This window comes from Hymenobacter terricola, from assembly GCF_017921975.2.
Taxonomy (GTDB): domain Bacteria; phylum Bacteroidota; class Bacteroidia; order Cytophagales; family Hymenobacteraceae; genus Hymenobacter; species Hymenobacter terricola.
The window spans coordinates 1-56585 of sequence record NZ_JAGEMO020000021.1; the positions used below are offsets into that span (position 1 = coordinate 1).

Annotated in this window: 52 protein-coding genes and 1 tRNA gene (1 of these 53 running past the window's edge); 38 read left to right on the top strand and 15 right to left on the bottom strand. The window is 62.7% G+C overall.

Features of this window, described 5'->3' with window-relative positions; genetic code table 11:
- The 9 genes from J4G38_RS15335 to J4G38_RS15375 form a co-directional block, all read left to right on the top strand.
- Window positions 1-423: endonuclease domain-containing protein (locus J4G38_RS15335; RefSeq protein WP_226163448.1), on the top strand; the 423-nt coding region annotated here is incomplete at its 5' end.
- Between the two features lie 80 nt (window positions 424-503).
- Entirely contained in the window at window positions 504-1580 is a 1077-nt protein-coding gene (gene carA / locus J4G38_RS15340; protein ID WP_210517821.1) for a glutamine-hydrolyzing carbamoyl-phosphate synthase small subunit, read from the top strand.
- Between the two features lie 100 nt (window positions 1581-1680).
- The gene (locus tag J4G38_RS15345; RefSeq protein WP_210517823.1) at window positions 1681-1971 is read left to right on the top strand and encodes a GIY-YIG nuclease family protein; all 291 of its coding nucleotides are present in this window, start codon (window positions 1681-1683) and stop codon (window positions 1969-1971) included.
- A gap of 24 nt (window positions 1972-1995) precedes the next feature.
- On the top strand, window positions 1996-2295 hold the full coding sequence (locus J4G38_RS15350) for a barstar family protein (protein ID WP_210517825.1): 300 nt from the start codon (window positions 1996-1998) through the stop codon (window positions 2293-2295).
- 105 nt (window positions 2296-2400) lie between these two features.
- On the top strand, window positions 2401-5631 hold the full coding sequence (gene carB, locus J4G38_RS15355) for a carbamoyl-phosphate synthase (glutamine-hydrolyzing) large subunit (RefSeq protein WP_210517827.1): 3231 nt from the start codon (window positions 2401-2403) through the stop codon (window positions 5629-5631).
- Window positions 5632-5743: 112 nt separating this feature from the next.
- On the top strand, window positions 5744-6358 hold the full coding sequence (locus J4G38_RS15360) for a hypothetical protein (RefSeq protein WP_210517829.1): 615 nt from the start codon (window positions 5744-5746) through the stop codon (window positions 6356-6358).
- Between the two features lie 221 nt (window positions 6359-6579).
- A complete protein-coding gene (locus J4G38_RS15365; protein ID WP_210517830.1) occupies window positions 6580-6798 on the top strand; it encodes a hypothetical protein in 219 nt (72 codons plus the stop codon).
- The gene (locus J4G38_RS15370; protein WP_210517832.1) at window positions 6746-7189 is read left to right on the top strand and encodes a hypothetical protein; all 444 of its coding nucleotides are present in this window, start codon (window positions 6746-6748) and stop codon (window positions 7187-7189) included. Before J4G38_RS15365 ends, J4G38_RS15370 begins: the two co-directional genes overlap by 53 nt.
- Before the next feature lie 311 nt (window positions 7190-7500).
- Complete coding sequence (locus tag J4G38_RS15375; protein WP_210517834.1) at window positions 7501-8445, top strand: Rossmann-fold NAD(P)-binding domain-containing protein; 945 nt, start codon at window positions 7501-7503, stop codon at window positions 8443-8445.
- 165 nt (window positions 8446-8610) lie between these two features.
- On the opposite strand, the gene J4G38_RS15380 is transcribed toward J4G38_RS15375, so the two are convergent.
- Window positions 8611-8683, bottom strand: a tRNA-Lys gene (locus J4G38_RS15380).
- A gap of 162 nt (window positions 8684-8845) precedes the next feature.
- On the opposite strand from J4G38_RS15380, the gene J4G38_RS15385 reads away from it, so the two are divergent.
- From J4G38_RS15385 to J4G38_RS15395, 3 genes are all read left to right on the top strand, one after another.
- Window positions 8846-9544, top strand: coding sequence for a hypothetical protein (locus J4G38_RS15385; protein ID WP_210517836.1), 699 nt, complete (start codon window positions 8846-8848; stop codon window positions 9542-9544).
- Window positions 9545-9614: 70 nt separating this feature from the next.
- A complete protein-coding gene (locus J4G38_RS15390) occupies window positions 9615-10439 on the top strand; it encodes an MOSC domain-containing protein (protein WP_210517838.1) in 825 nt (274 codons plus the stop codon).
- Between the two features lie 115 nt (window positions 10440-10554).
- On the top strand, window positions 10555-11232 hold the full coding sequence (locus tag J4G38_RS15395) for a DUF2461 domain-containing protein (protein ID WP_210517840.1): 678 nt from the start codon (window positions 10555-10557) through the stop codon (window positions 11230-11232).
- Window positions 11233-11382: 150 nt separating this feature from the next.
- Here J4G38_RS15395 and J4G38_RS15400 read toward each other — a convergent pair whose 3' ends face one another.
- Window positions 11383-12006: a deoxynucleoside kinase gene (locus J4G38_RS15400; RefSeq protein WP_210517842.1), complete on the bottom strand. Its 624-nt coding sequence runs from the start codon at window positions 12004-12006 to the stop codon at window positions 11383-11385.
- Window positions 12007-12163: 157 nt separating this feature from the next.
- Here J4G38_RS15400 and J4G38_RS15405 point away from each other — a divergent pair, with 157 nt between their 5' ends.
- The gene (locus tag J4G38_RS15405; protein ID WP_226163449.1) at window positions 12164-12556 is read left to right on the top strand and encodes a hypothetical protein; all 393 of its coding nucleotides are present in this window, start codon (window positions 12164-12166) and stop codon (window positions 12554-12556) included.
- A 25-nt stretch (window positions 12557-12581) separates the two neighbouring features.
- On the opposite strand, the gene J4G38_RS15410 is transcribed toward J4G38_RS15405, so the two are convergent.
- Window positions 12582-13049 (bottom strand): hypothetical protein, encoded by a 468-nt coding sequence (locus tag J4G38_RS15410; protein WP_210517845.1) that lies wholly within the window; start codon window positions 13047-13049, stop codon window positions 12582-12584.
- Between the two features lie 108 nt (window positions 13050-13157).
- Here J4G38_RS15410 and J4G38_RS15415 point away from each other — a divergent pair, with 108 nt between their 5' ends.
- Together J4G38_RS15415 and J4G38_RS15420 are read left to right on the top strand one after the other, a co-directional pair.
- Entirely contained in the window at window positions 13158-13685 is a 528-nt protein-coding gene (locus J4G38_RS15415; protein WP_210517847.1) for a GNAT family N-acetyltransferase, read from the top strand.
- A gap of 38 nt (window positions 13686-13723) precedes the next feature.
- Window positions 13724-13954, top strand: a complete 231-nt coding sequence (locus J4G38_RS15420) for a CDGSH iron-sulfur domain-containing protein (protein ID WP_196281018.1) — start codon at window positions 13724-13726, stop codon at window positions 13952-13954.
- A gap of 158 nt (window positions 13955-14112) precedes the next feature.
- Here the strand turns inward: J4G38_RS15420 and J4G38_RS15425 are convergent, their stop codons facing one another.
- Window positions 14113-16932: a hypothetical protein gene (locus J4G38_RS15425; RefSeq protein ID WP_226163450.1), complete on the bottom strand. Its 2820-nt coding sequence runs from the start codon at window positions 16930-16932 to the stop codon at window positions 14113-14115.
- Window positions 16933-17146: 214 nt separating this feature from the next.
- Here J4G38_RS15425 and J4G38_RS15430 point away from each other — a divergent pair, with 214 nt between their 5' ends.
- The gene (locus J4G38_RS15430) at window positions 17147-17725 is read left to right on the top strand and encodes a hypothetical protein (protein WP_210517851.1); all 579 of its coding nucleotides are present in this window, start codon (window positions 17147-17149) and stop codon (window positions 17723-17725) included.
- Between the two features lie 49 nt (window positions 17726-17774).
- Window positions 17775-18194, top strand: a complete 420-nt coding sequence (locus tag J4G38_RS15435) for a hypothetical protein (RefSeq protein ID WP_210517853.1) — start codon at window positions 17775-17777, stop codon at window positions 18192-18194.
- 266 nt (window positions 18195-18460) lie between these two features.
- Here the strand turns inward: J4G38_RS15435 and J4G38_RS15440 are convergent, their stop codons facing one another.
- Window positions 18461-19543, bottom strand: coding sequence for a hypothetical protein (locus J4G38_RS15440; protein WP_210517855.1), 1083 nt, complete (start codon window positions 19541-19543; stop codon window positions 18461-18463).
- Between the two features lie 46 nt (window positions 19544-19589).
- Window positions 19590-19844 carry an acyl-CoA-binding protein gene (locus J4G38_RS15445; protein ID WP_210517857.1) on the bottom strand — a complete coding sequence of 85 codons (255 nt, stop codon included), beginning with the start codon at window positions 19842-19844 and terminating at the stop codon, window positions 19590-19592.
- Window positions 19845-19916: 72 nt separating this feature from the next.
- Here J4G38_RS15445 and J4G38_RS15450 point away from each other — a divergent pair, with 72 nt between their 5' ends.
- Window positions 19917-21215: a metal-dependent hydrolase family protein gene (locus J4G38_RS15450; RefSeq protein WP_210517859.1), complete on the top strand. Its 1299-nt coding sequence runs from the start codon at window positions 19917-19919 to the stop codon at window positions 21213-21215.
- A 31-nt stretch (window positions 21216-21246) separates the two neighbouring features.
- Here J4G38_RS15450 and J4G38_RS15455 read toward each other — a convergent pair whose 3' ends face one another.
- The gene (locus J4G38_RS15455; protein WP_210517861.1) at window positions 21247-21864 is read right to left on the bottom strand and encodes a hypothetical protein; all 618 of its coding nucleotides are present in this window, start codon (window positions 21862-21864) and stop codon (window positions 21247-21249) included.
- Window positions 21865-21999: 135 nt separating this feature from the next.
- Between J4G38_RS15455 and J4G38_RS15460 the strand changes: the two genes are divergently transcribed.
- Together J4G38_RS15460 and J4G38_RS15465 are read left to right on the top strand one after the other, a co-directional pair.
- Window positions 22000-23211, top strand: a complete 1212-nt coding sequence (locus tag J4G38_RS15460) for a zinc dependent phospholipase C family protein (RefSeq protein WP_210517863.1) — start codon at window positions 22000-22002, stop codon at window positions 23209-23211.
- A gap of 138 nt (window positions 23212-23349) precedes the next feature.
- Entirely contained in the window at window positions 23350-24090 is a 741-nt protein-coding gene (locus J4G38_RS15465; RefSeq protein ID WP_210517865.1) for a peptidylprolyl isomerase, read from the top strand.
- Between the two features lie 215 nt (window positions 24091-24305).
- Here J4G38_RS15465 and J4G38_RS15470 read toward each other — a convergent pair whose 3' ends face one another.
- From J4G38_RS15470 to J4G38_RS15480, 3 genes are all read right to left on the bottom strand, one after another.
- On the bottom strand, window positions 24306-25739 hold the full coding sequence (locus J4G38_RS15470; protein WP_210517867.1) for a hypothetical protein: 1434 nt from the start codon (window positions 25737-25739) through the stop codon (window positions 24306-24308).
- A gap of 157 nt (window positions 25740-25896) precedes the next feature.
- Window positions 25897-27999, bottom strand: coding sequence for a M13 family metallopeptidase (locus J4G38_RS15475; RefSeq protein WP_210517869.1), 2103 nt, complete (start codon window positions 27997-27999; stop codon window positions 25897-25899).
- Between the two features lie 159 nt (window positions 28000-28158).
- A complete protein-coding gene (locus J4G38_RS15480) occupies window positions 28159-30231 on the bottom strand; it encodes a M13 family metallopeptidase (RefSeq protein WP_226163452.1) in 2073 nt (690 codons plus the stop codon).
- 140 nt (window positions 30232-30371) lie between these two features.
- Here J4G38_RS15480 and xseA point away from each other — a divergent pair, with 140 nt between their 5' ends.
- From xseA to J4G38_RS15510, 6 genes are all read left to right on the top strand, one after another.
- Window positions 30372-31778 carry an exodeoxyribonuclease VII large subunit gene (gene xseA / locus J4G38_RS15485; RefSeq protein ID WP_210517871.1) on the top strand — a complete coding sequence of 469 codons (1407 nt, stop codon included), beginning with the start codon at window positions 30372-30374 and terminating at the stop codon, window positions 31776-31778.
- A 1-nt stretch (window position 31779) separates the two neighbouring features.
- Window positions 31780-32109, top strand: coding sequence for an exodeoxyribonuclease VII small subunit (xseB, locus tag J4G38_RS15490; protein ID WP_210517873.1), 330 nt, complete (start codon window positions 31780-31782; stop codon window positions 32107-32109).
- 102 nt (window positions 32110-32211) lie between these two features.
- Window positions 32212-32532, top strand: a complete 321-nt coding sequence (locus J4G38_RS15495) for a hypothetical protein (RefSeq protein ID WP_210517875.1) — start codon at window positions 32212-32214, stop codon at window positions 32530-32532.
- Between the two features lie 27 nt (window positions 32533-32559).
- Window positions 32560-33279, top strand: coding sequence for a hypothetical protein (locus tag J4G38_RS15500; RefSeq protein ID WP_210517877.1), 720 nt, complete (start codon window positions 32560-32562; stop codon window positions 33277-33279).
- Between the two features lie 260 nt (window positions 33280-33539).
- Window positions 33540-34322, top strand: coding sequence for a sensor histidine kinase (locus J4G38_RS15505; RefSeq protein WP_210517879.1), 783 nt, complete (start codon window positions 33540-33542; stop codon window positions 34320-34322).
- A complete protein-coding gene (locus J4G38_RS15510) occupies window positions 34319-34726 on the top strand; it encodes a response regulator (RefSeq protein WP_210517881.1) in 408 nt (135 codons plus the stop codon). Before J4G38_RS15505 ends, J4G38_RS15510 begins: the two co-directional genes overlap by 4 nt.
- A gap of 118 nt (window positions 34727-34844) precedes the next feature.
- On the opposite strand, the gene J4G38_RS15515 is transcribed toward J4G38_RS15510, so the two are convergent.
- A complete protein-coding gene (locus J4G38_RS15515) occupies window positions 34845-37451 on the bottom strand; it encodes a TonB-dependent receptor (RefSeq protein WP_210517883.1) in 2607 nt (868 codons plus the stop codon).
- A gap of 189 nt (window positions 37452-37640) precedes the next feature.
- On the opposite strand from J4G38_RS15515, the gene J4G38_RS15520 reads away from it, so the two are divergent.
- Window positions 37641-39080 (top strand): hypothetical protein, encoded by a 1440-nt coding sequence (locus J4G38_RS15520; RefSeq protein WP_210517885.1) that lies wholly within the window; start codon window positions 37641-37643, stop codon window positions 39078-39080.
- Between the two features lie 34 nt (window positions 39081-39114).
- Window positions 39115-40521: a hypothetical protein gene (locus J4G38_RS15525; RefSeq protein ID WP_210517887.1), complete on the top strand. Its 1407-nt coding sequence runs from the start codon at window positions 39115-39117 to the stop codon at window positions 40519-40521.
- A gap of 115 nt (window positions 40522-40636) precedes the next feature.
- On the opposite strand, the gene J4G38_RS15530 is transcribed toward J4G38_RS15525, so the two are convergent.
- Entirely contained in the window at window positions 40637-40990 is a 354-nt protein-coding gene (locus J4G38_RS15530; RefSeq protein ID WP_210517889.1) for an MGMT family protein, read from the bottom strand.
- Between the two features lie 188 nt (window positions 40991-41178).
- On the opposite strand from J4G38_RS15530, the gene J4G38_RS15535 reads away from it, so the two are divergent.
- From J4G38_RS15535 to J4G38_RS15550, 4 genes are all read left to right on the top strand, one after another.
- Window positions 41179-42381, top strand: coding sequence for an efflux RND transporter periplasmic adaptor subunit (locus tag J4G38_RS15535; RefSeq protein ID WP_226163454.1), 1203 nt, complete (start codon window positions 41179-41181; stop codon window positions 42379-42381).
- A 36-nt stretch (window positions 42382-42417) separates the two neighbouring features.
- A complete protein-coding gene (locus J4G38_RS15540) occupies window positions 42418-42873 on the top strand; it encodes a GNAT family N-acetyltransferase (protein ID WP_210517891.1) in 456 nt (151 codons plus the stop codon).
- A gap of 14 nt (window positions 42874-42887) precedes the next feature.
- The gene (locus J4G38_RS15545; protein WP_210517892.1) at window positions 42888-45980 is read left to right on the top strand and encodes an efflux RND transporter permease subunit; all 3093 of its coding nucleotides are present in this window, start codon (window positions 42888-42890) and stop codon (window positions 45978-45980) included.
- Window positions 45981-46102: 122 nt separating this feature from the next.
- A complete protein-coding gene (locus J4G38_RS15550) occupies window positions 46103-47491 on the top strand; it encodes a TolC family protein (protein ID WP_210517893.1) in 1389 nt (462 codons plus the stop codon).
- A 77-nt stretch (window positions 47492-47568) separates the two neighbouring features.
- Here J4G38_RS15550 and J4G38_RS15555 read toward each other — a convergent pair whose 3' ends face one another.
- A complete protein-coding gene (locus J4G38_RS15555; protein WP_210517894.1) occupies window positions 47569-48477 on the bottom strand; it encodes a T9SS type A sorting domain-containing protein in 909 nt (302 codons plus the stop codon).
- Window positions 48478-48687: 210 nt separating this feature from the next.
- On the opposite strand from J4G38_RS15555, the gene eat reads away from it, so the two are divergent.
- From eat to J4G38_RS15575, 4 genes are all read left to right on the top strand, one after another.
- Complete coding sequence (gene eat / locus J4G38_RS15560) at window positions 48688-50007, top strand: ethanolamine permease (RefSeq protein ID WP_210517895.1); 1320 nt, start codon at window positions 48688-48690, stop codon at window positions 50005-50007.
- 174 nt (window positions 50008-50181) lie between these two features.
- Window positions 50182-51567: an ethanolamine ammonia-lyase subunit EutB gene (locus tag J4G38_RS15565; RefSeq protein ID WP_210517896.1), complete on the top strand. Its 1386-nt coding sequence runs from the start codon at window positions 50182-50184 to the stop codon at window positions 51565-51567.
- A 12-nt stretch (window positions 51568-51579) separates the two neighbouring features.
- Window positions 51580-52356: an ethanolamine ammonia-lyase subunit EutC gene (eutC, locus tag J4G38_RS15570; protein WP_210517897.1), complete on the top strand. Its 777-nt coding sequence runs from the start codon at window positions 51580-51582 to the stop codon at window positions 52354-52356.
- Between the two features lie 84 nt (window positions 52357-52440).
- Window positions 52441-52854 carry a hypothetical protein gene (locus J4G38_RS15575; protein ID WP_210517899.1) on the top strand — a complete coding sequence of 138 codons (414 nt, stop codon included), beginning with the start codon at window positions 52441-52443 and terminating at the stop codon, window positions 52852-52854.
- Window positions 52855-52870: 16 nt separating this feature from the next.
- Here the strand turns inward: J4G38_RS15575 and J4G38_RS15580 are convergent, their stop codons facing one another.
- Window positions 52871-54133: a zinc dependent phospholipase C family protein gene (locus J4G38_RS15580; RefSeq protein WP_210517900.1), complete on the bottom strand. Its 1263-nt coding sequence runs from the start codon at window positions 54131-54133 to the stop codon at window positions 52871-52873.
- A gap of 147 nt (window positions 54134-54280) precedes the next feature.
- On the bottom strand, window positions 54281-54634 hold the full coding sequence (locus J4G38_RS15585) for a thioredoxin (RefSeq protein WP_210517902.1): 354 nt from the start codon (window positions 54632-54634) through the stop codon (window positions 54281-54283).
- Between the two features lie 161 nt (window positions 54635-54795).
- On the opposite strand from J4G38_RS15585, the gene J4G38_RS15590 reads away from it, so the two are divergent.
- Window positions 54796-56403 carry a sensor histidine kinase gene (locus J4G38_RS15590; RefSeq protein WP_210517903.1) on the top strand — a complete coding sequence of 536 codons (1608 nt, stop codon included), beginning with the start codon at window positions 54796-54798 and terminating at the stop codon, window positions 56401-56403.
- Window positions 56381-56585, top strand: partial view of a response regulator gene (locus J4G38_RS15595; RefSeq protein ID WP_210517905.1) — the 5' end (the start) only. Its footprint extends 854 nt past the window's final position; the window shows 205 of its 1059 coding nt (coding positions 1-205); its start codon is at window positions 56381-56383; its stop codon lies beyond the right edge, outside the window. Before J4G38_RS15590 ends, J4G38_RS15595 begins: the two co-directional genes overlap by 23 nt.

The following is a 56585-nucleotide window of genomic DNA, read 5'->3' on the forward strand; positions in this document are numbered from 1 at the left end:
CAACGCCACAACGACCCACCCATGCCCCCCCCCGCTGACCCCTACCTGCCCCAAGACAAAATCTTCACAGCCGATAAAAAGCAGTACGCCAAACTAGACCTAAAAGAACGCGCCCGAGACATGCGCCACGAGCCCACCCCGGCCGAAGCAAAAATGTGGCAACTCCTGCGTGGCAATCAACTCGGCATAAAATTCCGCCGCCAGCACAGCATTGACCGCTACATCGCAGACTTCGTCTGCCTCTCGCACAAACTAATTATAGAACTAGACGGAGCCGGCCACCTCGAACCCGACCAAGCCGATTACGACAACGGCCGCACCGCCTACCTACAAGAACTAGGCTACCGCATTCTCCGCTTCTCCAATGAGCAAGCCCTCAACCTCCCCCGCCGCGTCCTAGCCACCATCAAAGCCATCCTCTAAAACGCACACCCACCCCGAAAGAACACTCCCCCTCTCCTTTTCGGAGAGGGGGCCGGGGGGTGAGGCGCAACGTCCGCACAATGCCCCAAGTAACCCTAACTCTCGAAGACGGCACCTCCATCACCGGCGAATCCTTCGGCGCGTTCACCTCCGCCGCCGGCGAAGTCGTGTTCAGCACGGCCATGACGGGCTACCCCGAAAACCTCACCGACCCGTCCTTCGCCGGCCAGATTCTGGTGCTCACCACCCCCATGGTGGGCAACTACGGCGTACCCGGCGAGGAATTGTACGAGTCGATTTCGAAAATTTTCGAGTCCGACAAGATTCACATTGCCGGGCTGGTCGTCAACTACTACTCTGAGGAGCACAGCCACTGGAACGCCGCCAAAAGCCTCGGCGACTGGCTGAAGGAGTATAACATCCCCGGCATCTGCGGCGTCGATACCCGCATGCTCACCAAGAAGCTGCGCGAGAAAGGCGCGATGCTGGGCAAAATCGTGGCCGACGACGACGTGCCCTTCCACGACCCCAACCTCGACAACCTGGTGGCGCAGGTGAGCCCGGCCGGCATCCAACACTACGGCAGCGGCCAGCACAAAATCGTACTGGTAGACTGCGGCACCAAAACCAACATCATCCGCTGCTTCCTGGAGCGCGACGTGGAGCTGATTCGCGTGCCCTGGGACTACGATTTCACGACCCTGGCCTACGATGGCCTGTTCCTAAGCAACGGCCCCGGCGACCCCAAAATGTGCGAAGCCACCATCCGGCACCTGCAAAAGGCCCTGGCGCAGGACAAGCCCATTTTCGGCATCTGCCTGGGCAGCCAGCTCATGGGCCTCGCGGCGGGCGGCGACACCTTCAAGCTGAAATACGGCCACCGCAGCCACAACCAGCCCGTGAAACTCACCGGCACCCAGCGCTGCTACATCACCAGCCAGAACCACGGCTTCGCAGTGGATACTGAAACGCTACCCGCCGAGTGGCAGATGCTGTTCGAGAACCTGAACGACGGCACCTGCGAAGGCATCAAGCACACGTCCAAGCCGTTCTTCTCCACCCAGTTTCACCCCGAAGCCGCCGGCGGGCCGGAGGATACGGAGTTTCTGTTTGATGACTTTTTGAAAGCGGTGGTGGAGTATAAAAACGGTAAGTAGAACGAGCAGTACGGAGCAATCAGAACGTCATGCTGAGCGGAGCGCAGCGAAGTCGAAGCATCTCTACCGCTTCGTTGCAACGAACTAATTATTCCCTTACATGTACGTCTACATTCTGACCAATCAAACCCAAACTGTTCTGTATATCGGTGTCACCAACGACCTTACGCGGCGACTTTACGAACATAGCAGCGGCCGGGGCGACGCAGGGAAATTCACCGGGCGGTATCAGGCTGATTTGCTGGTGTATTTTGAAATTTGCCCTGATGCTGTACAAGCCATAGAGCGAGAAAAACAACTAAAACGCTGGACACGCCGCAAGAAAGACGCATTAATTGCCGCGTTTAATCCGACTTGGAAATCAATTGATTTAGAGACTTGGGAAGGCTGAACTTAACGAAGCAAAAGATACAAAATGATGCAAATCACAATTGACGGCTTGTTAATCAACAACCTCAGCGACTTCTACGACCAGATTGAAAAACATCTGATAGTGGGCGAATGTCCTTGGGGCCGGAATCTGGATTCGCTTGACGAAATCGTGATGTACAGGTTCAATTACACAGATGATACAAGTTCGAATGTGACCGAAATTTTATGGTCTAATTCTATTGAGTCTGCACAAAAGCTGAATCAAGGGGAAAGACAAAATCTATTCGAAATTTTAGTTGAAACTCTGAGTGGCAACAGCGAAATGAAATTGACTCTTGCTTAGACTAATACTGACCCCAACGAAGCGGTAGAGATGCTTCGACTCCGCTGCGCTCCGCTCAACATGACGTTCTGATTGCTCCTAGCAGTCTGTTACCCAACTCTTAGCATGAACAAACCCAACAAAGTACTCATCCTCGGTTCCGGCGCGCTGAAAATTGGCGAGGCCGGCGAGTTCGATTATTCCGGCTCGCAGGCCCTCAAGGCGCTGAAGGAGGAAGGCATCCGCACCATCCTCATCAACCCCAACATTGCCACCGTGCAGACCTCCGACGGCATGGCCGACGACGTGTACTTCCTGCCCGTGACGCCCTACTTCGTGGAGGAGGTTATCAAAAAAGAGCGGCCCGATGGCATTCTGGTGGCCTTTGGCGGCCAAACGGCCCTGAACTGCGCCGTGGCTCTGTACCGCGCCGGCGTGTTCGAGCAGTACCACGTGCAGGTGCTGGGCACGCCCGTGCAGGCTATCATCGACACCGAGGACCGGGAGATTTTCAAGGTCAAGCTCGACCAAATTGGCGTGCTCTCGGCCCGCAGCGTGGCCTGCACCAGCATGGCCGAGGCCCTGGCCGCCGGCGAAACCATCGGCTTTCCCATCATCGTGCGGGCCGCGTTTGCGCTGGGCGGGCTGGGCAGCGGCTTCGCTAATAATATGGACGAATTGCAGGCCCTGGCCCGGCAGGCCTTCACGACGTCGGACCAGATTCTGGTGGAAGAATCGCTGAAGGGCTGGAAGGAAGTGGAGTATGAAGTGGTGCGCGACCAGTTTGATAACTGCATCACGGTCTGCAACATGGAGAACTTCGACCCCATCGGCATCCACACCGGCGAGAGCATCGTGGTGGCCCCGTCGCAGACCTTGAGCAACCGCGAGTACCACAAGCTGCGCAGCATCGGCATCAAAACTATCCGGCACCTGGGCATCGTGGGCGAGTGCAACATTCAGTACGCCCTCGACCCCGTTTCCGAAGATTACCGCGTGATTGAGGTGAATGCCCGCCTCTCGCGCTCGTCGGCGCTGGCCTCGAAGGCGACGGGCTACCCGCTGGCCTTCGTGGCCGCCAAGCTGAGCCTGGGCTACTCGCTGGCCGAGCTGAAAAACAGCGTTACGCAGACGACATCGGCATTTTTTGAACCCGCCCTCGACTACGTGGTGGTGAAGCTGCCGCGCTGGGACCTGGGCAAATTCTCGGGCGTGAACCGCCAGATTGGCTCGGCCATGAAGAGCGTGGGCGAGGTAATGGCCATCGGAAAATCGTTCGAGGAAGCCATTCAGAAGGGCCTGCGGATGCTCGATACCGGCAAGCGCGGCTTCGTGGCCAACCGGCCCGAAAGCATCGAGAAAGACACGATTGACAAGCTGCTGAGCGAGCCGAACGAGGAGCGCATCTTCGCCATCAACAGCGCTTTCGAGGCCGGCTACACGCTGGAGCAGGTGCACCAGCTGACCAAGATTGACCACTGGTTTTTGCAGCGCCTGTTCACCATTTTCGAGCTGGGCCAGCAGTTGGCCGCCGGCCGCATCATTGGCCTGGATTCTTTGGAAACCAAGCTGTTGCGCGAGGTGAAGAAAGCTGGTTTCTCGGACCAGCAGATTGCCGTGCAGCTGCTGGGCGAAGGCGACGTGAAGGCCGACGAGCTGCGCGTGCGCGCCCGCCGCAAGGCCCTGGGCGTGCTGCCCGTGGTGAAGCAGATTGACACGCTGGCCGCCGAATTCCCGGCCAAAACCAACTACCTCTACACCACCTACCACGGTACCGAAAACGACCTGGACCGCGAAACCGCGAAGTCCATCGTGGTGCTGGGCTCGGGCGTGTACCGCATCGGCTCGTCGGTGGAGTTCGACTGGTGCGGCGTGCAGGCCGTGCAAACGGCCGCCGAGGAGGGCTACAAAACCATCCTCATCAACTACAACCCCGAAACCGTTTCGACCGACTACGACGTGAGCGACCGGCTCTACTTCGAAGAGCTGAGCTTCGAGCGGGTGATGGACATTCTGGATTTCGAGCAGCCCGGCGGGGTGATTCTGAGCACCGGCGGCCAGATTCCCAACAACTTAGCCATGCGCCTCGAAGAAGCCCACGCGCCCATTCTGGGCACCACGGCCGCGCACATTGATGAGGCCGAGAACCGCCACAAGTTCAGCCGAATCATGGACGAGCTGGGCATTGCCCAGCCGCGCTGGAAGGAGCTGACCTCGCTGGAAGCCATGAACGGGTTTGTGCGGGAGGTGGGCTACCCGGTGCTCATCCGGCCGAGCTACGTGTTATCGGGCGCAGCCATGAACGTGGTTTCCAATGCCTTCGAGCTGGAAGAATTCCTGAAAGCAGCCAAGGAAGTAAGCGCCGAATACCCGGTGGTGGTGTCCGAATTCATGCAGGAAGCCAAGGAAATTGAGCTGGACGCGGTGGCCGATAAGGGCGAAATCGTGAGCTACGCCATTTCCGAGCACGTCGAGTTTGCCGGCGTACACTCCGGCGACGCCACCATGTACTACCCGCCCCAAAAGGTGTACGTGGGCACCATCCGCAAGCTCAAAATCATTGCCGAAAAGGTGGCCAAGCGCTACGAAATCAGCGGCCCGTTCAACATCCAGTTCCTGGAAAAAGACGGGGCCATCAGCGTGATTGAGTGCAACCTGCGGGCCTCGCGCAGCTACCCCTTCGTGTCGAAAATCTCGGGCAACAACCTTATCAAGAAGGCCACGCAAGTGCTGCTGGGCAAGCAAGTACCCCGCGACGAAAGCGAGCGGGTCTACGACCTGCCCTTCGTGGGCGTGAAGGCCCCGCAGTTCTCCTTCACCCGTCTGCCCGGTGCCGACCCGGTGATGCGCGTCGACATGGTGAGCACCGGCGAAGTGGGCTGCCTGGGCGACACCGCCGAGGAAGCCCTGCTGAAATCGATGCTGAGCGTGGGCTACAAAATCCCCGAGAAAACAGTGCTCATTTCCGGCGGCCCCATCCAGTCGAAAGTGGCGCTGCTCTCCGCCACCGAACTGCTGGTGAAGCGCGGCTACCAGATTTACGCCACCCAGGGCACCCACCGCTTCTTCGCCGAAAACAACGTGCCATCGAGCCTCCTCTTCTGGCCCGACGACATGCAGGAGCCCAACGTGCTGACCTACCTGAAGGAGAAGAAAATCGACCTTGTAATTAATATCCCGAAAAACCTCTCGAAAGGCGAGCTGGATAACGACTACAAAATCCGCCGCACCGCCGTGGATTCCGGCGTACCGCTGCTGACGAATGCGCGGCTGGCAAAGGCGTTTATTCAGGCGTTTTGTACGCTGGAGATGAAGGATTTGAAGATTAAGAGCTGGAACGAGTATAAGGCGATGTAGTCGTTGAACGTCATGTTGAGCGAAGTCGAAGCATCTCCACCGCTTGCTTGACAGACAAATTCTTTACCAATTGGGCTTTTAAAGCATGCGAACCATATTTGGTTTTTTCCTAATGCTGATTATTGCCAGTTGCTCTCACGCAAGAAAGCAGCAAGAAGCTATTGTAAGCGCACGGAATATTGAGTTACGAGACTCAATATTCCGTGCTCAGCATTTTGACACTGGCTATATTTATTCGAAGCCAGTATGCCCATTATATAATAAGAAACCTTTATTGAAAATAGGTCAGAGAGTTTCTGAACTTCCCAAAGAGCTCGGCTATCGGTTCGACCCTAATCTTGACTTTCAAGAATATTACGGAGTCATTACTGACTATTTATCTCTTTCCGAGTATTTTACGATTACACAATCAAAAGGGTCGGTTAATGGGATTGTACTATTTGCAGCCGATGAACGTGACAACAGAATTTTCCACCTAAAAGGAAATTGGTTGTTTGATACAGATACTTCAAGAGCTGAAACAATTGCCGCTTTAGATTCTCTGAGAAAAAAGGTGTTTCCGTGTTTACCGCCAGCCAAAGCACTACTTAAAAGGCGTTCAATGAAAATCAACAACGGGGATTTCACGGAAATATTCGAGCTGACTACACCTAAGGAAGCAGAAAAAGACAGTTCCGCTTTTCAGAAATACGATTTGCATTACAGCGTTTCTTTGAATCCCAAGTAGACGCAGCTACTGAACAGAATTACCCTCGCCGCACCGCACGGTTTTTCCACCTCACCACCCAACTGCCCCCGAAACTGAAGAAGTCCCCGGTACAGGAACACCGAGGGCTTCGAAGAAGAAGGGGGAAACGCACTAAATTTCTCGGTCCAATGAGCACCAACAGTAACATTCGCTCCCGCAGTAGCGTTGCGTAGCCAGCAGTTCCTGAAACCTTTGATTTGATGCAGCCCGTTTTCAAAACCCGCGACAAAGCCGCAGCCGAGGCCGAGCAGCGCCGTTACTACTGGGCCATGACACCCGAGCAGCGGCTGGCGCTGGCCGTGCGCCTGAACGAGCACGCCCGCTACCTTTACGCGGCCAACCCGGCCAATGCCTTGGTGCCGCCCGATGGAAGACGAGTACTTAAATCTGCTGCGCCTATTCCACGCCGAAAGCGCTGAGTATGTCATTGTGGGCGGCTACGCGGTAATTGCGCACGGCTTCCCACGCACCACTGCCGACCTCGATATTCTGGTGCGTCCCACGCCGGCAAATGCGCAACGTGTCTTGCGGGCCTTGGAGCGGTTTGGCTACGTGGACGGTGAGTTTGAAACCGCCGATTTCACTACCACGCCGAATTTCTTATCCTTCAGTTCCAACGGTGTCTGGATTGATTTGATGACGCAGCTGCTGGGGGTGAGTTTCGAGGAATGCCTCACCGACTCTTTACAGCTACAGTTCGGGGATGTGCCAGTTCGCTACATCGGCTTAGCCGCGCTACGGACAGCCAAGCGGGCCAGTGGCCGGCCGCAGGATTTGCGCGACTTAGAGAACCTCCCGGAAGCTCCTTAACTGTCAAGCGTCGCCATCCCGTTGCTTTTAGCTGCCGCAAATCCAGTTCAAAACTGGTCAGGGCAATGCGGTTGGGCTTGAATCGCTCTGTTGTTACATGGCAACGGAAATTTACCAACCATGTAACAACGGATGTTACATGGTTGGGGAAATTTCTCCGCGATGTAACATTTTCCCGCTTATACAGCCACATAGCGGCTTTTTATCGCCAGGCAAACGGGCTTGCCCTGGCTGCCTCTCCCAGCCCGGGCTATTTGGTTGAGCGGCTTCTTTTTTCTACGATGCCGTTCTTGCGGAATAATTCGAAAATCATGAAAAACTTCACCTCCTTCGCCGATGCGGGCGACTACAAAGCCCTGTTGCAGCAAGCCCTGGAAATCAAGGCCAACCCCTACGGCTACCAGCACATCGGGCGCAATAAAACCGTCGGCCTCATCTTTTTCAACCCCAGCCTGCGCACCCGGCTCAGCTCGGTGAAGGCGGCCTACAACCTGGGCGCGCAAGCCTGGGTGCTCAACGCCGGAGCCGACTCCTGGACCCTGGAAATGGCCGACGGCGCGGTGATGAACGGCGGCACCCAGGAGCACATCAAGGACGCCATCGCGGTGATGAGCCAGTATTGCGACGTGCTGGGTGTGCGCACCTTTCCCACCCTCAAGGACAAAGCCGAGGACTACGGCGAAGTCGTCTTCAACAAGATTTTGCAGTACGCCACCGTGCCCGTCATCAGCCTGGAAAGCGCTACCCTGCACCCCTTGCAGTCGTTCGCCGACCTCATCACCGTAGCCGAAACCAAGCAGAAGGAGCGCGTGAAAGTGGTGCTCACCTGGGCCCCGCACGTGCGTGCCCTGCCCCAGTGCGTGCCCAACTCGTTCTGCGACTGGTTCTCAGAAATCGACTGGGTCGACTTCGTCATCACCCACCCCGAGGGCTACGAGTTGGACCCCAGATTTACCAAAGGCGCCCGCATCGAGTACGACCAGAAAAAAGCCCTCGAAGGCGCCGACTACGTGCAGGCCAAAAACTGGAGCAGCTACCTTGACTACGGCCAGGTGCTCGGCAACGACCCTGCCTGGATGCTCACCCCCGCCCACATGGCCCTGACGGACGACGCCAAATTTCTGCACTGCCTGCCCGTACGCCGCAACGTGGAAGTATCCGACGCTGTGCTCGACGCGCCCGGCTCGCTCATCATCCAGGAAGCTGGCAACCGTACGTTTTCCATGCAAACTATCCTGCATGAGCTATTGAAATAGCCCCTCGACATTATTTCCACTTACAGGCCTCGCAGCATAGGCTTCTGCGGGGCCTTTTTTGTCTGGTCAGGTTTGAAATCTTGTACGCCACTAAGTGGCGGCAGCTGGACCCAATAGAGCCCATGAAAAAGCCCCATCCTGTTGCCAGAATGGGGCTTTTTGCTGTGATCCCGCTGGGATTCGAACCCAGGACCCGTACATTAAAAGTGTACTGCTCTACCAGCTGAGCTACAGAATCGGTACCTTGTCACTTCAAAAGGCGATACCTTTTTTGTGGGCACAAAAGTACGACAACCTCCCGAACTACACAACCTTGATTCAAAAAAAAGTCTCTTTCCTTTCTGTGCGGACCCTTTTACCCGGCTTATTCCTTGCCCTAACCCTTCTGCCTCTCTGCAGCTTGGGTGCAAATCAGCCTCCTGAAAAAAAATCAGCAATTGCTGCTGCAAATGCCCCGGCAGGCCTGCGGCAGGCCGATTCGCTCTTTGCGGCGGGGGAATACGCTGGCTCCGCGCCCACCTACCATCGGCAGGTTTGGGAACGGCGCCGGGCCTCGCCGGAACTGCTGCTGCGGATGGCCTATGCCCAGCAGCAGCTTGGCCACTACCCGGCGGCGCTGCTTTACCTGAGCTTTGCGCAGGCACGACAGCCGCGGGTGCGCACGTGGCGGCAGATGGTAGCCCTGGCGGCGCAGCACCGGCTGGTGGGCTATCCGGCCACCTGGCAGCAGGAACTGCGCGTGCAGGCGCAACGCTACTACTACCCCGGCTTGCAGGTGCTGCTGGGTGGTGCGGTGGTGGGGGCCATTTGGCTGCTGCTGTGGCGCCGCCGGAGCCTGCGCGGGGCCTGGGTAGGCTATGCGGCTTATGTGGGGCTGCTGGGCGGCTACCTGCACTTCCTGCGCCCCGCTCCGACGGGGCTGGTGGCCCGCTCCGGCGCTGCCCTCATGGCCGGGCCGGGCGCGGGGGCTGCCTGGCTCAGCACGGCCGCTATGGGCGACCGGCTGCCTGTGCTGGGGCAGCAGGACATTTGGTACCGGGTGCAGTGGCAGCAGCGGGTGGCATTTGTGCGGGCCGCGGATTTGCTGGTGGTGGAATAAGCTGCTGAAACCGGGCCAAACCGCGCACAGATGCAGCGTGGTTTGGCCCGGCGCTGGTATTTTTGCCCGTATGTCTGCTCCCCTCCTGCTTACCGGCCTGTACCTCTACCCCGTCAAATCCCTCGGCGGCTATGCCGTGGCCGAAGCCGACGTGACGGCCCGCGGCCTGCGGCACGACCGCCGCTGGCTGCTGGTGGACGAGCGCAACCGCTTCATGACGCAGCGGCAACAGCTCGATATGGCGCTGCTGGCCGTGGCCCCGGCCTACAACGGCTTTCTGATAAGCCACCGCCAGCGACCCGAGCTGCTGCCCTTGTTCGTGCCGTTTGAGGCCACGCCCGACCGCACGCTGTTCGTGACCGTGTGGGACGATATTATGTGGGCCTGGCGGGGCACGCCGGAGGCCGACGAATGGCTGACCGCTACCCTGGGCCGCCCGGTGCGGCTGGTGTACATGTCGGACATGGTGCGCCGCGACGTGGAGCCGGAGCTTAACCCCGAAGGCCAGCTGGTGAGCTTTGCCGACGGCTACCCGTTTCTACTCATTGGCGATGCGGCATTGGCCGACCTGAATACCCGCCTCGCGCAGCCGGTGCCCATGAACCGCTTCCGCCCCAACCTGGTGTTTGGGGGCGGCGCGCCGTACGACGACGACAGCTGGGAAAATTTTCAGATTGGCGACGTGCCGTTTCGGGCCGTGCGGGGCTGCGGGCGCTGCGTGCTTACCACCATCGACCAGGCTACGGCGACCAAAAACCCGGCCGGCGACCCGCTGCGCACGCTGGCCACGTATCGCAAGGCCGAGAACAGCACGCTGTTTGGCCAGAACGTGACCGGCCCCGGCCGGGGCCACCTGCGCGTGGGCGACGCCCTGACGGTGCTCAGCCGCAAGTAGCCGCTGGCGCGTTGCGCGCCCCCTTTAATCCGGCATTTGAGCCAAAACCGCAACGCCGCAACTCTGGGTGCCGCCCGAGCGTTCTGACTGGCTGGATTTCACTCCCGGTTTTTTCATGGACCTCGACTTTCTGCTGCACTTTCTGGCCCGGCTCGCGGCCAACAACACCACGGCCTGGATGGCGGAACACCGCCCCGACTACCAGCGCGCCCGCGCCGCCTGCACCGAGCTGGTGCGCCAGGTGCTGGCCCGGGTGGCGGCCGCCGACCCGGACCTGGCCGCCCTGACCCCGACGGACGTCATGTTTCGGCTGCATAAGAACGACCGCGCCCACCGCGACCCCGAGCCCTACAAGCGCCGCATGGGGGCCGGCCTGAAGCGCGGCGGGCGCCACGCGCCCCGGGCGGGGTATTTTCTGGCCATTCAGCCCGATGGGCGCAGCTGGCTGGGGGCCGGCACTTTCCACCCGACGCCGGAGCTGCTGGCGGCCATCCGGCAGGAAATTCACTACAACGGAGCGGAATTTCACCGGCTGCGGCAGGTGCCGGAGCTTATGCGCTACTTTCCGGCGGGCCTCGATACCACGGGGCCGCAGCTGAGCCGGCCGCCCCGCGGGTATGCGGCCACCGACCCGGACCTGGCGTGGCTGCGGCTCAAAACCTTCGGCGTCGGCCGCTTCTTCTCCGATGCCGAGGTGCTGGCGGCTGATTTCGTGCAGCAGGTTGTGGTGGCCATTGCCGCCGCCCGGCCGCTGGTTGATTTTTTCAACGCAGCGCTGCCGGGGGCGGAATGAGAGCCACCGCAAAAACAACGTCATGCTGAACGCAGTGAAGTATCTCGCAGGCAGTAGTAAACCAATCGATTGAATTACTACCCCACGCGAGATGCTTCGACTGCGCGGACGCCAGATGAGCATGACGTTCTTCTTACCTGGATTCGCCCTTTAGAACAGGCCGAACAGGGTGTTATTTATTTTGTCGATGATGGTGCCGAGGTCTTCGGGGTTGCGCACGTAGTCGAGTTCGCTCACGTCGACGATAAGGGAGCGGCCGGCGCTGTAGCTGGTTATCCATTTCTCGTAGTGCTCGTTGAGGCTTTTGAGGTACTCGATGCTGATGCTGTTCTCGTAGTCGCGGCCGCGCTTCTCAATCTGGCTCACGAGCTTGGGCAGGTCGGCGCGGAGGTAGAGCAGCAAATCGGGCGGGGCCACCAGGTCAATCATCGACTCGAACAGCGCGTAGTAATTGTTATAGTCGCGGGTTTCGAGCAGGCCGGATTCGTGCAGGTTGGCCGCGAAGATGTGGGCATCTTCGTAGATGGTGCGGTCCTGAATGATGCCCTTGCCGGCCTTCTGCAACTCCTTGATGCGCTGCGTTTGGCGGAAGCGGCCGTTGAGGAAATAGACCTGGAGGTGAAAGGCCCAGCGGGGCATGTCGTGGTAGAAATCCTTGAGGTAAGGATTGTCGTCCACGTCTTCCAAAAACACTTCCCAGCGGAAATGCTGGGCCAACTTATGGGCCAGGGTGGTTTTACCGGCCCCAATGTTGCCGACGATGGCAATGTGCATGCGCTACGAACAAAAAAACGAGAGAAAAGCAGAACCCCAAAGGTAGTTGCCCGCACCGCATCTGCCCAATCATAGAACGGAGCCAACATTTAGTATGTTTGAACCCATATACGTTACTTTTGCCATGTTTAACATTGATGCTGTTCAGCTTGTTACTTTGTCCGACAGCTATGGAGCGCCTTTGGCGGATTACTATTTTTTGCCGGATGAGGACCTGCTCTACATCCGTTGGCACGGCCACCTTACCGGGGCCGCCGTTATTCAGGGGGCGCAAAAAGCCGGGCAGCTCCGCGAACAATACCCGTACTCGAAGGTGCTCAACGACAAGCGCGACACCGCCGGCGACTGGAGCGACGCCCTGCCCTGGCTGCAATACGAATGGCTGCCAGCCGCCGTGGCCGCCGGCCTGCGGGCCATGGCCTACATTCTCTCGCCCGACCTGCATGCCCAAGTGGTGAGCCACGAATTTGTGGAAGCCGTGGGACACCACCTCAACGTGGAGCTGTTCACGGCCGAGGCCGAGGCCCAGCGCTGGCTACAAACGCAGTGAGCAGCCAGCGCGGAGCGACCCGGCACTAGTCGAACTTCTCTTTTACGCTGCGGGCGCCGCGCAGGGTATGAAACTCGCCCTGGAAGCTACGAATGCGGATACGCTCTTCGAGGGGCAGGTCGGTGCGCACCTGCTCGTAGCGCTGGTTGAGGCGGGCCAGCACCTGGCTGGCGGCGTCCCAGTCGGTGTAGCTCCAGCTGCGGCGCTCGGCGCGGGTGGTGCCAATGAACGATTCGTAGAGGTCGGGCAGCTGGCTGGCGACGGCCTGGGCCAGATTTACCTGCGTGCCCAGCAGGTGCTGCTGAAAAGGGTCGGCGGAGGGAGCGGCGGCGCGGCGGGCCGAAGCCGGCGCGTGGGGCCGGGCCAGCAAATCGCCGGACGGCCGGGCCCCGGTGAGCTCGCCGCGCTGGCGCAGGCTGTCGGCGGTGGTTTGGGCGTGGAGGGCGCCGGGCAGGCCCGCGAGCAATAGCAAGAAGAATGATGCAGATTTCATAAAGAAAGCAAAAGGGATTGGGGGCTTTAACGCAAGGAATGGGCCAGTCGTATTCCTGCGGGCGGCCCGGTTTCAGTTTTTTCGCCGCAATTTCGTGTTTTGCCGCTTATGACTCCTGACGCCCCTACCGCGCCGCCGCGCATTGAGCCCGCCACGCTCAAAGACATTCCCACCATTATCCAGCTGGCCGAGGCGACGTGGGAGCCCACGTACCGCTTCATCATCTCGGGCGAGCAGCTGGAGTATATGTACCGGGTGATTTACTCGCCGGCCGCCCTCAAGCGGCAGATGAGCGAGCAACAACACTCGTTTCTGCTGGCTTACGTAGACGGTGCGCCGGCGGGGTTTGCTTCCTTCAGCCCGCTGCCGGCCGAAGAAGAAAGCGGCCAGGGCTACAAGCTGCACAAGATTTACGTGCTGCCCACCCGGCAGGGCCAGGGCCTGGGCGTGCACCTCATCGAGGCCGTGGAAAATGCCGCCCGCGCCGCCGGTGGCTCCTTTCTGGACCTGAACGTGAACCGCTACAACCCCGCCATTTCTTTCTACGAGCGGCGCGGTTTCGTGCGCCAACGCGAGGTAGACGTGCCCATCGGCCCGTATTTCATGAACGATTATATCATGCGCAAGGCGCTCTAATTCATCTTTTTTAATGCTTCATTTTTAATTCCCAGACCATGGCCACCAAACTCACCGTACTTTCCAATGGCTCCCTCCGCGTAGAGGGCGAAGACATCGAACTAGTGGACGCCCAGGGCCAGCCGTATGGCTTGGGCGGCCGCCAGCGCATCAGCATCTGCCGCTGCGGGCTCTCGAAGCAGAAACCCTTCTGCGATGGCTCGCACAAAGGCCATTTCGAGCACGACGCCGTGGCATTTGACTTGCCCGCGCCCAAGCCGGCCGTGTAAGCTGGTAACTCAATCAACAAAAAGCCCGCTGACCTATTGGCCAGCGGGCTTTTTGTTGATTGAGTCCCGTCCGGGTAGGGTGCGGGGCTTGCCCCCGCCCGTCGTTGAACGGCTTGTTTAGGTGTCGTGCAACGGCGGGCGGGGGCAAGCCCCGCACCCTACTCCACCACCAGGCGCTGGGTGAACGGGCCGCAGCGCACCACATACACCCCGGCGGGCTGGCCGCGCAGGTCGAGCACGGTCTCGGCGGTGGCCGGGGCGGGGTAGCGGCGCACGGTGCGGCCCAGCGCGTCGGTGAGGGTGAGGGGCAGGCGGGGCGCCCCGGCGGGCAGGCGCAGGGTGGCCGTGCCGTGGGCCGGGTTGGGGAAGAGCTGCGCGGCAGGGGTGGCGCGGGCTGCGGTGGTGGCCAGCGGGGCGTTGGGGTCGTAGATGGCGAAGTGGGCCATCGGCTTGCTGTAGTCGCCGGTGGCGGTGAAGCTGCCGCCGGCGTAGAGCTTGTCGCCGGGTCCCACCGCCAGCACGCTGACAGGAGTGTTCGTACCCGTGCCCAGAGAGCTCCAGGCCGTGCCGTTCCACTTGGCCACGCGGCTGGCCGCCGCCCCGCCGGCCTGCATGAAGCGCCCGCCCGCGTACACATCCCCGTTGCCGGCCAGGGCCAGGGCATAGACCATGCCGTTCACGCCGTTGCCCGCACCTGTGCCCAGAGCACTCCAGGCCGTGCCGTTCCACTTGGCCACGTAGTTGGCCGCCGCCCCGCCGGCCTGGGTGAAGTACCCGCCGGCGTACACGTCCCCGTTGCCCACCACGGCCAGGGCATAGACGATGTACCCGTTCACGCTACCGCCGAGGCCCGTGCTCAGGGGGCTCCAGGTCGTGCCGTTCCACTTGGCCACGCGGCTGGCCGCCACCCCGCCAGCTTGCGTGAAGTCCCCGCCGGCGTACACGTCCCCGTTGCCGGCCACGGCCAGGGCATAGACGATGTTGTTCACAGAACTACCCACGCCCGCACCCAGGGGGCTCCAGGCCGTGCCGTTCCACTTGGCCACGCGGCTGGCCGCCACCCCGCCAGCTTGCGTGAAGTTCCCGCCCGCGTACACGTCCCCGTTGCCGGCCACGGCCAGGGCAGTGACACCACTGTTCATACCGTTGGCCGGGCCCGCGCCCAGGGAACTCCAGGCCGTGCCGTTCCACTTCGCCACGTAGTTGGCCGCCACCCCGCCGGCCTGCGTGAAGTTCCCGCCCGCGTACACGTCCCCGTTGCCCGCCACGGCCAGCGTATACACATAGCCATAGCTGTTCGCGCTACTGAGGCCCGCACCCAAGGGGCTCCAGGTCGTGCCGTTCCACTTGGCCACGTAGTTGGCCGCCACCCCGCCGGCCATCGTAAACTGCCCGCCGGCGTACACGTCCCCGTTGCCCGCCACGGCCAGCGTATACACATAGCCATAGCTGTTCGCGCTACTGAGGCCCGCACCCAAGGGGCTCCAGGTCGTGCCGTTCCACTTGGCCACGTAGTTGGCCGCCACCCCGCCGGCCATCGTAAACTGCCCGCCGGCGTACACGTCCCCGTTGCCGGCCACGGCCACGGCATAGACGATGCCGTTCAGGCCGTTGCCCGCACCTGTGCCCAGGGCACTCCAGGCCGTGCCGTTCCACTTGGCCACGTAGCTGGCCGAGAAGCTACCCGTCTGCGTGAAGTCGCCGCCCGCGTACACGTCCCCGTTGCCCGCCACGGCCAGACCATAGATATTGACGAATCTGCCGGGCGCGCCACCACTCAGGCCCGCACCCAAGGGGTTCCAGGTCGTGCCGTTCCACTTGGCCACGCTGTTGGCCGCCACCCCGCCGGCCATCGTAAACTGCCCGCCCACGTACACGTCCCCGTTGCCCGCCACGGCCAGGGCAGAGACGCTATTGTTCACAGAACTACCCACGCCCGCACCCAGGGGGCTCCAGGCCGTGCCGTTCCACTTGGCCACGCGGCTGGCCGCCACCCCGCCGGCCATGGTCAGGGTACCACCCGCGTACACGTCCCCATTGCCGGCCACGGCCAGGGCATAGACAGCGCCGCTCACGCCGTTGGCTAGGCCCGTGCCCAGGGCGCTCCAGGCCGTGCCGTTCCACTTGGCCACGCTGTTGGCCGCCACCCCGTCGGCCTGCGAGAAGGCGCCACCTACGTACACGTCCCCGTTGCCCGCCACGGCCAGGGTGTAGACGGTGCCGCCGCCAGCGCCCGTGCCCACGCCCGCGCCCAGCGCGCTCCAGGCCACGCCGTTCCAGCGGGCTACGTGGCCGACTGGGACGCCCCCGGCCTGGGTGAAGTCGCCGCCCGCGTACACGTCCCCGTTGCCCGCCACGGCCAGGGCAGCGACGGGGCCATTGTTAGGGCCGCCACTCAGGCCCGCGCCCAGCGCGTTCCAAGCCGTGCCGTTCCACCGGGCCACATGGCTGGCCGCCACCCCGCCGGCCATGGTCAGGGTACCGCCCGCGTACACGTCCCCGTTGCCGGCTACGGCCAGGGCCAAGACGGTGCCGTCCACGCCGTTGGCCGGGCCCGTGCCCAGGGGGCTCCAGGCCGTACCGTTCCATTTGGCGATGCCGGCAGCTGATACCCCACCTACTATGCTAAAACTCCCCCCGATGTAGAGGTCGGTTCCTGACCGCATCACCGCATTGACGGTGCCATCAGTCCCGTTCGGCAGATTAAACCCATCCGCCCACCGCTCATCCCCGGCCCCTTTCGTGCCGGCCGGCCGGAACACGGGCCGCCCGTCGGGCGCGGTGCCCATCCGAAAATGCCGGGCATCGAAGGAGCCGTTGGCACCCGTTTTCAGGGTGCCGTCGGGGTTGAGGGCTTCGGCCAGGGGGCGGCCGGTGGGCGGCGGGGCGGTAGTGGCCAGGGCCGGGCTGCTCAGCAACAGGGCCAGTAGCAGCGGGCCCAGCAGGCGGGCCAGCAGTAGTCGGGTAAACGTGCGCATGTGAAAAGGGGAAAATGGAAATATGCTGCCAAAGGTAGAAGAGTAGAAGGCAGAAGCCACCGGCAACGGTGCTGGTATTAAAACGGGCGGTGGTTCGAAAACAATACCACCCCACTGGTATTGTTTTCGGACCCCCGCCCGTTTTAATACCGGCGCCCGCTTATCTTGCCGGCTCATCGAAGCCCGGCACCGGTTCAGCGTGCTACTTTCAGGTATGGTTCCCATCATTACACCGACCGGCACGGGGCTGCTGGCGGAGCTGAGGGCCTATTTTGGCCTATCCCAAGCCGACATGGCCCGGCTGCTGGGCGTGGTGCAGGCCCGCGTCGCGCAAGTCGAAACCGCCGGGCGGCTCCTGCCCGCGTCCGCCTGGCCGCGCCTGCGGGCCCTGCAAGCGGCTAGCCTAGCCCCGGCCACGCCCCTGCCCCCGCCCGATGTGGCCGCCCTGCGCCACCGCCTGGCCCAGTGCCGCGCCCAGGCCCAGCGCCTGCAGCTGCGGCTCACGTATGAGCTGCCGGCCCGCGCCGCCGCCGCCCGCGCCCGGCTGGCCGCCGCCGGGGCCCTGCCCACCGCCCTGGCGGCGGCCGAAGCCGAGGAGCCCCTGCCGCCCCGTGCCCGCGAAGACCAGCTGGGCCAGCTCACGCTGCTGCTCAACGGGGCGCGCGCCGAGTGGGACGAGCGCAGCGGCCCCGTGCCCACGGCGCTGCTCCGCGCCCGGCTGGCCGGCCTGCTGGCCGAAGCCGAAATGTTGGCCGGCGAACTGGCCAAAACCGCCGACGAACGGGTTGCTTAGAAAAATTACTATATCCTGCTGCCTCACCAACCAAATTCCCTTTTCCCTCATGGCCGGTACCTACTCCCTCCCTGACCTGTTGACCAAGGCCGACTGCGCCGCCGCCCTCCTGCCGATGCGCCTGCGCCGCGACGAAGCCGGCGCCGAAGCCAGCACCCTCGCCTTCACCTTGCAGACCTTCGGCGACCCCGCCGCCCGCAAGACCGAAATCACCCGGCTGAACACCAAGCTCACCGGCGTGCAAGCCGACCTGCTCACCCTGCCCGAAGGCAAGGAAAAGCGCGACACCGAAAACGAGATGGCCAGCTACCTGCGCCGCCGCAACACCCTGGTGGACCAGAGCGAAACCCACGGCGGCGACGACAAAATCCTGCTCGAATTCAAGCTCGAAATGGCCCACCAAACCAACACCGAAGCCACGGCCCTGGTCACGGCCATTGAGGCCCGCGAGGCCACGCTGACGGTTTGAGGCAGCAATTAAGTAGTCGTTCGGAAGTAAGCGTAGATTCCGGTCTGACCGCCCCAGGCGGTCTGACCGGTTGTCGGGAGAACAATTCCGCCCTGACGACAACCGGTCAGACCGCCTAGAGCGGTCAGACCGGAATCTACGCTTACTTCCGAACGACTACTTAGGAGTAGGGGCGGACAGCCCTCTTACCTCTTCATTCAACAAAATGCCCCGGTTGCGTTGCGCGGCCGGGGCATTTTGTTGTGGGCCGCGTAGCCGCCGCGCCCTTACCCGCCCACCGGCCGGGCCACGCTGCCCAGCATCAGCCACAGGTTCTGGCGCACGATGTCGCCCATCGAGTCGCATCTGGCGAAGGCCGTGGTGCGGTGGTAGCGGTTGAGCTCGGCCTTGAGCTGGGCCACTTTTTCGGGCGGGGCCAGCTCGTGGCGGCGCATCACGTCCAGCAGGTCGCGCAGGCGGTGGCGCTCGGCGCGGGCGCGGCGGGCCATCAGGGCGCGCTCCTCGGTCTGGTACTGGCGCAGGGTTTCGGGCTTGAGGTGGCGGGCACACATCTCCACCACGGCCGCGTTGTCCTTGAAAAACTGGGGCAGGTACATGGCCCGGCGGCCCTCGTAGCTCTGCTGGTCGAAGTCGATGGCCTTCACGCGGTACTGCTCGTCCTCAAAGTCGGGCGTCACGGCAATCACGTAGTTGTAGGCCCGCATGTCGCCCAGCAACCGCACGAAGCAGCGCTCATTGAACTTCACAAACTCCTTGGCGAGGCGCACCTGGTTGAGGTGGGGCAGGCTGAGGTGCAGCCGGATGAAGTCATCGCCGGGAATGCCCACTATGTGCTCCTCAATCAGCGTGTCGCCGCTCACCAGAAAGTTCATCGAATTGGGCGAGAGCAGGTGCTCCAGCTCCAGCCCGTAGAGCCGCGAGGCATCGGCCTGCTTCACATAGAAGTAGTCGTAATTGTCGTTGAGCTGGTTCACGATGCGCACCCGAAACGGCTTCGAATTCCCAAACTCGCAGTAGTCCACCCGGTCGGCCAGCAGGTGCTCGGTGAAGGACAGGTCGCCGGCCGTTTTCAGCAGCGCATACACTTCGGTGAGGCCCTGGCTGAGCTCGCGCAGGGCCTGGGGCTCAAAAAACACGGTTTGCCACAGCGTGTCGTGCCCCGTCCGGTCCAGCAGCGGAAACGAGCCCGTGAAATGGCGCAAATCGGCGTAGGTCACGGGCAGCTGCGTTTCGCGGTCGTAGGCGCGCAGGTACTGCCGCAGCGCAGGCGTGATGGGGTACGGCGGTTTTTTGTGGGAGATTTCCAAGGTGGTGGGATGGAAAAGGGGGCGAAAATAAAAGAACGTCATGCTTCGGCTGCGCTCAGCATGACGTTCTTGTTTGCAACGGCTTCCCTTACCCCGCCAGCTCGGCCACCAGCTCCACGTACTGCTGGCGGGCGGCATCTTTGCTGGTGCCGCGCAAGCCGTTCCAGGCGTCGAATTTGGCAATGGCTTTGAAGTCGAACCCGCCGGGGCGGTCGCCGGTTAAGTCGCCTTCGGTGGCTTGCTTGTAGAGGGCATAGAGCTGGAGCAGCACCATGTTGGAGGGCTTGCTGGGCAGCTGCTGGGCGCGCTGGCTGGCGGCTTCGAATTCTTCCTGCGTGGTCATCTGGAGGGGTTAAATGGAGGGTAAATATGAGCCAAACCGGGTTGTACCTTGGCGGCCCATTCACACAAACGTATGACGCGCAAATCTATTCACGCCGGGGCTACGGCCCTCCTGCTGCTGGCCGCACCAGCCGGCTTCGCCCAAAAAACCTACCTGCACTGCGGCCACCTGCTCGATGTGCGCAGCGGCAAGCTGCTCAGCCAGCAAACGATTGTGGTGGAACGCGACCGGATTACGGCTGTGCAAAGCGGCTACACCGCCGCCAGCGGCCCGCAGGACAAGGTCATCAACCTCGAAAACCGCACCGTGCTGCCCGGCCTCATCGACTGCCACGTCCACCTCGAATCGCAGTCGAGCCGCAACAACTTCCGCGAGCAGTTCACGCTGAACCCGGCTGACGTGGCCTTCCGCGCCCAGGGCTACGCGCTGACCACGCTGCGGGCCGGCTTCACCACCGTGCGCGACTGCGGCGGCTCGGGTGTGAACACCAGCCTGCGCAATGCCGTGGCCCAGGGGCTGGTGCCGGGCCCGCGCATCTACTCGGCGGGCATGGCCATTTCGGCCACCGGCGGCCACATGGACGACACCGATGGCCTGAATGAAGACCAGATAACCAGGGCCGGCCACCCCATCAACCTCGCCAACGGCCCCGACCAGTGCCGGCAGGCCGTGCGCGAGCAGTTCAAGCGCGGCGCCGACCTCATCAAAATTGCCAGCACTGGCGGCGTGCTCGACCTGAGCAAGGACGGCACCGGCGCCCAGTACACCGAAGCCGAAATCCGCGCCATTGTGGAAACCGCCCGCGATTTGGGCATGCGCGTGGCCTGCCACGCCCACGGCGCCGAGGGCATCAAGCGGGCCGTGCGGGCCGGCGTCACCAGCATCGACCACGGCTCGCTGATGGACGACGAAGCCATTGCGCTAATGGCCAAAACCCGCACCTGGTACGTGCCCACGCTCATTGCCGGCAAGTCGGTGGCCGATACCACCCGCACCCATCCGGGGTATTTCCCGCCCGTCATCGCCGCCAAGGCCCTGGACGTGGGCACCAAAATGCAGGGCACGTTTGCCCGGGCCCACAAGGCCGGCGTGCGCGTGGCCTTCGGCACCGATGCCGGCGTGTACCGCCACGGCCAGAACGCCAAGGAGTTCGGCTACATGACCGAGGCCGGCATGTCGCCGCTCGAAGCCATCCGCACGGCCACCCTCAACGCCGCCGACCTGCTGGGTGAAACGGCGGACCTGGGCGCCATCGAGGCCGGCAAATACGCCGACGTGGTGGCCCTGGACGGCGACCCGCTGAAGGATATTACGGCCCTGCTGCGCCCCACCTTCGTGATGAAAGCCGGCGTGACGTACCGGCAGGAATAACGCCTTTGGCTTAATGAGGAACAGGCATTTCTTAGTGCCCGGCCACCGACTGCTGGTAGAGCGTGGTAACGCGGTAGAACCCGGTTTTGCGGTCGAAATCGGTCAGGCTTTGGTCGATGCGCAGGGAGCTCACGGCCCCGGCGAAGCGCGGATTGCTGGCCGCGTACAGCTCGCGCAGGTAGCGCGGGGTGAGCGGAAAGATGAGCCCGCTCAGGCCGAGGCTGAAAAAATAGCGGGGCGTGTACGTGTTCAGCGTTTGCCCGCCAATGCCGCCCGGTGTAGCAATGACGGGGCCCATTCGCGCATCCTCCACCAGCACGGTGGTGCTGGAATACACGCAAAGCGTATCGGCGTGCTCGAGCTGGTATTCCTGGCCCCGATAAAACCGGACGGTGTGGCCCTTGCCCGACACGTAGCCCCACACGCTGTCGGGGGCCACGCGCAGCTTCACGCTGCGGGCGCCCTGCAGCGCCACCACCACCAGCTGGCCGCGCTTGTCGGGGTAAAAAGCATCGGTGCCGGCAGGCCGGGGCTGGCGGTGCCGGTAGGCCGCAGCCGAGCGATAGGCCCCCGGCGGCGGGCCCGGCTGCTGGGCCTGGGCCCGCCCGGACGCAAGCAGCCCAATAAGCAAGAACGGAGCGAAACGCATACAAAACAGGGGCAGGTGCCCGGCAAATCTACGGTAGCCATCCTGGCCGGGATTAACCGGGCCGCAGAATGTGGTGGCCATTGCCGAACTTTGGGCAGCACAACTTCCGCCGCCCCGGTAATCATTCCCTCCTTCATGAAAAAGACTTTGCTGCCGCTGCTGCTCGCGGCCCTCACGCTTGCCCACGGCACCGCCGGTGCCTGGGGTTTCTTCGGCCACCGCACCATTGCCCAGGTGGCGGTGTACGAGCTGCCATCGGCCATGCAGGCGTTCTATTACCGGCACATGGCCGAAATAGTGGCCCAAAGCACGGCCCCTGACGAGCGCCGCAACGACGACCCCACCGAAGCGCCCAAGCACTTCATCGACATGGACCATTACTCCGAAGACGACCCCTTCGGCAAAATGCCCCGGCAGTACGACAAAGCAACCGAGAAATTTACGGCCGATACGCTGAAGAAGTACGGCACCGTGCCGTGGGTCATCATTGAAATGAAGGACAACCTCACCGAGGCATTCCGGCAGCGCGATACGTTGCGCATCATCAAGTATTCGGCCGAGCTGAGCCACTACGTGGCCGATGCCTTCGTGCCGCTGCACACCACCATCAACTACGACGGCCAGCTCACCGACCAGAAGGGCCTGCACGGCCTCTGGGAAAGCCAGCTGCCCGAGCGGTTCATCAACGACTACAAGCTGGACGGCGAGCCGGCCAAGTACGTGAAAGACCCGCTGACGGCCGTCTGGGAGGTCATTCAGCAGAGCTACGGCTTCCTGGGCGAAACCTTTGACCGGGCCAGCAAAATCGAGAAGGTGATGAAGCCCGACGTGCGCTACACCTTTGCCCACAAGTACGGCAAAACCACGCGCCGCTTCTCCGACGCCTTCGCCGATGCCTACGAGAAAGGCGTGGGCGGCATGGTCGATTTCCGGCTGAAAGGAGCCCCTACCCTGGTGTCGTCGCTCTGGCTCACGGCGTGGCAGGACGGCGGCAAGCCCGACCTCGGCCCCATGATGACGCCCAGCAAGCCCAGCAAGGACGAAAAAGAAAAGCTCGCCACCGAGCTTGCGGCCTGGAAGAAAAACACCCTGCCCCAGGACCAATTGCTGCTGGCCCAGCAGAAAGCCAAAAAAGTGGAAACCGTCGACGAAATCAAATCGGCGAAGGACATGGCCGCGCCGCCCGCCGAAGAAACCGAGCCCACCCCCGCCGAAGCCCCGGCCCCAGCCGAGGCCGCCACGCCTGCGAGTGCTCCGGCACCAGCGACCGACAAGGTCAAAGTGAAAACCAAAAGCAAGGCCGGCAGCGAGAAAACCAAGCAAAAAGCCACCAAGCTGGAGTGGTAAAACCGCCTGGCTAACTTCTGCAAGCCTTCTTGAAAAAGCCCGTACCGCCCGGTACGGGCTTTTTTGTGGCGGTACTTGCCGGTCTGGCCCGGCCCGAATTCTTATCTTGCCCAGGTCTTCGGTCCCACTCCTGTTCTCATGTCCACTTCCTTTACCAGCCGGCTGGCCATGCTTGGCCTGGCGTTGCTCGCGGCCTGCAACCAGGCGCCGCCCGCCACCGCCCCCACCAAAACCGCTCCGGTTGTTCCCGGCCCCGACCTGGCCACCCTCACCGACAGCGCCGCGCCCGCCGCGCTGCTGGCCTACGGCCGCCAATACCCCGGCTCCGAAGTGCTGGTGCATACCCGGCTGGGCACCATTCGGGTGAAGCTGTACGACGACACGCCCATCCACAGGGCCAATTTCCTGCTGCTGGCCCGCAAGGGCGTGTTTGATGAAACCATGTTCAACCGCGTGGTAAAGGACTTTGCCGTGCAGGGCGGGCAGACCTACAACGCCCGCACCATCCGGCTGAAGCGGTACCGCCTGCCGCCCGAAATCCGGCCCGGGCATTTCCACCGGAAAGGCGCCCTGGGCATGGCCCGCTACGACGACGAGCAGAACCCCCACCGCCTGTCGTCCAACACCGATTTCTACTTTGTGGTGGGCGAAAAGCTGGCCCCCAACCAATCGCAGGCCATGGCCGGCCGCAAGCTCTCGCCGGCCCAGGTGCGGGCCTACGCCGAAGTGGGCGGCGTGCCCTCGCTCGACGGCCAGTACACGGTTTTCGGCGAAGTAACCGAGGGCCAGGACGTGGTCGATAAAATTGCCAACGAGCCCGTGGAGTCCGACAAGTGGCCGGTCAGGGATATCACCATGAAAGTGGAAGTGGTGAAATAGCGCCGCAGTATCCGCCTGCGCCGGTCCGACCGCCCTAGGCGGTCCGACCGGTTGAAGGGAGAACGGTTCAGTAAACAACGACAACCGGTCGGACCGCCTAGGGCAGTCGGACCGGCGCAGGCGTCAACCAGACGGTTACCGCTGCACCACTACTTACACACCAAAAAGGCCCATTTTCGACTGGAAACGGGCCTTTTCAGTAAAATTCAGGCGGATTACTTCACCACGCAACGGGCCTGGTAGGCGGCCGTACCGGTGCGGTAGCGTAGCACGTAGGCCCCACTGGCCAGGCCCGCTACGGGCACCTCGCCCAGGCTGCCGCCGTCGGAAGCCTGGTGATAAACCACGCGGCCCACGGCGTCCAGCACCTCAAGCGTGGCCGGGGCTACCGGGCCGGTGTATTCATAATAAACGTGGCCGCCTTCGGCAATGGTCGGATAGACGTGGAAGCCGGGCTCAGCCCCTTCGAGGCGCACGGAGCGCACGGGCGAGTACGTGATTTGGCCACTCAGGTCGGTTTGGCGCAGGCGGTAGTACAGCAGGTCGCGCTTGGCCGGCAGGTGTGCATCGCGGAAACCGTAGGTATTTTGCGAAGTGGCGTTGCCGTGGCCGGCCACAAAGCCCAGCCCATCGAACGCCAGGCCATCGAGGCTGCGCTCCACCGTGAAGCCGGCGTTATCTTTTTCCGAAGCCGTGGCCCAGCGCAGCTGCACGGCCGCCGGGCCGTCAGGCGCGGCCTCAAAGGTGAGCAGCTCCACCGGCAGCGGGTTGGCCTCGCTGCTCACCGTGAAGCGGGCCAGCGTGGGCGACGTGGCGCTCACCGTATAGCTGGTGAACGCGGAGGGCGTGCCCAGCCGGCCCCACGCCGTACCCGCCGTGGCCTGCTGCCAGGGCCGGACCGGCGAGGTGGTGGCCAGGCCGTTGTTATCGTCGGGCAGCCAGGTGAGGGTGAAGGGCACGGGCGCGGTGGGCTGCGCGGCGGGCACCACGGTCCAGATGCGGTCGATGCCTTTGGTGTTGTTATTCAGGTTGGTGCCGTAGCTCACGTTGGGCAACAGCAGGCCGGCGGTGCGCGTCACGGTCACGGCGCCCAGGGCCTGGCCGGTGCCGTCGAGGCTCAGGCCGTTGCCAAAATCCACTAAGGAGGTTACGGCGGCGCGCTGCACCTGCAGGTTGCCCACCACGTAGCGGCCGGTAGCTTCGCCCACCACAGTGGCCCCATCGGGCAGCAAAACGGTTGAGGTAGCCGGGGTGCGCACCATGCCCTGGGTCAGGAGAAGTTGGTTGGTAATGATAAGGGCGGTGCTGGCTGGCAGCAGCACGGCGGTGGTGTTGCTGGTGGGTTTGGCCACTTCCATCCGGTAGAAGCTGGCCCCGCCGGGCGTCACGGTCTGGTCGGCCGCGCCGGTGAAGCGCAGCAGGCCCGTGCCGGCGGCCACCGTGCCGGCATTGGTGAAATCGCCGGCCACTTCCACGGTGCCGTCGTTGGTGAGGGTGCCGCCCACTTTGTTGAGCACACCGCCGCTTGCGCTAATCGTAGCCCCGGCCTGCACCGTCACCTGGGCCCCGTCAATGGTCAGTACCTGGGCGATAGCAGCTTGAGAAATAGCCACCAAAGCCAACAGTAGGGCAAAGTATAGTCGTTTCATCAGCTCAAAGGTTAGTTTACCAAATATACAATTTACTCTATTAATAACCCAGAACTTCCGCAATTAAAAAGGCCCGCCCCCAAGGGGAGCGGACCTTCTCGTATCGGGCGCGGAAACAGTTTTCCGTGCGTGATTCAATGGATGCTATGCAAATGCCTTACCAAATTTTGGCGCGGTCGGCCGTGGGGCGCACCATCTTGTCGCCTTCCTTGCAACCAAAGGCCGCGTGAAACTCCGGCATGTTCTGCAGCGGGCCGTTGGTGCGGAACTCCTCGGGCGAGTGCGGGTCGGTCATCACCTGCTGGCGCACGTACTCGGGGCGGGCGTGCGAAGCCCAGATACGGGCCCAGCCCAGGAAGAAGCGCTGCTCGGGCGTGAAGCCGTCAATCGACTTGCCGCCCTTGTACTGCGCCGTTTTCATAAAGGCCTGGTGGGCAATGGTGAGGCCGCCGAGGTCGGCCAGGTTTTCGCCCATGGTCAGGTTGCCGTTTACGTGCACCGAATCGAGCGGCGTGAAGGCGTCGTACTGCTTGCCCACTACCGCGGCCTTGGCCACAAACTTTTCGCCGTCTTCCTTGGTCCACCAGTCGCGCAGGTTGCCGCTGGCGTCCGACTTACGGCCTTGGTCGTCGAAGCCGTGGGTCATCTCGTGGCCAATCACGGCGCCGATGCCGCCGTAGTTCACCGCGTCATCGGCCTTGGGGTCGTAGAACGGGGGCTGCAGAATGCCGGCCGGGAACACGATTTCGTTCATGCTCGGATTGTAGTAGGCGTTCACCGTGGGCGGGGTCATGTTCCACTCGCCGCGGTCAATCGGCTTGCCAAACTTCTTGAGGTTGTCCCGCGACGACCATTCGGCGGTGGCAAACAGGTTGTTCAGGGCACTCTCCCGCGAGATTGTGAGGGCCGAATAGTCCTTCCACTTGTCGGGGTAGCCAATTTTCACCGCAAAGGCGTTCAGCTTTTTCAGGGCCTCGGCCTTGGTGGCGGCGCTCATCCAGTCGGCCGCCTGAATGCGTTCGGCGTAGGCGGTGCGCAGGTTTTCCACCATGGCTTTGGCGCGGGCCTTGGCTTCGGGGCTGAAGGCTTCGTCGACGTAGAGTTGGCCAAAGGCTTCGCCCAACGCGCCGTCGGTGGCCCGCAGGGCGCGCTTCCAGCGGGGCTGCTGCTGCTTGGCGCCGCTCAGCACTTGCGCGAAGCGGAAGGATTCGTCGCCGTAGGCCTTGGGCAGCGCCGACGTCACGGCCGCCACCAGGTGCCAGCGCAGGTACTGCTTCTGGTCGGCCAGGGGCTCTTCTTTGAACATGGCGCTCACTTCCTTCAGGAATTCGGGCTGGCCCACGATGATGTCCTTGGCATCGGCCAGGCCGCTGTCCCTGAGCAGCAGCGGCACGTTCAGGTTGGGGTAGTCGGCGGTGGCCTGGGCCACGGTTAGCTTGTTGTAGTTGCTCTCGCGGTCGCGCAGGGCCACCCGGGTGCGGGAAGCCTTGGCGAGGCGGGTTTCGATGCGGGTGACGGCGGCGGCGTTCTTTTCGGCCGTGGCCTGGTCGTCGCCCAGCATCTTAAAAATGTTGACCTGGTAGGTCTGGTACGCGGCCCGAATGGTTTTGGAGCGGGCGTCGTCCTTCAGGTAGTAGTCGCGGTCGGGCAGCGAGAGGCCGCCCTGGCCCATGCGCACGGCGTACTGCGTGCTGTTTTTGCTGTCCTGCGTCACCCCGAAACCGTACCACCCCGTGGCAAATGACTTGGGGTCGGCCAGGTAGTGCTGCATGGTGGGCAGGTCGTTGATGGCCGCAATCTGACTCAGGCGCGGCTGGAGGTATTTCAGGCCGGCTTTTTCGATGGCCATGCTGTCCATGGCGGCGGCGTGGAAGTCGCCCACTTTTTGCAGGTTGGTGCCGGGCTTGGCCATGCGGTCGCTGGCCGCCTTGTCCAAAATGCGGCGCTCGATGGCCTGGTTGCGGTCGCCCAATTCGTTGAAAGAACCCCAGCGCGACTCAGCCGCCGGGATGGGATGGTTTTTTACCCAGCCACCCGAAGCATACTGAAAGAAATTGTCGCAGGGCGAGGCCGTCAGGTCCATATTGGCCCGCGAAACGCCAACCCCCGTTTGGCCTGGGACAGCCGGGACAGTGGCTTTCGTCTTGCCCACGCTGCTGGACTTGGTTTTGACTTTAGTCTGGGCCTGCGCTGTTCCGGCTACCAGGCCCAGCACCGCCACCGACAAGGCCGCACGCCGCACAAATAAAAAATGGGTCATAGTGAAAAGTAAAATAAAACGGTCTAATTAATGCGAAGTGCAAGTTACAACACCCGATTGCTGATAAAAATGCAAAAAATAAAAAGAAAGAATGAGGGATTAGCAATTTTGCTAAATCCCTCATTCTTCCTTTTTACTTACAATGTGCTACCGACGGGCTTACCAGATTTTGGAGCGGTCGGCTTGGGCGCGCATCATTTTGTTGCCGTCCTGGCAGCCAAAGGCTTTGTAGAACTCGGGCATGTTCATCAGCGGGCCGTTGGTGCGGAACTGGGCCGGCGAGTGCGGGTCGGTCTGCACCTGCTGGCGCAGGTATTCGGGCCGGGCATTCGTGCGCCAGATTTGGGCGTAGGCCAGGAAGAAGCGCTGCTCCGGGGTGAAGCCTTCAATCTTGGCCTGGGCCTTGGCTTGCGGGGTCTTCTCAAACGCTTGATAAGCAATGGTGAGGCCGCCGAGGTCGGCCAGGTTTTCGCCCATGGTCAGCTTGCCGTTCACGTGCACCGAATCCAAGGGCATGAAGGCGTCAAACTGCTTGCCCACGATGTCGGCCTTGGCGTTGAACTTGTCGGCGTCCTCCTTGGTCCACCAGTCTTTCAGGTTGCCTTCGGCGTTGTACTGGCGGCCCTGGTCGTCGAAGCCGTGGGTCATTTCGTGGCCAATCACGGCGCCCACGCCGCCGTAGTTCACCGCGTCGTCGGCCTTGGGGTCGTAGAACGGGGGTTGGAGGATGCCGGCCGGGAACACAATCTCGTTCATCGGCGGGTTGTAGTAGGCGTTCACCGTGGGCGGCGTCATGACCCACTCGTTGCGGTCAATCGGCTTGCCAAAGTGGTTGACTTCCTCTTTGTTGGCCCATTCCTGGGCGGCAAACAGGTTGTTCAGGTACGACTCGCGCGAGATGTTCAGGCTCGAATAGTCCTTCCACTTGTCGGGGTAGCCGATTTTCACGGTGAAGGCGTTCAGCTTTTTGAGGGCTTCGGCTTTGGTGCCGGCGCTCATCCAGTCGGTGGCCTTGATGCGCTCGGCGTAGGCCACGCGCAGGTTTTCAATCATCTGCTTCACCCTGGCCTTCGATACGGCCGAGAAAGCCTTGTCGACGTAGAGCTGGCCAAAAGCCTCGCCCAAGGCGCGGTCCGTCGAGCCCAACATGCGCTTCCAGCGGGGCTGCTGCTTTTTGGCACCCGTCTGCACTTGCGTCAGCTTGAAGCTCTCGTCGCCAAACGCTTTGGGCAGGGCCGGCGTCACGCTGTTCACCAAGTGGAAGCGAAGGTACTGCTTCTGGTCGGCCAGGGGCTCCTCCTTCAGCATGGTGTTCACTTCTTTCATGAACTCGGGCTGGCCCACGATGACTTCCTTGGCCGCGGCCAGGCCGTTTTCTTTCAGCGCCAGCGGCAGGGTCAGGTTGGGGTAGGCGGCGTCGGCCTGGGCCAGCGTCATCTTGTTGTAGTTGGCGTAGGGGTCGCGGAGGTCGACACGGCTTTTACTGGCTTTGGCCAGACGGGTTTCGATGCGCTGCACGGTCGCGGCGTTGGCTTTGGCCACCGCCTCGTCATCGCCGAGCAGTTTGAAGGTATTCACCAGATACGCGTCGTAGGCCGTGCGAATGGCTTTCGAGCGGGCGTCTTCCTTTAAGTAGTAGTCCCGGTCGGGCAGCGAAAGGCCGCCCTGGCCCAGCTGCACCGCGTATTGGGTGCTGATTTTATCGTCCTGGCCCACGCCCGAACCGTACCACACGCTACCGGCGTGCGCCTTGGGGTCGGCCAGAAACTGCTGCATCTCGCTCAGGTCCTTGATGGCCGCGATGCGGTTCAGGTGCGGCTGCAGGTACTTGAGGCCAGCCGCCTCAATGGCGGCCGAGTCCATGGCCGAGGCGTAAAAATCGCCTACTTTCTGGGCGTTCGAGCCTTTGGGGGCCTTGGCGGCATTCTTGGCGGCATCGTTCAGGATGGCGCGCAGGGTGGCGTTGTTGTGGTCGGCCAGCTCATTAAACGAGCCCCAGCGCGACTCAGCGGCCGGAACGGGGTTGTTTTTGAGCCAGTTGCCCGAAGCGTAATGAAAGAAGTCCTCGCAGGGCTTCACCGACGGGTCGATGTTGGCGATGTTGATGCCAACCCCCTTCTGCGGCGGGGTGGTGGGAGGCGTGGTGGGCGGCCCGGCCGCGATGGTGGCAGCCAGGCTGCCCAAACCGAGAACGGCCAGGCTTAGCCGCCGTGCAAGAAACATTGAAATCATGAAGTGGGAATTAGGTTGGGAAATAATGCCGTGAAGTTAGGGACACTTGGCCTTCACAGCAGTTGCACGAACGCCGCAAATATCCGCGTGGGTTCCTCTTCCAGCGCCACTGCACCGCCTGCTCCCCGTAACTTGCACCCATGCCGCTCTACAACCGCCGCCCGGAGCTTCCCCCCGTTCTGCCCCCCGCCCCGCTGGGCCTGGCCGACTTGCTGGGCCGGGTGCGCCAGGCGCTGCAGCAGCAACTGGCCGATTCCTATTGGGTAGTGGCCGAAGTGGCCGAGCTTACCCTGCCCCGTTTCGCCGGCGCGCACTGCTACCTCACCCTCACCGAGCAAACCACCGACGGCAGCGGCGTACCCGTGAAAGCCCAGGCCCGGGCCACGCTCTGGAGCCAGCGCTACCAGCAGCTGGCCCCGGCGTTTGAGCGGCACACCGGCCAGCCCCTGCGCCCCGGCCTGAAGCTGCTGCTGCGGGTGCAGGTGCGCTTTCACGAGCAGTATGGCCTGAGCCTGGATGTGGTGGCCATCGACCCCAGCTACACGGTGGGCGAGCTGGCGTTGCAGCGCCTGAAAACGCTGCGCCTGCTGGAAGAAAAAGGCCTGCTGGAACGCCAGCAGCTGCTCACGCTGGCGTTGGCGCCGCAGCGGCTGGCCGTTATTTCGTCGCCCACCGCGGCGGGCTTTCAGGATTTTGTGCAGCAATTGCAGGAGGCACCTTATGATTTTGCGCTCACGCTGTTTCCGGCCGCCATGCAGGGCGACGAGGCCCCGGCCAGCATTCGGGCGGCACTGGATGGCGTGCGGGCCCGGCGCGGGCAGTTCGATGCTGTGGTGATTATCCGGGGTGGGGGCAGCCGCACCGATTTGCTGGCCTTCGATGAATATGGCTTGGCGGCGGCCGTGGGGGCATTTCCGCTGCCGGTCCTCACCGGCATTGGCCACGAGCGCGACGAGGCCGTGGTGGACCTCACCGCCCACCGCGCCCTCAAAACCCCAACGGCCGTCGCGGCCTTTCTGGTCGAGCGCCTGGCCCGGCTGGAGGCCGTGGTGGTGGGCCTGGGCGAGCAGGTAGCCGCGCTGGCCCGCCGCCAGCTCAGCCAGCGCCACGCCCGCCTCGACCAGCTCAGCGGCCGGGGCCGCTACGCCGCCCACCGCCAGCTCGACGATGCCCGCGATGCCCTGCGCGCCCGTGCCCGGCAGGCCGTCCAGGGCCCGCGCGAGCAGCTGCGGCAGCTGGCCGTTAGTCTTGGGCGCTTCCGACACCAGCTGCCGCAGGCGGCCCGGCGCACCCTGGCTCACGAACACCAAGGCCTGCGCCGGCGCGGACGGGTGCTACTAAAACGGTTCAGCCGCCACCACCATCGGCGACGCGAAAACCTGCTGCGCCGCCGATTCCAGCTACAGCTGGCCCTGGAGCGCCACCTGCACCGCGCCGAGCTGCGACTGGTTCAGTTAGCAGCGAACAGCGAGCAGTTATCGGTCCGTACTGCCTCCCCAAAATCCCCCGGACAACCAGCAACGAACAACAGACAACGAACAACATAAAATGACTTACCGCGAAGCCATTGAGGAATTGGAAACCATCCTCCGCGCCCTCGAAACCGATGCCGTGGATGTGGACGACCTCACCACCCGCGTCGAACGCTCGGCCGAGCTCATTCGCCTCTGCCGCCACAAGCTGCGCCACGCCGAAACCTCGCTTGACCGCATCTTCGACACGCTCGATGAAGAGGAAGAGAATGAGGATGAGGAAGATAATGAGGATGAGCCGCCTAAAGAAACAAGTGATGAGGACGAAGAAGTGGAAGAGGACGACGATGGGGAGGAAGCAGATGAGCACGACGACCTGGCCGGTGGGCCGGGCCGGGCGTGGTAGATATTTTTTAATTTAATATCGTTCTTTCGCGCCAATGCCTATATTTGGCGCATTCATCCAATACAAACTTCTTTTGTTTCAATTTTTTTTCTGCAAAATTTTATGGCATTTAATGGTTCTGAAGGTAGCGCGATTGACATCAGCAAGGCGCAGGAGTGGAACGGTAACTACCGGGCAGCCCACCCACAGCCCAATGAGGTTTACTCCTATTTCTTTGGGTGCGACATTCTTCAGAAGATTTTGAAACAACCCGGCTGCATGGGCATTCGCATTTACTATGGGCTCGACGGCTCGGTGTCCAAGCTGGTAGCCGTGGGGGCCAATACCGACGAAGATGACCAGATTTACGGCACCTTCATCGTGGCAGATGATGTGCCCAGCGGCCCGCCGCGTAGTGGCGTGTCGAACGTGCTTAATAGTTAAATGCCCCCACCGCTTTACCGCCCAGCTATGGCCGAAATACTACTACAAATCATGCTGGGACTGGTGTACGTCATGCAGGCGAGCACAGTGGTGCCCATGACAGTGGTATGGTGGCGAAGGAAGCATTTTTCGCCGCCCATAAAGCTGCTGAGCTGGTACGTGTACCTGTCCCTCGCCTCATCGGCGGGAGCCTATTTGCTGTATCCGGCTTACTTGCCGACCAACTACTGCTTCATCGTCGGCTTTAACCTGGGCAAAACCGTGCTGTTTGGCGCGGTGTACTACCAGGTATTAACCCTGGCCAGCACTCGTCGCATGGTGTTGTGGCTCACTCTGGCAGGCATAGCCATGGTGGTCGGCGTAATTGGCTTCAGCTTCAGTATTAGCCTGGTGGCAGCCTCCGTTAGCCGGGTGACGCAATGTGCCCTGCTTGCCGGGTTTGCTTTGCTTTACCTTGAGCAAACCCTAAACGGCCCTGCCACTCGCCGCCCCACGCATGACCCGCTGTGGCTGCTGAGTGTAGGGCAGCTGCTGTATTCAGCCGGCACGGTCACGGCCTTTAGCACAGATTTGATGCCAGCCTCTGAATTTAATTTTTACGTGAAGTTTTCCTTTGTTTCCGTATCGGGCCTGGTCTTCAATTATTTTCTGACCCTGGCTTTCCTACGCGCAAAGCCAGGCAATGCCACCGTGCTGACAGCCGCAAATGAGAATACTGCAGCCGCCGGCAAACTGGCTCGCTTCTGACCTCTGGCCGCTGGCATACGTTGCTGCCGAATGCTAAGCGGGGCACCCCGCTTTGTACATGTCTTTACCTTATTTTGTGATGCTTTTTTCTTGTTTTTAATCGCGACCTGAACCATTGCGGCTGCGCTACATATATTAGCTGCCCTGTTGCTATGTTAGTTTAACAGGCCGGCGCTTCTTTTCGCCATTTTTTGTGCAACCTGTCTACCAGGTGCCTTCATGTGACAAACCTTTTACCGTTGCTGCTACTCACCCCTACATTGCTCCTGCTCGTACTTGGGCTGGTGTGGTTTGTGGTACGCTATCAGCGTGGGCAGTTGCGCCAGCAACAGGAATTGGCGCAGTTGCAGGAAGCCGCCCAGCAGCAGGCCCTGGCGGCGGCCCTGGTGGCCCAGGAAGACGAGCGCCAGCGCATTGCCGGGGAGCTGCACGACGGCGTGGGCACCATTCTGGCCCTGGCCAAGCTGCATTTGTATGCCCCCGGCAGTCCGCCCTCGCCCGAGGCCAGCGACCTGATTGACCAGGCCGTGGCGGAGGTGCGCCGCATTTCGCGCAACCTGCAGCCGGCCACGCTCCAGCAGCTGGGGCTGGTGCAGGCACTGCGCGCGCTGGTGCAAGCCGTGCCCACCGAGAGCGGACCGGAAGTGCGCCTGGAGCAGGAAGGCCCGCTCGGCCGGCTCATTCCGCCGCACGAGCTGATGGTGTACCGCATTGCCCAGGAGCTGCTCACTAACGGCCTGATGCACGCCCAGGCCCCGCATATTGTGCTGCGGGTGGCCACCGTGCCCGGCCTGCTCACCCTCACGTATTCCGACGACGGCCAGGGGTTCGACCTCGCGGCGCTGGAAGAATTGCCGCCCCCCGGCCCCCACGGGCAGCCCGTGGGCATGGGCCTCATCAACCTGCGCAGCCGGGTGGCCGTGCTGGGGGGCCAATTGCACTATCATTCCGCGCCCGGCGGCGGTACCCGCGTCGAGGCCGTCTTACCCGTCACATTGCTGCCCGCCGGCACTCCCACCCCGTCTTTTACCCTAAACTCATGAATTCCCCTACCGCTTCCGGCGCCGTTCCCGTTCGGCTGGCCATTGTTGATGACCATATTTTGTTTCGCAAAGGCCTGCGCGCCCTGCTCAGTGGCTACGCGGGCATTGAGGTGGTGTGCGAGGCCGGCAATGGCCAGGAACTGCTGGAGCTGCTGGACCAGGGCAGCAGCCCCAATGTGGTGCTGATGGACATGCAGATGCCCATTCTCGACGGCCTGCAAACCACTCGCCTGCTGCGCACCCAGTTTCCCGCGGTGCGCGTGGTCATCATTTCCATGCACGACGACCCTTCCCTGGTGAGCACCGTGCTGGCCGAAGGCGCCCACAGCTACCTCGTCAAAAACACCTCGCCCGAAGAAATGCGCAGCGCCGTGCTGGCCGCCGCCGCCGCCGGAGCCCGGTAAGGCCGCGCCCGCAACGGACAGCCCAGACTAGTCGTCTACAGTTTGCCTTCGACACCTAAAACAAACGGCCCCGGTTCCTGATGCAGGAACCGGGGCCGTTTGTTCTTCCTTCCGCAGGCTACAGCGTAGCGGAGAGGCCCACCGTGAAGGTGCGGCCTTTGTTGAAAAAGGCTTGCAGGTTGGCCAGGTTGGTGTTGGTATTGGACGGGTTCGACACGTCGGTGAAGTAGAACTCGTTCAGCACGTTGAGGATGGAGCCTTTCAGGCCGAAGCGTACTTTATCGCCAAATAAGGGCTTGAAATCGTAGCCCAGGTGCAGGTCGAGGTTGCGCGAGGTGGGCAGGCGGTACGAGTCGGTGCTCGATGAGGCGTCGAGGATGGCCTCGGGGTTGAAGGCCGCGTAGTACTTGCTGAAGAGCAGAAACGAGGGCCGGATGAAAGCCCCGCGGAATGGCTCGTAGCGCAGGCCAATCTGGAACTGGTTCTGGGCGGCGTCGCCCACGTGCACGTTGTTGAGGTACACCGGCTGGTCAACCTGGTTCACTTGGGTGCCGTCTTCCTTGCTCTGGTTCAGCAGGCCCTTGCCAATCCAGCGCCAGTCGCCGAGCGAGATGGCGGCGCTCAGCTGCAGGCGGCGGCTGATTTCCTGGGCCACGCTCATCTCCACGCCCATGTGGCGGGCATCCACGTTGCGTACGCTGCTGTAGATGGCCCCGTCGGCCGAGCTCGCAATGGAGTTGGTGGTTTTGTTGGCCCACAGCGTGTAGTAGGCGTTCAGCGTCACCTTCATGCTGGGGTAGGTGATGCCGTAGCCGATTTCGGCGCTCGTGATGCCCTCGGGTTTCACGTCGCGATACCGGAGGCCCGTGCTGGTGTACACGCCGTTGAAGAGCGGGATTTTGTTGTTGAAGCCGACGTTGAAAAACACGTTGTCGTGCTCGGTGAGGTTGTAGTTGGCTCCGCCCTTCACGCTGAAGCCGTTGAAGCTGGCCCACGGCGTTTCGAAGTAGGTGCCGTCGCTCTGGATTTTCTGAAAGTAGTCGATGCGCTTGTAGTTCACCTGCGAAACCGTGCCGCTGATAACGGCCGAGAGCAGCGGGGTCTTGTACTCAAGCTGGGTGTACCCGCCCAGCCAGTGGGTTTTGCCGTCGTAGTTGAAGCTCAGCTTGTCGCCCACGTACAGGCGGGTGTTGGGCGCGGCGTTCTGGTCGCTGGCGTTGATGGCGAAGTTGCCCCCCAGCAGGTCGCGCACTTCGCGGTAGTGCGTACCGGTGTAGTCGCGGCCGTCCACGCCGGCCGACAGCGTCAGCTTGTCGTTCAGCAGGTAGTCAGCCCCCACCACGAAGCCGTACCAACGGTGGCTGTTCACGCTGTTTACCAGGAAGTTCGACGACTGCTTGGTGGCGTTGTTGTAGTTGGCATCGTACACGGTCTGCACCCCGTTCAGGCCCGTGATGGCGTTCAGGCCCAGCGAGCCGCCGCCGTTGCCGTAGGAGGCGTAGGCCACCGTGGAAACGAACAGCCGGTCGTTCACCTGCCACAGGTCGTTGAAGTTAATCTGGGGCTTGTGGTAGTAGTTGGTGCGGGTGTTCACCACCTCCTGGCCATTGCTCACCTTGGCCCCGCCCACGATGGTGTAGCGGTCGAGGTAGCCCCAGTAGGGGTTGTAGGCGAAGCCTTTGTCACCGTCGGCGCGCACGGTGGTCCCGATTTCGCGGGCCTTTTCATTGGAATAGACGCCAACGAAATCCGGAAATGCGCCGCGCTGGCCGTGGCTTTGGGGCGAGCCCAGGCCGGTGAGCGACAGGTTATGCCGGCCGAGGCGCTTGCTGACAGTGCCAAAGTATGTCCAGGCATCATCGAACGCCTTGTCGACCCAGCCGTCCTGAGTACGACGCGAACCGTACACCGTCACGGCCCAGTCGCCTTTCAGCTGCCCCGTGCTGAGCATGAGCGAGTACTTGCGGTAGTTGTTGGAGCCGGTTTCGACGCGGGCCAAGGCCCCTTTCCTGGCATCGGAGCCCTTGGTGAGCACGTTGATGGTGCCGCCCACCGAGGGCACGGCAATCTTGGAAGCCGACAGGCCGCGCTGCACCTGCAAGGACTTGGTGACGTCGCCTAGGTCCCAGTTGCTCCAGAATACGGCGCCGGTTTCCATGTCATTCACGGGCACGCCGTTCACGAGCACGGCCACGTTGCGCTGGTCGAAGCCGCGGATATTGATGCGCGAGTCGCCGGTGCCGCCGCCGCCCTGGGTGGCGTACACGCCGGGTGTCTCGTTGAGAATCATCGGCAGGTCGCGGTTGGAGAGGGTTTCGCGGATTTTCACCTCGTTCACGGCCGAGAAGGCCACGGGGGTTTCGCGCTCCTGGGCCTGGGCAGCCACTACCTGCACTTCCTCCAGGCTGGCGTTGTCGGAGGCGAGCGAGAAGGTGGCCACCACGCTCTGGGTCGTAATTTTCACGACCTGCGATTTGGGCCTGTAGCCCACGAAGCTGGCCTGCACCGTGTACGTGCCGGCGGGCAGGCCGCTGATTTTGTAGGAGCCGTCGGCATCGGCCCCGCCGCCGGTGCTCTGGCCATTGCCGGAAACCTGCACGGTGGCACCGGGCAGGGTTTCACCAGTCACGCCCTCGAGCACGCGCCCCCGAATGGAAAAGGTGTTCTGAGCCAGAGCCGGCAGGGTAAGTAAAACGGCGAAAAGAGCAGTAACAAAGTGCTTCATACCAAAGAAAAGACCACCCGGCACACTCCGGGGACAACAAATATACAGCACGGGCGGGGCTGGCCGTAGCCCCTGGCGCGTAAAGCTTTGGTGAAGAAAGCAGGCACGGCGGCGGCGGCGCCGTAGCGTTGGGATTAAAAGGCCTGGAAAGGCTTTTTTAGGCCACTGGAAAGTCAGTAGTTTTGGCGAATGAACCGTCTTCTACCTTTCTGCCTGGCTTTTGCCGCCCTGCTGCTGGCCCGCCCCGGCCAGGCCCAATCTGCCTACCGCTTCGACCTGAAGGCCGAAAAACTCGACGTGCCCGCCGGCCCCTGGCAAGTGGCCCGCGTGCTGGACCTGCGCGCCGACCGCAGCCGGCTGGGCACCGTGCACCGGGGCATGAACAACGCCGTGGTTTCGGCCGATTTCACCCAGCCCCTGGCCGCTGAGCTTCAGCAGTTTCTGCGGGCGCAGCTACCCGCCGGCCCCGGCACCCGGCCCGTGCTGATGCGCGTGTTTACCCTGGCCCTGAACGAGCAATTGCGCGCCAGCGCCGAGCACGCTGAAACCGAGTTAGTGGCCGATTTCCTGGAGCCCCAGCCCGATAGCACCTTCCGGCTGCTGCTGGCCGTGGGCGAAACGGCCCAGCGCGGCGGCCTCGACGTGACCAAGCACCACGCGGCCAACATTGCCCTGGTGCTGCAACAAGCCCTGCGCCAGCTGGAAGCCCTGCCCGCCCCCACCGCCGAAACCCTGAGCCGGGCCGATGCCCTGGCCGGCCGGGGCGGCGCGATGGCCCAGCGCTTCCCCATTCAGACGGCGACGGCTCCGAAGCGCGGCTTCTACCGCAGCCTTCAGGAATTCCGCAACAATGCGCCAACCGAGCCGCAGTACCCGTTTGCCATCACGCACGTTGCCCACCCCGGCAAGCGCTGGGCCGGCACCGACGAAGCGCAGCCCACCTACCTGGGCACCGACGACAAGCACCCCAACCGCCCCGTGCCCACCTCCGACCTGTGGGGCCTGAGCGACGGCACCGAAATGCTGATTGCCTACCGGCACAGCTTCTACAAGCTGCTGCCGGCCGCCGATGGCCGCACCTATACTTTCATGGGGCCACCTGTGTTCGATGAGAAAGCCGCCGCCAACATGGCGGGCGCGGCGGCCATGGGCGGCCTGCTGGGGGCGGCCATCGCGGGGGCAGCCAACTCGGCCGGGGCGCTGGACCTCTACGAAATGCACCTGGCCAGCGGCCGCGTGGTGCCGGTGGAGCAGGCCGGCCAGACAGATGCCGACGGCTTCGCCATTGCCCCCGACACGGCCAAAGTGTACGTGTACCGCCGCAGCGACCCCGCCAAAGACCAAACGGTAGCCATCGGCGCAGCCAACCAGCCGGCCCAGCCGCTGCACACCTGGCAATGGACGGCCATCACCTGGACCGACCGCCGGAAGGAGCTGAAAGTCTGCGCGCAGCTGGGCACGGGTCCCGAAGCCTGCCGCGAATTCGTGCCCGATTTCAGTCATCCTTCTTATCTGGAATGCGTGGTACCGGCGGACGGCGGGGCGCCGGAGCTGCGGCCGGTATCGGTCAAGGAAGGCCAGTTTGAGATGAAGCGTATCCAGCGGCTGGCCAGGGCGGCGGGCAATTAATCACCCACTCAACCACTGGCTTCATCTCTCTGCCATGCCCGGTCTTTTACCCTTTTCACGGCTATTGCGACGGGTGCGCCTGCTGCTGATACTGGCGGTTCTGATAGCGGGACGGGCGGCCCAGGCCCAGATTTATTACCTGGACCTCAACCAGCAAACGCTGGACATCCCCAACCGTGCTCTGGTTGTGGAGCAGGTGCTGGATGGCCGTCCCAATCAAGCGGCCGCAATCGGCACGGTGTACCGGGGGCTGAACAACCGCCCGGCGGCCGCTTTTTTCCGGCAGGGACTGGGTCCGGAACTCACTGCCTGGCTAAAGCTGCAGCTGCCTTCGCGGCCCACCGACCACGCCGTGGTGCTGTGCGTGCGCCAGCTGCGGGTGAGCGAGGTGATGAACGGCATGACCGAGCTGGCCGCGGCCGACCTCGCCCTCGATGTGTATGCCCACCTCCCCGACGGCTACCACTTTGTGCGGAGCGTGGCCGCGCATACTAACGTGCGCGCCCTCGAAACCACGGCCATCCATGCGCCGCACATTGCCAAAATGCTGGAGGACTGCCTGCTGCAGCTGGCCGGGGTGGACTGGGCGCGGGCATCCCGATTACCCGTCCACACCCTGGCCCAGCTGCCCGCCGACAATCCGCTGAAAACCGCCCGGCCCGCCGTGCTACGGGCCAGTGCCCCCCGCCGCGGGGTATATTTTCTCTTCGAGCAATTCCTGAACAACCGGCCCGATACGGCCACCCAGCTGCGCCTCGACACTCTGCGCCTGACTGCGGCGGGCTGGGAAGGCACGACGCTGCTACGCCCCAGGGTGCACACCGCCACCGGCGACCGGGTGGCGCCGCGTGAAGTGTGGGGCTTTTCGGACGGCCGCCGGGCCTACATCCGCCACGGCAAAGTCTACCGCCTGCTGAACCGGCAAGACGATTTTTATACGTTTGTTGGGGCCGCGCCGCTCGATGTGCAGGCTGTCAACCAGCGCTCCCAGCAGTATGCCGCCGCGGGCGCGCTGGGGGCCATACTCGCCAGCCCCGACGACAACACGGGCCAGCCGGCCGCCTTTGCGCTCGACATGCGCACCGGCCAGGTGGCGGCTTTCCCGCCACTGGGCCAGGCCCAGCCCAGCGATACGGCCTTCGTGTACGTGTACCGCCCGCTGAGTGGGTCCCCGGCCCCTCAGCGCATCATGCTCGATGACCGGGAGATGGGGCAGCTGCGGCCGGGCGAATATGTGGAGCTGGCCTGCCCGCGTTTCGGGCACATTGTGCGCCTGAGCAGCGGAATGGCGGGTGGCGCCGCGCTGCTGCTGGTGCCCAACGCCGCCGCCGCCAACTACATCAAACTACAGGACAGCCCCAAGCCCGGCGCCTGGCAATGGATGCCGGCCCGGGAAGGCGAGGCCGAAGTTGACGCGCTGGAGAAGCAGCATAGAAGATAGGATAAGTTGTTCGGTATCAGTTGTTAGTTGTTAGCGGGCAGACAATATCCTGGCTGACAACTAACAACGAGCAACTAACAACCCGGTCACTGTTGAACGACTGCGCAAGCAGCGGCTACGCCAGCTCCACGGCCGGGTCCCAAAACAGCTGGTCGAAATCCACCACCCGGTCGTCCTCCACGCGCACGCCTTCGGCTTCGAGGGCTTCCTGCATGGCGGTGGGGGTGGCAAAGTGCAGGCGCCCGGTGAGGTGGCCCAGCCGGTTCACCACGCGATGCGCGGGAATGGAAGCATCGGGGTGGGCGCCCATCATGGCGTAGCCCACGGTGCGGGCGCCCTGCCGCGCGCCGAGGTAGTGCGCAATGGTGCCGTAGGTGCTCACGCGGCCGGCCGGAATGAGGCGCACCACTTCGTGCACGTCCTGGAAAAAATTGCGCGGCTCGGGCGCGACGGAGGCAGTTGGCTTCATCGGGACGAAGATAGTTTCGGTCAGGGTGATGTTGCCCTACGTCTATTTGTCGGAATCAGAAGCAACCTTCTGAGCAAAATTTGCACTATGTACGTTCGACTTGGCTCTGTGGCTGTCTTTGCCGGCAGCCCGTGCCGTATACGCTACGAACCCCCAGCGCCGCTCGTGCGTTCTTGTCTTCTATGCCATTGGAAAACTCCACCGTTGCTCCGCCCCCCAACTGGGCTACTTCCACATCTGCGCCAACCCCCACGCCCCCTCCTGCTGACCCCACCCCCGACACGCCCCCGAAGCGCACGCGGGGCTGGCTGGGCTGGCTGATTGCGGCCGTGCTAATCGCGGGTTTGGCCTGGGCCAAAGTCAAGTATTTCCCCAGCCCTACCGCGGGCGAAAAAGGAGGCGGCAAGGGTGGCGCCGGGGCCGGCAAAGGCGGCAAAGGCGGCCCCGGCGGCGGCACCAAAGTGCCTGTGCAGGTGTACGTGGTGGCTGCGACGCGCCTCTCCGACGAAGTGGCTTCCACCGGCTCGGTGATGGCCGACGAATCGGTGACGATTCAGAGCGAGATTTCGGGCAAAATCACCAGCCTCAACATTCAGGAAGGCCAGCCGGTGCGCAAGGGCCAGTTGCTGTTCACCATCAACGCGGCCGACGTGCAGGCCCAGCTGCAAAAGCAGGAATACAACATCAAGCTCTACCAGGACCAGGAAAAGCGCCAGCACACCCTGCTCGAAAAAGAGTACATCAGCCGCCAGGAATACGAGCAGAGCAACAACGCCCTGCTCACGGCCCAGGCCGACTTGCAGGCCCTGCGCGTGACGCTGGCCAAGGCCTTTGTGCGGGCCCCGTTCGACGGCGTATTGGGCCTGCGCAACACCTCGGTGGGTGCGTATGTGTCGCCGGGCACGGCCATTACCACGCTCTCGCGGGTGTCGCCCGTCAAGATTGATTTCAACGTGCCAAGCCGCTTCGCGCAATCGGTGCGCGTGGGCGACCCCGTGCTGGTGACCGACGAGGCCACCACCAAGAAAATCGAAGCCAAAGTATACGCCATCAATCCTCAGATTGACCCCGTTTCGCGCACGCTGCCGGTGCGGGCCATCTACCCCAACAAGCACCTGGAGCTGCGCCCCGGCGGCTTTGTGAAGGTGAACCTGGAGCTGGGCGAAACCGACGAGGCCCTGCAAATCCCGACCGAAGCCGTGGTGCCCGTGGCCAGCGGCTACACGGTATTTGTGGTGCGCAAAGGCAAAGCCGCCGTGCAACCCGTAAACATCGGCGTGCGCTCGGATAAAGTCATTCAAATCACGAAGGGCCTGGCCGTGGGCGACTCCGTCATTCGGACCGGCATCCTGCAAGTAAAAGAGGGCGACCGGGTTTCCATTCAGAAGTAATGCCGGCCCTGGCGTTTTTTTCAGTTCGGTATTTTCATGAATTCAGTCGCCCCCGTCGCCCATGTGGAAGTCAGCATTCGCCCGGCTTGCGAAGCCGATGCGAAGGTGCTGGCACTGTTGATGGCGGAACTTGGCTATCCAACGCAGGAATCGGTGTTGCGGGAGCGGTTAGCGGCGCTCCCGCAAGCTGGTGACCAAGCACTTGTTGCTATTACAGGAGCACAGGTGCTGGGTTTGGTTGTGCTACACCGCACCCACTTTCTGCATCGTGCGCCCGATGGCCGCATCGTGACACTGGTGGTTGCCGCAGCCCAGCGCAGCAACGGCATTGGGGCGCGGCTGGTAGCCGCCGCCGAGCAAGTTTTTCGGGCCTGGGGCTGCGGCCGGGTCGAAGTGAGCAGCGGCGCAACCCGCGAAAACGCCCACCGGTTCTACCGCCGCCAAGGCTACGCCGAACAGTCCAAGCGGTTTGTTAAAGAGTTGGCTTCCTGATTTTAATTTCCGCCATGAGTTTATCCTCCGTAAGTATTAACCGCCCGGTCCTCGCCATCGTGATGAGTTTGCTCATTGTGATTTTCGGGGTCATTGGGTTCCGCTCGCTGGCCGTGCGCGAGTACCCGAGCGTTGACCCGCCCATCATTACGGTGCAGACCGGCTATACCGGCGCCTCGGCCGACGTGATTCAGAGCCAGATAACCGAGCCGCTCGAAGAAAGCATCAACGGCATCGCGGGCATCCGCAACCTTACTTCCACCAGCCGCGACGGGGCCAGCACCATCACCGTGGAGTTTGACCTGAACGTGGACCTGGAAGCGGCCACCAACGACGTGCGCGACAAGGTATCGGGCGCCCTGGGCAAGCTGCCGCGCGACGTGGACCCGCCCACCGTGAGCAAGGCCAATGCCGACTCCTCCCCCATCGTACTCAACTACTTAAGCTCGTCGTCGCGCACGCTGCTGGAGCTCACCGACTACGCCAACAACGTGCTCAAGGAGCGCCTCCAAACCATTCCGGGCGTGAGTGAAATCCGGGTGTGGGGCGAGCGCAAATACTCGATGCGCCTCTGGCTCGACCCCGTGAAGATGGCCGCCCTCGGCATCTCGCCCGTGGACGTGCAGCAGGCCCTGGCCCGCGAAAACGTGGAACTGCCCAGCGGCGCCGTGCAGGGCCAGAGCACCCAGCTTTCGCTGCGCACCATGGGCCGCCTGGCCTCGGTGGATGACTTCAACAACCTGATTATCCGCAACGACCCAACCTCGCTGGTGCGCCTCACCGATGTGGGCTACGCCGAGCTGTACCCCGAAAACGACCAGACCATCCTGCGCCGCAACGGCTCGCCGATGGTGGCCGTGATGGCCATTCCGCAGCCCGGCGCCAACCAGATTGCCATCACCGACGAATTCAACAAGCGGATGAAGCAATACCAGAACGACTTGCCGAAAGACCTGAAAATCAGCACGGGCTTCGATAATTCGGTTTTCATTCGGGCCTCGATTTCGGAAGTGGAGGACACCATTATCGAAGCCTTTGTGCTGGTAGTGGTCGTGATTTTCCTGTTTCTGCGCGACTGGCGCTCCACGCTCATTCCGGTGGTGGCCATTCCGGTGTCGCTGATTGGTATTTTCTTCGTGATGTACATCATGGATTTTTCCATCAATGTGCTTACGCTGCTGGCCATCGTGCTGGCCATCAGCCTGGTGGTTGATGATGCCATTGTGGTGCTGGAGAATATTTTCAGTCGGATTGAGGAAGGTGAAACGCCGCTGGAAGCTTCCAAAAACGGGGCCCAGGAAATCCTGATGGCCGTGGTATCCACCACGGTGGTGCTGGCGGCGGTGTTCCTGCCGGTGCTGTTTCTGCCGGGCATCACGGGCCGGCTGTTCCGCGAGTTCGGCATTGTGCTGGCCGGCTCGGTGCTGATTTCAGCTTTCGTGTCGCTCACGCTCACGCCCATGATGTGCTCGCAGCTGCTCAGGAAGCAGCAGCACAACTGGCTGTACCGCAAGACGGAACCGTTCTTCGAATACATCACCAAGGGCTATCGCGACGCGCTCGAATCGTTTCTGCAGCGCCGCTGGATGGCCTGGGCCATGGTGGCCGTGACGGGCGTGGGCATCTGGTTTTTCATGAAAGCGCTGCCCTCGGAGCTGGCCCCGGTGGAAGACCGCAACCGTATCAGCATCAACGCCACGGCCCCGGAAGGCGCTTCGTTCGAGTACATGGACGACTACATGAAGCAGCTCTACGCGGTGCTGGCCGATAGCTCGGCTCAGGATGCGGATAACATTCTGACGGTGACCTCGCCCGGCGGGGGCAGTAGCAGCGGCTCGGCCAATTCGGCCATCGCCCGGGTGCTGCTCAAGGACCCCGACCAACGCCCGCATTCCCAGCAGCAGATGTCCGATATTCTGACTTCGGCCGTGAAGAAATACACCGGGGCCCGCGTGTCGGTGTCGCAGGACCAGAGCATTAGCTCCGGCGGCAAGGGCGGCCTGCCGGTGTCCTTCGTGGTGCAAACCCAGGATTTCGAGAAGCTCACCACCGCCGTGCCCAAGTTTCTGGAGGCGGCCCTGGCCGATAAAACCTTCAGCTTTGTGGACGTGAACCTGAAGTTCAACAAGCCCGAGCTGCGCGTGGTGATTGACCGCGAAAAAGCCCAGAGCCTGGGCGTGAGCGTGCAGGACATCTCGCAAACGCTGCAGGCCGGCCTCAGCGGGCAGCGCTACGGCTACTTCATCCGCAACGGCAAACAGTACCAGATTATCGGGCAGGTGGCCCGCGAAGACCGCAACCAGCCCCTCGACGTGCGCACCCTGAACGTGAAAAGCCGCACCGGCAAGCTCGTGCAGCTCGACAACGTGATTCGGCTCGAAGAAAAGAGTACGCCGCCCCAGCTCTACCGCTTCAACCGCTACAACGCGGCCACGTTCTCGGCCTCGCTGGCCAAGGGCAAAACCCTGGGCGAAGGCATTGCCGCCATGCAGGCCATTGCCGACAAAACCCTGGACGAGAGCTTCTCCACGGCGCTTTCGGGCACCTCGCGCGACTTTGCCGAAAGCTCCTCTTCCATCCTCTTCGCCTTTGGCCTGGCGCTGGTGCTGATTTACCTGATTCTGGCCGCCCAGTTCGAGAGCTTCCGCGACCCCGGCATCATCATGATTACGGTGCCGCTGGCTCTGTCGGGCGCGCTTTTCAGCCTGTGGTACTTCAATCAAACGCTCAATTTGTTCTCGCAAATCGGCATCATCATGCTGGTGGGCTTGGTCACCAAAAACGGCATTCTCATCGTCGAGTTCGCCAACCAGAGCGTGGAGAAAGGCGCCGATTACATGACCGGCCTCATTGAGGGCGCCACGGCCCGCTTCCGCCCCATTATGATGACGAGTTTGTGCGCCGTGCTGGGCATTCTGCCCATTGCCGTGGCGCAGGGCGCGGGTGCGCTGGGGCGGCGGGCCATGGGCATTGGCGTGGTGGGCGGGCTGCTGTTTGCCACCGGCCTCACGCTGTTTGTGGTGCCGGTGATGTACTCCTATTTCGCCACGGCCAAGAAGCATAAACCGAAAGCAGCCGAGCCGAAGCCGGAAGTAGTGGTTGCTTAATATTTATTTCTAAGAACTTTATAATGAACGCAGTGAAGCATCTCGGCTGCTTATGTGACTGATTTACTGCTGCGGTAGAGATGCTTCGACTCCGCTCAGGATGACCGTGCTTTTTCCCATTCATGAAATTTCCTTCGCTTCTTTTCTTTTTCCTCCTTCCCCTCACCAGTCTGGCGCAAATGCCCACGGCCCGGCCGCGCCAGCTGGCCAAGCCGAAGAGCGTGGCCGCGGCCCCGCCGCTTTCGCTTCAGCAAGCCATTGCTGAAGCCTTACAGCACAATTACGGCATCCTGCTTTCGCGCCAGGACGTGCAGATTGCGGAGAATAACGTGACCCGGGGCAACGCCGGCCAGCTGCCCAACCTCAATGCCAACCTGACCCGGACGTTCAACAACAACAACATTACCTCGCGCGTCGGCGAGAATGACCCGCGCGTGATAAGCGGCGGCACTTCGAACCTGCTGAACTCGAACGTGACGCTGGGCTGGACGCTGTTTGATGGTTTCGGGATGTTCATCGCCTACGACCGGCTGAAAAGCCTGCGCACTCAGCAGGAGCAGATTACCCGCGCCACGGTGGAAGAAACCGTGGAAACCGTGACCAACGCCTACTACGACGTGGTGCGCCAGGCCGGCAAAATCACCTCGCTCGAAGAAGCCCTCAAAATCGGCCAGGCCCGCATCGACCTCACCCAGGCGCAGGTGGACGTGGGCGTGAGCGCCAAAGTGGAAGTCCTGACCGCCCGCGTGGACTACAACGCCGACCGCAGCCTGTTCCTGCAGCAGCAGCAGGCCCTGACGGCGGCCAAAATCACCCTCAACAACCTGCTGGGCCGCACGCCGCGCACCGATTTCGAGCCCACCGACAGCCTGACCGTGACCCGCGACCTGCGCGAGGACGTGATTACGGCCGGTATCAAGGCCAACAACCCGCGCCTGGCGCAAGCCAAAATCGGCGTGGACGTGGCCACGTATGACCGCCGCCTGGTGCGGGCGGCGCGCTTCCCACAGCTGGGCTTTGTGACCGGCTACGGTATCAACCGCAACATCAACAACGCCCAGTTTATCACGCTGCCCACCGGCCCGGTGCTCAGCACCAGCACCAACAGCACGGTGGGCCTCAACTACGGCATCACGGCCACGGTGCCCATTTTCAACGGCTTCAACCTGCGCCGCCAGGAACAAAACGCCCGCGTGGCAGAAGAGCAAAGCCGCCTCAGCCTGGACCAAACTGCCCTGCAGCTCGACGCCAACGCTGCCACGGCCTTTGCTCAATACCAGAACTTTATCCAGCTCCTCAACCTCGAAGAAGCCAACATCCAGCTGGCCCGCCAGAACGTGGACATTGCCCTGGAGCGCTACCGCCTGGGCCTGCTCACGCCCCTGGCCCTGCGCGAAGCCCAGCGCAACGAGCTCGACGCCGAAACCCGCCTGCTCGATATTCGCTACTCGGCCAAGCAGGCCGAGATTGCGCTCCGGCGGCTGAGCGGCGAGCTGGTGCAGGTGCCGTAACGCCTGTGGCTTAATGAGCAATGAAGAATTAGCTGTCAAGGCCAAAATCCCTCATTCCTCATTAAGCCGCAGGCGTCCTACTCCTTCACAAACCGCTTGGTCTGGGTGCCGCTTTTGGTGGTGATTTTGTAGAAATACGTACTGGCGGGCAGGTCGTGCAAGTCGAGCTGCTGGGTGTGGGGGCCTTTTTCCTCGCTGGCGTCCGACACCAGGGTGCGGAGCTTGTTGCCGCCTTTATCGAGCAAATCGACGGTCACGGGGCCGGCTTTTTTCACCTCGTAATCGAGCTGGCTGGTGGGGGCGGCGGGGTTGGGGTAGAAGCTGGTGTTGCCCACGCCGCTCTCTACGCCGCGCTCGGCGCTACCGGCAGCGGGCGCGTTGGGGTCCAGCAGCAGGAACATGGCGGGCTTGAAGAACCGGCGCAGGCCGCCGCGTTCGTGCATCCGGCCCTGGAAAGCGGCCAGCTTTTGCTGGTGCTCGGGCGTAGCATTCTTGGCCACAATGGCTTTGATGTCGGTACTCCACTTTTCCTTCTGGGGCTGAACTTCGGCGGTGAGCTGGGTGATGGCGCCGTCGTATTTCTGGGCCATCTGGGCCACGTTCAGCATGATGCCTTTGGCTTCGAAGCGCAGCTGGTGGGCCTGCTTCTGCTGGGCTTCGGTGAGGACCGGGCGGGTGGCGGGGGTGGCGGGGCCATCGGTGGGCATCACGCTGTGGCGCAGGGCCTGGCCTTGCTCCTTCAGGGCCCGGAGCTGGGTGCGGTACGTGGCCAGCTGGGCATGGTCGGCGGCGGTGAGCTGGGGCTCCAGCTTCTGGCGCTGCTGCCGGAGCACGGGCATGATGTTGGCCTGGAAGTAGGCCTTGATTTCGCGGCGGATGGGCCGGTCTTCGCGCTGGTGGCGGCCGCCACGGGCCATCCCGGCAATGGTGGCCGACAAGACAACCAGCAGCACCAGCGCCAGGAATTTAGGTGAGTTTGATTTCATAATATCAGGCGGGAAAATAAAGAATTAGCAGGGTTTATTTTGATAGACGATGTAGCCTTGGTGAAGTTTAAGCCTCCCGTCAAATTTTCACATTCTCCGCCCTGCCCTTTCTGGCCGAAGCCGGGTTCGGCAACGCAAGCCGGGAGTTCGCTGTTGCAGCCGGGCTTTTTCCGGCCCTATATTGACAATCAAAACCTCCCGCCGCGCTCCATGACGACGCCCCCTGCCGCCCCCGCCCTGAAGAAAGCGCTGACGCCGCTGCACCTGTGGGCCATTGCGGTGGGCCTCGTTATCTCGGGCGAATATTTTGGCTGGAACTACGGCTGGGCCGTGGCCGGGCCGCTGGGCTTTCTGGTGGCCACGCTGGTGGTGACGGTGCTCTACGTCACGTTCATTTTCAGCTTCACGGAGCTCACCACGGCCATTCCCAGCGCGGGCGGGCCGTTTGCCTACGCGCACCGGGCCTTCGGGCCGATTGGGGGTTTCGTGGCCGGCTACGCTACGCTGGTCGAGTTTCTGTTTGCGCCACCGGCCATTGCCTTTGCGCTGGGCAGCTACGTGCACTTCCTGTACCCGGCGGTGCCGGTGCTCTACACGGCGCTGGGCTGCTACGCGGTTTTCACGCTAATCAACCTGCTGGGAATTAAGGAATCGGCCAATTTTTCGCTGGTCGTCACGGTGTTGGCCGTGGGCGAGCTGCTGCTGTTTATGGGCCTGGTGGCGCCGCATTTCAAGACCACGAATTTCCTGGCCCACCCCGTGCCGGTGACCGCGCCGGGCGTGTTCGCGGCCCTGCCGTTTGCCATCTGGTTTTACCTGGCCATTGAGGGCGTGGCCATGGTGGCCGAAGAGGTGGCCGAGCCCCGGCGCACCATCCCGAAAGGCTACGGCTACGGCCTGCTCACGCTGGTGGGCCTGGCCCTGGGCGTGATGGTGCTCACCGGTGGCGTGGGCGACTGGCGGCGGCTGAGCCACATCGATTACCCCCTGCCCGAAGCCCTGAGCGTGGTGCTGGGCAAAGGCAGCCGCTGGACCAGCTTCTTCGCCAGCATCGGCTTGTTTGGGTTGGTGGCTTCGTTTCACGGCACCATCATCGGCTATTCGCGGCAGGTGTTTGCGCTCGCACGGGGCGGCTACCTGCCCGGTTTTCTGGCCCGGCTGAATGGCCGCCAAACGCCGCATTGGGCGCTGGTGGCGGGCGGCGCGGTGGGCGTACTGGCTCTGCTCACCGGCACCACCGACCAAGTCATCATCCTCTCAGTCCTGGGTGCGCTGGTGATGTACATCGTGAGCCTGCTGAGCCTGTTCGCCCTACGCCGCCGCGAGCCCGATTTGGTGCGGCCGTTCACGGTGCCGGGGTATCCCGTGGTGCCGCTGGTGGCGCTGGGGTTGTCGCTGGTCAGCCTGGGGGCGCTGGTTTATTATAACCTGCTGTTGAGTGGTATTTTCCTGGCGGGTTTGCTGGGGCTGCTGGCGGTGTTCCTGCTGCTGGGCCGCCACCGGCAAGAGCAGTTAGCAGTTAGCAGTTAGCAGTTAGCAGTTAGCAGTTAGCAGTTAGCAGTTAGCAGAAGAACGTCATGCTGAGCGCAGCCGAAGCATCTCTACCGCGCAAGTAATTCTATACATTTCAACGAAGCGGTAGAGATGCTTCGGCTGCGCTCGGCATGACGTTCTTCTGCTAACTGCTAACTATTAACTGAAATCATGCCTTACCGCCACACCATCGGCTCGCGAACTTACCGGTTCGATGACCTAAAAACGCTGCTGGCGCGGGCTTCTCCTCTGCGCTCCGGCGATGTGCTGGCCGGCGTGGCCGCCGCTACTTACGAAGAACGGGTGGCCGCCCAGTTTGCGCTGGCCGAGGTGCCGCTGCGGGCCTTCCTCAATGAAGCTCTGGTGCCGTATGAGGAGGACGAAGTAACCCGCCTGATTATCGACATGCACGATGCGACGGCCTTTGCCAGCGTCAGTCATTTCACGGTGGGCCAGCTGCGCGACTGGCTGCTGTCGGAAGCAGCCGATGCCGAAGCCCTGCAAGCACTGGCTCCCGGCCTGACGCCGGAAATGGTGGCCGCCGTGAGCAAGCTCATGCGCAACCAGGAGCTGATTGGCGTGGCCCGGCGCTGCGAAGTCGTCACCCGGTTTCGCAATACGCTGGGCCTGCGCGGCCGTCTGGCCACCCGCCTCCAGCCCAACCACCCCACCGACGACCCGCGCGGCATCGCCGCCAGCCTCGTCGATGGCCTGCTCTATGGTAGCGGCGACGCGGTTATCGGCATCAACCCGGCCACGGACAACCCCAAGGCCGTGAGCAACCTGCTGCACATGCTGGACGCCGTGCGCGAACAATACGCCATCCCGACCCAGACCTGCGTGCTGTGCCACGTCACCACCGCGCTCCAGCTCATCGAGCAAAAAACGCCGGTGGATTTGACCTTCCAGTCCATCGCCGGCACCGAGGCGGCCAACGCCAGCTTCGGCATCAGCCTGAGCGTGTTGCAGGAAGCCTGGGAAGCCACGCTCGCCCTGAACCGGGGCACGGTGGGCCAGGATGTGATGTACTTCGAAACCGGCCAGGGCAGCGCCCTTTCCGCCAACGCCCACCACGGCCTCGACCAGCAAACCTGCGAGGCGCGGGCCTACGCCGTGGCCCGCCGGTTCCGGCCGCTGCTGGTCAATTCGGTGGTCGGCTTCATCGGCCCCGAATACCTTTACGACGGCAAGCAAATCATCCGGGCGGCCCTGGAAGACCATTTCTGCGGCAAGGTCCTGGGCCTGCCCATGGGCGTGGACGTATGCTACACCAACCACGCCGAGGCCGACCAGGACGACATGGACACCCTGCTCACCCTGCTCGGCGTGGCCGGCTGCAACTTCATCATGGGCATTCCGGGGGCCGATGACATCATGCTCAACTACCAGTCCACCTCCTTCCACGATGCGCTGTATGTGCGGCAGGTGCTGGGCCTGCGCCCGGCCCCCGAGTTTGAGGCGTGGCTGCAACAGCAGGGCATTTTTGATGAGCACGGACTGCTGCCCGCCTCCACTTCCTCCCAACTGCTGAAGCAGTTGCCACCAGCCTTGCGCTAAACGCCCAAAAACATGACCCCAGACCTGCCAAACCCCACCCCTGCCAATCCCGAAGCCGACCCCTGGGCCGGCTTGCGCGCCTTCACCGCGGCCCGCATTGCCCTGGGCCGGAATGGCACCAGCGTGCCCTTGCGCGAGGCGTTGGCGTTTAAGCTGGCGCACGCCCATGCCCGCGACGCGGTGTACTCAACCCTGAATACCGAACAGCTGCTGGCCGATTTAGCTGCACAACAGCTGCCCGTGTGCCAGGTGCGCAGTCAGGCCCCAACCCGCGAGGCCTACCTGCAGCGCCCCGACCACGGCCGGCAGCTGGACGAGCCCTCCAAAAAGCTGCTGGCTGAGCAAGCCCCCGGCGACTGTGACATTGTCCTTATTCTGGCCGATGGACTGTCGGCCACGGCCATCAACGACCACGCCGGGCCGTTGCTGCGCCTGCTGCTGCCCCAGCTGCAGCACGCCGGTTTTCGCCTGGGTCCGATTGTGTTGGCTGAGCACGCCCGCGTGGCGCTGGGCGATGAAATCGGGCAGCTGCTGCGGGCCCGGCTGGCGCTGGTGCTCATTGGGGAGCGGCCGGGGCTGAGCTCGCCCAACAGCCTCGGCGCATACTTCACCTACGCCCCCAGGCCGGGCCTGACCGACGAAGCCCGCAACTGCGTGTCCAACATCCGGCCGGAAGGCCTGGGCTATGAGTTGGCGGCGGACAAGCTGTTTTTCCTGCTGCGGGAGGCCTTGCGTTTGCAGCTTTCGGGCGTGGGACTCAAGGATTTGTCGGACTTACTGCCTGTCTAACGGGTACTCTCAAGCGGCTGCGCGGGGCGTTAGCCGCATCCGTTCCACATCCGTACTTCATTTTGCGGATTATACCTTGGAGCCATGCCTAGCAATTCATCCCTACAGCTCAACTACCGGCCTGATTTGGGCGTTCTCATGGTGCGCTGGCTTGAGGATTCCACTTTCCCGCACCTCCAGGACGAATACGAAGCCGTGCTGACCGCCGAGCCCACCCAGCGAACCGGGCGCTGGCTATTGGACGTGCGCCGCCGGCCCACTCCCACCATCGAAGCCGCCAACTGGGTCATCTACAACTGGATGCCCCGAGCCGCCGCGACGCTGTTGCCCGACCGGCTCCGCATTGCCTACCTCATCTCGTCGTTGCGCGCCGAAGCCCTGAGTTCCGACCCCGATATACAAATCAGCTTGCAAGATGCCTTGGCCCCCGGCCGCCATTACGACATGGCCGTGTTTGGCGATGAAGCCGAAGCCGTGCGCTGGCTCACTGCCGCTTAGCCGAAGCCGTGCGGCCTTAGCGCAGGGCGCGCAGCTGCTCCAGCGCCGCCAGGGTTTCCTGGTGCTTGCGGCGCTCTTTTTCCTCGTCCGAAACCGGGTTTTTGGGCTCGGTGCCGTAGAAAGCCAGGATATTGGCGCGGGCCTGGGGGCTGAGGTTTTCGAATTTCTTGCCGGCCAGCTTGCGCACCCACTCGCCGTAGGTTTCGTCGGCCAGCGCGTATTCTCCGGCCATTGTGGTTTTGCCGGTGTCGAAGTCGGTATTATCCAGCTTCAGCGGGTCGGCGAGCGCATCGGCGGGCTGGCGGCCGACATTGGTGCAGTAATCGACCATTACTTTCTGGAAGCTGGCCCGAAAGTAATGCTCCGCTTCGGGCGTGGGCAGCTTGAAGGCGAACGGTTTGAGCGGCCCAATTTTGGGCATTAGCCGGATGAAATAGGAAAGAATGCGGGCCCCGAAACCGGGCTGCTGGTACTCGTTGCCGTACTCTTTCCGAAACGCTTTGGGATGGTTGTGCTCCATGTAGTCGCGCCGCCGGGCGCCGGGGCTCAGCTTCACAATGTCCTTGCGCTTGTAGTGCCAGGCCGCCCGGGCGGCGGTCGGAATCAGCTGGCTCACCGCGAAGCGGTAGCTGGCAATGCTCAGGTCCACGTTGGCAATTACCTGGCTCAGCTCCAGGCCATACGTTTTGAAAAAAGCCCGCTCCAGCACCGCCTTGCTCACCTTGAACCCAATTTTCTGATGATACTCCTGGGTGTGGTACTTGCCGTTGGCCAGCTGCACCACGTCGAACGCAAATTCGAGCTGGCCGTGCTGCTTCTTGGCCTCCTCGTAGGTGATGACGGGGCCAAACTTGGCGGCCAGCTCGGGGTACACGCTGGCCATGGCCCGGTTGGTGCCTTCGGAGTGGCCGTTGTTGTCGGCAGAATAGTGGGCCAGGGCCCCCAGCGCAAACGCGTAGTCGTTGCGGTCCTGCGATTCGCGCAGTAGGTTGCGGATAAAATCGCCCGAGCGCACGTAGTGCGTCAGGTTGGTAAAGAGCACGTTACCGAAAGGGTAATAGCCCATGTCCTGAATAATGGCCCCGCCGTAGGCATACGCCTTGGCGGCCACCAGCTCCTCGGCGGTGCCGCCGGGGTAGCGCCGCTGAATGGCCGGCAACAGGCAGTCGTCCCAGGTCGAATCGATATTGGCCTGGTGGGTGAGCACGGCGTAGGCTGCCGCCGGCCGGGCCGAAAAAGCCAGCAGCAGGGCCAGCAACAAAGAATAAAGGCGGGGCATGAGGGAGGTAAAAGCGCAACTTTTGAAGCTTCCAACGGCAAACCCTACTACTCCGTTGCCGGCCACTGGCACCAGCCGCACCATGCCCACCGGCGGCGGTTCCATACGTTGCCGAGGGCAAGCCGTTTGCCTCGCCTTGCGGGGAGCTTAGCCAGTGGCGATGACCGGGCGAATCTTGCTCAGCAGCAGTGCCACGGTGGTTTCGCCTTCGGGCAGGCCCTGCTGCCGCCACAGCTCGATGCCGCGCTGCATGAGCACCCAGGCGGGCAGCTCGGTGGGCTCGAAGCTGCTCACCACGGAGGGGTGGCTGGCTTCGTCAATCGTGAGCACCCGAATGGCGGCTCCCAGCTGCTGCTGCAGGACGCCCAGCGCGGCCAGGGTAGCCGGCCGCCCCGGCCGGGTGCCCGGCAGGGCCCGCGGCAGCAGCACCAGCAGCACCGCCGCTTCGGCAGCGGGGGTAGTGGCGGCGGGCTGAAAAGCAGCAGGAACGGGGGCAAGCATCGGGACAGATGGGGAAGCTGGTGGCTGCAAAACTACCGGCCCCCGGCAACCTGCTACATGACACCCATGGAGCCACCGAGTGACTTTTATCATATTTGGCATAATTACCCCGACCTTTAACCAGCCCAACTCGCGGCGCAGCAGCCCCCACTCTTCCGCTTATGCTAACCGCTTCTACCAAAGTTCTCACCGACCTGCTGTACACGCAGGCCAAAGAATTTGTGGGAATTTACGACCCCGCCCTGGGGTGGTTCACGCAGGTGAATTTGGCCGGGGCGCACCTGCTGGGCTACTCGTCGGAGCAGGCGCTGCTGGCCGAGCCCGACCGCGCCCTGCACCTGTCGGCCTGGACCGAAACCCAGTGGCAGGCCCTTGGCGAGCGGGCCCAGCGGGAAGGCCGCCAGGAAATGCCGACCGAAGTCCGGCGGCGTTCGGGCGAAACCTTCAGTGCTTACATCGAGCTGACGGCTTTTCAGGTGGAAGAACGGCCGTTTTTTCTGGTGCGCCTCACCGAGCCGGGCCGCCTGCAACAGGCTGAGCGCGAGCTGGCCCACAGCGTGCGCCGCTTCGAGGCCGTGTTCGCCAACGCCACCATCGGCATCATCGTCTGCGACCGGCCCGGCACCATCGTGTCGGCCAACCAGCTGGCGGCCCAGCTTTTTGGGTACCAGGAGCAGGAACTGGTGGGCCAGCTTATTGAAGCCCTAGTGCCCGACGCCGCGGGCCGGCACCACCAGCAGCTGCGCGAGTCCTTCAACGCCCGACCCTCGGTGCGCGACATGGGCCGGCACCGCAACCTGCAGGGCCGGCGCCAGAACGGCACGGTGTTTCCCGTGGAGGTGAGCCTGAGCTACTTCCACCTCGACCAGGAGCTGTACGTGGTGGCCTACGTGCTCGACATCACCTTCAAAAAAGAGGCCGAGCAGGAGCTGGAGGCCCAGCACCAGCGCGTGGCCCGCCTCAACGCCGAGCTGGAGCAGAAGGTGGCCGACCGCACCCACGCCCTGCTCAACACGCTGGAGCAGCTGGAGCAGCGCGGGCGCGAGCTGACCCAGGCCCTGGCCGCCGAGCAGGAGCTGGGCGAGCTGAAATCGCGCTTCGTGAGCATGGCCTCGCACGAGTTCCGCACGCCGCTCACGGCCGTGCTCACCTCGGCCGATTTGATTGAGAAATACCCCGGCGGCGACCAGCAGGACAAGCGCCTGAAGCACGTGCAGCGCATTCGCGCGTCGGTGAACCACCTGAACGACATTCTGGAAGAATTCCTGTCGGTGGGCCGCATCGAGGAAGGCCGAATCGAGGCCCACCCCACCGAGCTCGACCTGCCCGCCCTGCTCGCCGAAACGGTGGCCGACGTGCAGGGCCTGCTCAAAACCGGCCAGACGATAGTGCGGCAGGTGCAGTGCCCGGCCCCGGCGCGGCTGGACCCGTCGCTGCTGCGCAAAATCCTGGTGAACCTGCTCTCGAATGCCCTGAAATATTCCGGCGAGGGCGCGGTGGTAACGGTGAACCTTGCCTGCCAAACCAATCTATTGACGCTGAGCGTGGCCGACCAGGGCGTGGGCATTTCCGAGGAAGACCAGGAGCATTTGTTCGAGCGGTTTTTCCGGGCCCGCAACGTCACCAACGTGCCCGGCACCGGGCTGGGCCTCTACATTATTGCCCGCTACCTGGAGCTGATGGGCGGCACCATCGACCTGCAAAGCGCGCTCAACCACGGCACCACCGTCACCATCACCATTCCCTATGAAAACCATCCTGCTGATTGAGGACAACGAGCTAATCCGCGAAAACACCGCCGAGCTGCTGGAGCTGGCCGGCTACACCGTGCTCACGGCCGACAACGGCAAAACCGGCGTGGAGCTGGCCCTGCGCCTGGCCACCAAGCCCGATATGGTGGTGTGCGACATCATGATGCCCGTGCTCGACGGCTACGGCGTGCTCCAGATTT

What these genes read in the sequence shown, in the direction of transcription:
- carA (WP_210517821.1), top strand. Translation starts at nt 504, where the DNA reads ATGCCCCAAGTAACCCTAACTCTCGAAGACGGCACCTCCATCACCGGC.
- J4G38_RS15345 (WP_210517823.1), top strand. Translation starts at nt 1,681, where the DNA reads ATGTACGTCTACATTCTGACCAATCAAACCCAAACTGTTCTGTATATC.
- J4G38_RS15350 (WP_210517825.1), top strand. Translation starts at nt 1,996, where the DNA reads ATGATGCAAATCACAATTGACGGCTTGTTAATCAACAACCTCAGCGAC.
- carB (WP_210517827.1), top strand. Translation starts at nt 2,401, where the DNA reads ATGAACAAACCCAACAAAGTACTCATCCTCGGTTCCGGCGCGCTGAAA.
- J4G38_RS15360 (WP_210517829.1), top strand. Translation starts at nt 5,744, where the DNA reads ATGCTGATTATTGCCAGTTGCTCTCACGCAAGAAAGCAGCAAGAAGCT.
- J4G38_RS15365 (WP_210517830.1), top strand. Translation starts at nt 6,580, where the DNA reads ATGCAGCCCGTTTTCAAAACCCGCGACAAAGCCGCAGCCGAGGCCGAG.
- J4G38_RS15370 (WP_210517832.1), top strand. Translation starts at nt 6,746, where the DNA reads ATGGAAGACGAGTACTTAAATCTGCTGCGCCTATTCCACGCCGAAAGC.
- J4G38_RS15375 (WP_210517834.1), top strand. Translation starts at nt 7,501, where the DNA reads ATGAAAAACTTCACCTCCTTCGCCGATGCGGGCGACTACAAAGCCCTG.
- J4G38_RS15390 (WP_210517838.1), top strand. Translation starts at nt 9,615, where the DNA reads ATGTCTGCTCCCCTCCTGCTTACCGGCCTGTACCTCTACCCCGTCAAA.
- J4G38_RS15395 (WP_210517840.1), top strand. Translation starts at nt 10,555, where the DNA reads ATGGACCTCGACTTTCTGCTGCACTTTCTGGCCCGGCTCGCGGCCAAC.
- J4G38_RS15400 (WP_210517842.1), bottom strand. Translation starts at nt 12,006, where the DNA reads ATGCACATTGCCATCGTCGGCAACATTGGGGCCGGTAAAACCACCCTG.
- J4G38_RS15410 (WP_210517845.1), bottom strand. Translation starts at nt 13,049, where the DNA reads ATGAAATCTGCATCATTCTTCTTGCTATTGCTCGCGGGCCTGCCCGGC.
- J4G38_RS15415 (WP_210517847.1), top strand. Translation starts at nt 13,158, where the DNA reads ATGACTCCTGACGCCCCTACCGCGCCGCCGCGCATTGAGCCCGCCACG.
- J4G38_RS15420 (WP_196281018.1), top strand. Translation starts at nt 13,724, where the DNA reads ATGGCCACCAAACTCACCGTACTTTCCAATGGCTCCCTCCGCGTAGAG.
- J4G38_RS15425 (WP_226163450.1), bottom strand. Translation starts at nt 16,932, where the DNA reads ATGCGCACGTTTACCCGACTACTGCTGGCCCGCCTGCTGGGCCCGCTG.
- J4G38_RS15430 (WP_210517851.1), top strand. Translation starts at nt 17,147, where the DNA reads ATGGTTCCCATCATTACACCGACCGGCACGGGGCTGCTGGCGGAGCTG.
- J4G38_RS15435 (WP_210517853.1), top strand. Translation starts at nt 17,775, where the DNA reads ATGGCCGGTACCTACTCCCTCCCTGACCTGTTGACCAAGGCCGACTGC.
- J4G38_RS15440 (WP_210517855.1), bottom strand. Translation starts at nt 19,543, where the DNA reads ATGACGTTCTTTTATTTTCGCCCCCTTTTCCATCCCACCACCTTGGAA.
- J4G38_RS15445 (WP_210517857.1), bottom strand. Translation starts at nt 19,844, where the DNA reads ATGACCACGCAGGAAGAATTCGAAGCCGCCAGCCAGCGCGCCCAGCAG.
- J4G38_RS15450 (WP_210517859.1), top strand. Translation starts at nt 19,917, where the DNA reads ATGACGCGCAAATCTATTCACGCCGGGGCTACGGCCCTCCTGCTGCTG.
- J4G38_RS15455 (WP_210517861.1), bottom strand. Translation starts at nt 21,864, where the DNA reads ATGCGTTTCGCTCCGTTCTTGCTTATTGGGCTGCTTGCGTCCGGGCGG.
- J4G38_RS15460 (WP_210517863.1), top strand. Translation starts at nt 22,000, where the DNA reads ATGAAAAAGACTTTGCTGCCGCTGCTGCTCGCGGCCCTCACGCTTGCC.
- J4G38_RS15465 (WP_210517865.1), top strand. Translation starts at nt 23,350, where the DNA reads ATGTCCACTTCCTTTACCAGCCGGCTGGCCATGCTTGGCCTGGCGTTG.
- J4G38_RS15470 (WP_210517867.1), bottom strand. Translation starts at nt 25,739, where the DNA reads ATGAAACGACTATACTTTGCCCTACTGTTGGCTTTGGTGGCTATTTCT.
- J4G38_RS15475 (WP_210517869.1), bottom strand. Translation starts at nt 27,999, where the DNA reads ATGACCCATTTTTTATTTGTGCGGCGTGCGGCCTTGTCGGTGGCGGTG.
- J4G38_RS15480 (WP_226163452.1), bottom strand. Translation starts at nt 30,231, where the DNA reads ATGATTTCAATGTTTCTTGCACGGCGGCTAAGCCTGGCCGTTCTCGGT.
- xseA (WP_210517871.1), top strand. Translation starts at nt 30,372, where the DNA reads ATGCCGCTCTACAACCGCCGCCCGGAGCTTCCCCCCGTTCTGCCCCCC.
- xseB (WP_210517873.1), top strand. Translation starts at nt 31,780, where the DNA reads ATGACTTACCGCGAAGCCATTGAGGAATTGGAAACCATCCTCCGCGCC.
- J4G38_RS15495 (WP_210517875.1), top strand. Translation starts at nt 32,212, where the DNA reads ATGGCATTTAATGGTTCTGAAGGTAGCGCGATTGACATCAGCAAGGCG.
- J4G38_RS15500 (WP_210517877.1), top strand. Translation starts at nt 32,560, where the DNA reads ATGGCCGAAATACTACTACAAATCATGCTGGGACTGGTGTACGTCATG.
- J4G38_RS15510 (WP_210517881.1), top strand. Translation starts at nt 34,319, where the DNA reads ATGAATTCCCCTACCGCTTCCGGCGCCGTTCCCGTTCGGCTGGCCATT.
- J4G38_RS15515 (WP_210517883.1), bottom strand. Translation starts at nt 37,451, where the DNA reads ATGAAGCACTTTGTTACTGCTCTTTTCGCCGTTTTACTTACCCTGCCG.
- J4G38_RS15520 (WP_210517885.1), top strand. Translation starts at nt 37,641, where the DNA reads ATGAACCGTCTTCTACCTTTCTGCCTGGCTTTTGCCGCCCTGCTGCTG.
- J4G38_RS15525 (WP_210517887.1), top strand. Translation starts at nt 39,115, where the DNA reads ATGCCCGGTCTTTTACCCTTTTCACGGCTATTGCGACGGGTGCGCCTG.
- J4G38_RS15530 (WP_210517889.1), bottom strand. Translation starts at nt 40,990, where the DNA reads ATGAAGCCAACTGCCTCCGTCGCGCCCGAGCCGCGCAATTTTTTCCAG.
- J4G38_RS15540 (WP_210517891.1), top strand. Translation starts at nt 42,418, where the DNA reads ATGAATTCAGTCGCCCCCGTCGCCCATGTGGAAGTCAGCATTCGCCCG.
- J4G38_RS15545 (WP_210517892.1), top strand. Translation starts at nt 42,888, where the DNA reads ATGAGTTTATCCTCCGTAAGTATTAACCGCCCGGTCCTCGCCATCGTG.
- J4G38_RS15550 (WP_210517893.1), top strand. Translation starts at nt 46,103, where the DNA reads ATGAAATTTCCTTCGCTTCTTTTCTTTTTCCTCCTTCCCCTCACCAGT.
- J4G38_RS15555 (WP_210517894.1), bottom strand. Translation starts at nt 48,477, where the DNA reads ATGAAATCAAACTCACCTAAATTCCTGGCGCTGGTGCTGCTGGTTGTC.
- eat (WP_210517895.1), top strand. Translation starts at nt 48,688, where the DNA reads ATGACGACGCCCCCTGCCGCCCCCGCCCTGAAGAAAGCGCTGACGCCG.
- J4G38_RS15565 (WP_210517896.1), top strand. Translation starts at nt 50,182, where the DNA reads ATGCCTTACCGCCACACCATCGGCTCGCGAACTTACCGGTTCGATGAC.
- eutC (WP_210517897.1), top strand. Translation starts at nt 51,580, where the DNA reads ATGACCCCAGACCTGCCAAACCCCACCCCTGCCAATCCCGAAGCCGAC.
- J4G38_RS15575 (WP_210517899.1), top strand. Translation starts at nt 52,441, where the DNA reads ATGCCTAGCAATTCATCCCTACAGCTCAACTACCGGCCTGATTTGGGC.
- J4G38_RS15580 (WP_210517900.1), bottom strand. Translation starts at nt 54,133, where the DNA reads ATGCCCCGCCTTTATTCTTTGTTGCTGGCCCTGCTGCTGGCTTTTTCG.
- J4G38_RS15585 (WP_210517902.1), bottom strand. Translation starts at nt 54,634, where the DNA reads ATGCTTGCCCCCGTTCCTGCTGCTTTTCAGCCCGCCGCCACTACCCCC.
- J4G38_RS15590 (WP_210517903.1), top strand. Translation starts at nt 54,796, where the DNA reads ATGCTAACCGCTTCTACCAAAGTTCTCACCGACCTGCTGTACACGCAG.